A 51,610-nucleotide genomic window follows, 5' to 3' on the forward strand; every position below is an offset into this window, starting at 1 on the left:
AACCATAAATTTACACGTGTAAGGCTATACAGACGCCATAACCGCTCCCGGGAAACAAAGGCTGTACAGTACCTGGAGGTGTTGTACTTTTTATTTTCACTCTAATTCATTGAAAAATATCATATAGCACTTTATGTTAAAATTTGCTTTATCTTCGTGTACACATTTTTGGTACAACTTTGCTACTGTTATAAAACTTAATACTCATCAGCATTTTGTTACAGGAGCAACATATGCAGCAGCACAGAGTTCTCACTGATTCCGCAAACGCAATTTCTCGTTACTTTGCAAAAGCGCATCTTCCTACGCAGCAGGAAACATTGGGAGAAATCGTCACTGAGATACTAAAAGATGGACGCAACCTGAGCCGAAAGTCACTTTGTGCCAAGCTTTTGAACCGTCTTGAAAAAGCATCTGGTGAGGACGAACAGAAGCATTACAATGCCCTAATCGGCCTGCTCTTCGAATAAAGGGACACCCTAAAACATATAAATGGGGAAAGTAGTGAAGTAGTTATGAAGAAAACTGACCATGAACGCTTGAAACACGAAATTACAGGTTTAGCTGTTATACAGATTTTGCGCATGAACACGGTAATATCATTACCCGCATTGATTAAGCAATTACGTCTTATGAAGGCGAGTGAAGTGGATGCCGGGCGTAGACATCTTATTGACAGCATAATTCATGATTTCACAGATTCTAATCCGGCAAGGATGAACCCCAAACCGGAAAGAACTGTTGATGAGAGTGTATTCAGTGGCAGTAAAAAGCCTAAATTACATTAGAGACCATTTTCCATACTATACAAGCGAGGTGACTATGCTTCAGGAAATGAATGTTCACAGAGCAATTGCAGATAAGGCTTTGTCGAGTTACTTCCGTAATGCCGGTGAGCTATTAGCAGATGAATCCGTTGTATTGGGGCAGGCAGTAACAAATGTGATTTTAGCTGGCGATAATGTTAATAATAAAAACATCATTTTAAGCCTAATTGCTTCACTGGAATCGACAACAGATGTTGTTCAGGCTGATATCATCAGAAAAACACTGGAAATAGTGTTGCGCTATACAGCTGACGACGTCTAATAAAATTATTATATAATCATGAAGCTCCAGCATCCATAGTATGTGCTGAGTATTTGTATACTTTGAATTAAGACTACACATAGCATCTTCTCATTCTTAGACTACATTATTATGGGCTTGATATGATTAATTCAATTCCGGAAAATTATATTTTCCAGTGCGCTTTATACAAGAACTTAGAGCGTAATGTGATGTTAAAAATGGGTTATGTCAGTGATGACGTTCTTGTTCAGGCGCTCAGTGCACAGCTGAAGAATGAGAAGAATGCTATATTAACCGATCTTTATATGCAGATTATGAGTCACTTTCAACCAGCTATTCGTTCTGAACCCCGTCAGGTTAATTGTGATTTTTTAGAGGTCATAAATGATGAATACAGTTCAGGAACACGCCAGACAAGCATACTTGTGGATTGATGATGTTTTTATCAGGCAAGGTCTGGAGAATATTCTCGCTGATATAGAGTATAAAGATAAGAATGTGCGTCTTGTTTTCTTTACGATCAACTACTTCAACACTGTAAAAAAACAAAACTATGATCTCAGGACGCATCGGCTGGTGCTTCTGATTGATGGTCATCTGTATCAGTACCTCAATGAACTTTCATTCTACAGGCTTCCTGTAGACAGTGGCGTAGCCTCAATCAAAAAATTTATCGCTGAAATTATCAGCATTGATACTGAACACGACCAGCAAGCTGAAATAAATATCGTCCTGACTGAACGGGATAAATACATCTTAACGCAATTAGGGGAAGGACGAACTATTTCTGAAATTTCTGGCTTGCTGAACCTGCACTTAAAAACGATTTACCTGAGCAGGCAAAATCTGATCAAGAAACTTGGTTGTTCGGGGTTGATTGATTTTCAAGGAATACTGCAAACCCCAATATTCAGGCACTGGCTGGAACATGCCTGAGTAAATTACAGGTGTGGATTTAAAAAAAGACTAAAATGAAAAATCCACGCCGTGGCGTGGATTTTGAAATCTCATTGTTAAACGCGTCTAGACGTTGAGCCGTGATTTTAATTATATTTTATTGATATTTAATTTTTTATTAAAAAAATTTATCTTCAGCATACTCATTTTTGTACTCATTTTGGAGTTGGCTTGCTTTCGTAATGAGAAGGTCGTAGGTTCGACTCCTATTATCGCACCAATCAAGCATCTCTCAAAGTCTACTACAGTTCACTGAAAAACCTTATAATCAGCATCTTCCAGCTCTCGCTTGTATTCTGACGTCTACTGACACCCCCAAAAATCTACATGCATATGGGGGTAAGTTTGGGGTTGATGCTTGACGTCAGCTTTGGGTTCATGCTGCTAGTTAGTTGAGGATTGATACTGCTCGTGAGGGTTGGATTGAGGCTCGACATCAAACTGGGGTTACGACTATTTGGAATTCTCATAGTGTCTCCGTGACGACTGATAAATTTCAGAGTAGCCTAACGCTTATTTTAACGGCAGCCCATATTTAACCACGTGTTAACCCCCTGAACAAGCTAGTCCAACTTTAAGTAATTATAATTAAATTCACCCGTATAAAGAATGTCTGCTATTGGCACTAAACGGGCTAAAGCAGACTGATTTGATGAGATAAGGGTATAGATGAATTCTCCATACCCTTGAACGATTACTTCCCAGTTGATTTGCTTGGTTTCAGTCCTGGGGTATTGCCGGGTGTATCCTTATTATCACGTCTGCGTTGATCGGGTTTTCCTGTTGATTTTGCAATTGGTTTTGGACCAGGTTTAAGCCCCATAATCATACTCCTTAGCCATGTCAGAGGTTATTCCTCAGTGTGGATATAAGGGGAGCGGTAAGAATTATCAAGCTTGGATGGGCGGTGAAAAGTGACTGCTTGACTATTATGTGAGAAATGTCAGCTTTTAACACATAGCGGCCAGCCCATTACTGAAGTTAGCCAAAAATGAGTCGCGATGAGCCCTCAATAATGAGGGCCACCTCAGAGATTGTTAGGCTGATTGCGCCAATTGCCGATGCAGGACCTGCAGACTAGTTCCCGCCCCAGCCCATGCAGTAGCCGAGCCGACCACATACAAGTTTTGCTTGGCGCGTGAGACGGCTACATTGATTATGTTTGGCGGGCTGGCCGCCCACTGACGCGCCCTTTGCTGACTCGCTTTCGGCGCACCCAGCAACAGGATTACCGTGTCCGCTTCTCGACCCTGGAACGTGTGGATCGTGCCTACACGATCACGGCACCACTCATCCAATTTTGCGCCGAACGCCCGCAGCAGATCGGTCTCTCTGTCGAAACGCCGACGCATGTTCTGCTCTACGATCTTGAATGGTGTAATGATAAATATGTCCGGATTTGTAATGCCCGATGCTGCAAGCTCTTTGAGCATCCGTACAACCGCTTCGCCCTCGTCGGGGCACCATTTCGTCTCAGCATCGCCATTGATATCCACCCAGCGAGATCTCCCCAATGCCGAGCCGATAGATCCAGGTCTTTTAGACCCGACAGCATGGACCATCTGCCCGGCATAGGCGATGGAGTTAGAAACATCGAACATTGGGTTCTGACAACGCCTGTGAACGAGGAGTGGCAGCCCGACTTCTCGATCGCCTACGTCCATGACGAAGGTGGATTTGAAGCGCGATGCCTGATCAGCAAGGGTCTGCGTAGATGCTGCGGGGGCAGACCATTCGATCTGGTCAATGTTGAAGAACTTGCAGATTTCGGCGTTCAGCTTTTCAGGAAGTGAAACTACAGGTGGGATTTGCAACGGGTCACCTACCACGATGGAGCGCTTTGCCCGCATGATAGCTCCAACTGCTGCCTGAGGAACTGCCTGGCCCGCTTCATCTACCAGAAGCCAGCCAATGCTCTCTGGTGGCAGATCCCCGAACATCGTCCGAACAGAGGCGAATGTCGTGGACACGGTCGGCACCACCATGAAAAGGCTTGACCAAAGGTCGGGGAGAAGTTCACGGTGAGCGGAAGACTGGAAGGCACCAGCCACCATGCCCGACATCAATAGCCCAAGGTTGTGTTGCAAGCGGCTGGCCGAAGCATCGATGAACGTTTTATGCACAGTCAGGGCAGCGGCGAAAAGATCCTCCCGCAGGCGATGAACCTCATCGGGAAGCCATGGTGCAGTGAGGTGGATAGCCTCGTGCTCGCGCTCGAAGAACCTCTCATCAACGACCCTGTCGCCCATACGGTTTCGTGCCTGTGCCTCGGTTGCCTTCAATTTCGAGACAGCCTGACACTTGCTGGAAATTTCCTGGTCGAGTTGCTGTAACTGGGACTCAGTATTGCTCCACTCAGCCCTTGCAAGCTCCAGGGCACCGTCCGTCCCCTGCGCCCGTATGACTGATTGCTGCAAGGTCGCCGAGAGCTTCTGCAGTGTCGATCTCCACGACTTCCAGGCCGCAGTCGCAAACAAACGGGAGAAGAAACCTGGACGGCAAGCAAGATGGCTGTCGAGCATGATCTTGTCCTGCTCGATCTGCGATTTTGCCTTCTCATGCTCTCGTTGGCAGGATTCAGCAATCTGGTGTGCCTCTTCGACGGCTTCATTCAGACTCGGTCGACGCTGTTCAGCCCTTTGAAGTTCGGTGATCGCTCCCTTGAGCGCTTGGATATCCCGTCGCATCCCTTCTATGCTGGCGATTTCGGCGTCTACCGTTTCCTTGAGTTTAAGAAATGCGGTTCGCGCTTTCAGCCAGGCTGCAGCAGCATCCGCTTCGTTGGTGCTGGGCCGCTCATTGACAACCACGCTGGGCATTACGCGATCGATGATTTCGCCTGTTCGTTCGTCCTTGATCTCACGCATGACATTTATGCCGCGAGCTGCTTTCAGGTAGGTAAGGAAACCACCGTCTTCATTCCACCAGAAACCTTGCTGGAACGCGCCTCGGTTGCTGCTCTTGCCGAGAGCAGCGGCAATCAGCCCCCAGGTTTCGACTGGGTCGGAGGGGATGTCCCCCTCAGTCTCGGCTTCGAAATAGCCGATGCGTTTGGGGTTCGCAATCAGGTCGCTGATGGACCGAAAATAGGCGATTTGTTCATGACGACCATTGGCTTCCTTGAGAGGAAGCTCTTTACTGACGTTCTCGACCGCTTTGTTATTGGAGGACGCTACAACGATCTCATGGCCCTTTAAGGATGCATGTAACTTGTAGAAGTGCAGGAATGCATTGGAGCCGAATGCCAGCTTCTCGCCTGTTGTGGAAAAGGCATCCTGCGGTTTATTGAAGCCGCACATCGCCGTGGCCCGATCAAGAATGCACCCAACGACAATATCTCGCAGAAGAGTGGTCTTTCCGGTTCCCGGAGGCCCATTGACGCCGATGATACCTGGAGCATCATTCAGCTCAGCACGCGCCGCATTCACGGCAGCCTGTTGAAGCAGCACCAGTGGATGGCCGCCTTTCGAAGGCCAACGAGCCTGCGGCATGAGCGACGGTGCGACGAATGGCTCAACTGCGGAAATGGGCGATAGCACGTCGATTTTCTGTTCAGGCCTGCCAATTCCCATGTAGCGGCGCAAACCGGCTCCGGCTTTGCCCGTCTCGAGCAATTTGGTTGCTTCACCGAGATCTTCAAGATAGAAGGAATTCAGTAACGAAGGTTCAGGCAGCGCCTTGGCCTTGAAATGATGAAACACCTTAATCGCGAATGTGGGTGGCTCAACCAAATGCTCCGGTACACTGAACTGCGATACAAGCCATTTATAAGCGTTATGAACAACATTCAGATCGATCGGTATGGGTTCTCCATCCTCGTTGTGGCGGCGAACTATTCGATCCAGATGCTCGATAATGCGCGGCTCAACATTCGGCCAATTCCCTAAGCTTCCAAGCTTCAGATCGAGAGCCGGCTTGAGTGCCCAGGCAAAACTGGAAACGGCAACGCCTTTGTCCTCAAGCACATAGCCTTCTTTGTCGATTAGGATCGAGCCAATGGCCGCTTTCTTACCGTCCGGGCGTGAATGCTCCTCATCCTCGCCAAAGACCTTGACCAGCTCGTCCGTCGCCTTGTCGAGAGCGATAGAGCCGAGGACGACCTCGAAATAAAGCTTATAACTGGGCTTGCTGCGGGCATTTGGTCCCCATGGAATACCTCGCTCCAATAGAGCAACCCTGGAGCGGTCGCCGGTTGCCATATCCTCTGGGCGTTTATAACCTTGAGGCGACAGTGCTTCGAGGGCTGTCCATGCTGCCAGTATTGCTCGCGCATCATTCGCCTTATTTGATGGAGAAAAAGACGGGAGCGGACCTAGATCGATTTGGTTTTTGTCGAATTTCTCTTGCATGGCAGAGTCTGGGATGGTCTTCGGTATAGTTGTGGGCGCATTGTGGGGCACAGCTTGAGAAAATGGTATGGACGCCGAATCGGGATTACATGTCGATGAGCTGGAAGCCGACATGGCGACCTCGGTGCGGTCGCTGAGTGCAGTTAGAGATTGCTCGATTTTAGACGTCAGAGCCCGCGCCCTGGCAGTGTTGCGAAAGGCCAGCTCGCTCAACAACTGTTCAAGTTCATTAACATTGTTGCGGGACTGTTCGAAGATTACTTCCAGATCGAAGATAGATTTTTGTGCATACTGCCGTGTCTTCATTTATTTCTGCTGCTCCATATCCCTTCAGTTAAGCGATATTATGCTAATTAGCTTGATTTCTAAGACTATTAACTTGCGCTCCTGACGCAGATCCCAATCTCGTTGGGATGCTTAACTGGCTGCTTGCGTGAGAAGAAGGCTGCAATTACCCAGTAAAAATAATACCCATTGAGGCATTATTCAGGAGAAATCCCTCCCGTTAGAAAGAGGTCATGCTTACGGATGTGTTCCGCCATATCAAGATTGCCAAGATAACCGATCAACCAAAAGTCACTCTCTTCAGCAAGAGCTGTTGGTGAGTACATAGCAGAGTCCATTGTTTCCTCGCTAATATATCCACCATAAGTAAAGGCTTGTATAACGAATTCTGAGCAAAAGAAAGAATTTCTAGGCTTTCTTTTTTTCTGTTTTCCCGTGAACCGTCTAGGCCATTTGGACTGTTTCTTCAGCTCTTTTAGTTCAAGAATGGGGGATATGATGGCACCTAAAAGATTATATGGTGTTTGCAGTGCAACGTGCTTTTTACAGAATGCTACTACTTTGTCACTAAGCCCAGGTAGTCCGGTGGGTTCTGTACCAGGGCACCGACAAACAGCTACGTAAGGATAGCGAGATATCACGTTGTCTAGAGTATCTTCTATAACACCCGGTTTTATTGCCTCAACTATTTTTCCATCGCCAACGTAGATCGCAACATGCACATAGTCTCCAGATGAGCCATGCGAAATTATTCCATGCGTCAGATCATTTTCATCGTATGAGCAGAATAGAACGTCTGCAGGAGCGAGTTCTGACACCGTGAGAAATTTTGGCTGTGATGGATCTAGCAAAATTCCGGCAAAGCGCCTGTCAGTACTACATTTTGCGAAATGAAGAGGCCTGAATTTTGCACCTAACTTAGAAGTAATGGGTGTTCTGTTTCGTCTGAAGATTCTAAATTTTTTGAATAACCTTGTCATGTAAGTGTCCCTGTTAACTCTATTAGCCATAACTAGTTTTGAAATCCTGCTATGAAACTTATTCCCACAAAATATGTTGAACAAGTGTGTTGGTACTACCATTTATGGTCATTGTACGGTCAGCGTTGATTTGTTCCTATTTTGAGTAGTCAATAAAACGTTGTGTGAACAACAGTGATTGATGCTTTTAGTTGTGCATAATGTTGATTTAAATCAAATGAATGCAGTTGTACTGCTTAAGAATTCTAACTGTAAGTATCCCGACAAAACGTACCATTTACTTTTAGAAATATGCCAGAGTCTCAGAAAGCAAAAAACCAGCCCTAAGGCTGGTTCTCCTGAATTCAGCCGCTCCGTGTCCGAATGGCCTGATTGTGGAAGATAGCGTATCGTCAGGCACAGTAGCTAATATAGGACATCAGATAGGGTGGGTGATAATCTCCCGCTGTAAATCTGAGGCGATATTGACGGTATTTTGCCGCAGTGAAATAAACACATTACGCATCAGGTCTTCTTCCGGGTGCAGGTCAATGACGTGAACGCTGATGAACTCCGGTGCCCGTGAGCGGGTTTTCAGGTAGCTCAGTGACGTCAGGGGCGGGTTTGCCGGGCCCTGCAACTGGTGGAGCTTTGCCTTCGGATCACTGCAGGCGCAGTGGATCTGGATTTTTTTCCCCATCAGGGTGCGGAACGGCACTGCGAGCGTCCGCCCCATCGGTCTGACGAAGCATTCGCTGAAGTAAAACATCGGGTCACTTTTATCAAAGTCACACTGGGGCAGGTTGCTCCCGGTGGTCGCCAGCCGTTCGCCGTCAATGTGCAGGATGTTATCCAGTTGACGGCGGTTGGGGTTGGTCACGCGGGTGATATCCACCACCATGTGTTCATACACAATCACCTTCCGGCGATAAACAATGTCCCGGTAGGCGTGGGTGTTCCACTCTATATGGGTCAGGCTGGGCACATCGGGTGGAGGCTCACGCCAGTCTACCTCGACCGTCACCTCGGCGTACTTTTCCGTCTCTGTAAAGCTCAGTATCTGCGGATTGGCGGGTGGCGGTTGGACTCTTCTGCACACTGGACGTTATGGGTAAGCGTGTTCTTGTAGTAGCTGTAGTGCATCGGAGCCCCGTAACCGGTGGTGCCCATATCAGGAAGAATGGCCACGTTCTGGTCGTAAATAATGAGCCCGGGCTTATCGTAGTGATCGTGCTCGCCCCCGTAGGGAGTGTGCTTGACGACCACTGCCTGACCCTGATCGGAATTGCGGAAGATAGTGATACCGTTATCCGGGTCGTGATAATTACCCGTCTCCCGGACCGGCTCCGTGATGCGCAGCCGCGGATCGCCGTACAGGAAGGCACCCAGGCTGGGTCGGGGCTCCTTGTCATAGATGATGGAGAGCATGCGCGCATAGTTGTCTTCCCCGTAGCAGGCGTAGGCAAACTCATAAGGTCAGGGTAGGTCACCGTATCTTTCATCGGGATGCAGTCATTGAATGCGGGCTCGGTGTCATCCGGCATCAGCAGCTTAATGGGCAGGTCGAGCATTTGCCTGTAGTACGGCTGCGTCATCAGGCTGTAGTCCTGATGGGTGTAGCGGACCATGCGCTCAAATGGAGCTGGTCGTGCAGACCCCAGACGGCATTGACGCCGGTCTGCAGGTAGCGGGGGTCATCCAGCACAGCGCCAGTCATGGCCAGCGCACTGTTGATCCGTACTTCATGATTATGCAGCTGCTTCCAGCGTTTGCTGATGAGAAATTCTGCGCAGGCCCGAAGCAAGTCGCGCTCGATGGTGGTTCGTTCTGCCGGGGCCAGTGCGTCATAAATGAGATCGTATCCCTTCACAAACCCGGACAGACACAGGGCATCACAGAGCGTCTGGGCATTCATTTTTCCGGGGCCGTTATAGGGGATCCTCCCGTGTTCGGCATGCCGGGGTAGTAACGCGCGTACGCCATGAGAATGTCCCGCACCCGCGTGAAATAGGCCTGCTCCCCGGTGAGCATCCAGGCGATACCCAGTTCATAACAGGCCAGGGCGTTCAGATCGTTGAGTTTTCGCCACCCCTTTTTGATTGGGTTTACATAGGATGTAATGAGAAGTATTGACAATAAAAAAACCACGCAAGTGCGTGGTTTTAAAAGGTTTTTTCGTCTTGTTGAGATTCAGCGAAACCTCATGATACAGCAGATTTTATTTAGACGTTGAACAGGAAGTTCATCACATCGCCATCTTTCACGATGTAATCTTTCCCTTCTGCACGCATCTTACCGGCTTCTTTCGCGCCTTGCTCACCTTTGTAGGTGATGAAGTCTTCAAACGCGATAGTCTGTGCACGGATGAATCCTTTCTCGAAGTCGGTGTGGATTTTACCGGCCGCCTGCGGAGCGGTAGCGCCGACAGGGATGGTCCATGCACGTACTTCTTTCACGCCCGCGGTGAAATAGGTCTGCAGATTCAGCAGCTCATAGCCTGCGCGGATCACGCGGTTCAGTCCCGGTTCTTCCAGACCCATCTCGGCCATAAACTCTTCACGGTCGGCGTCGTCCAGCTCTGCGATGTCGGCTTCAACGGCGGCGCAAACAGCTACCACCACGGAACCTTCAGCAGCGGCGATTTCGCGTACCTTGTCGAGGTACGGGTTGTTTTCAAAACCGTCTTCGTTGACGTTGGCGATATACATGGTCGGCTTCAGCGTCAGGAAGCTCAGGTATTTGATGGCCGCTTTATCTTCGTCAGTCAGATTTTTCAGCGCGCGCAGCATGCCAGCGTTTTCCAACTGCGGCAGGCATTTTTCCAGGGCAGCCAGTTCAGCTTTGGCGTCTTTGTCGCCGCCTTTGGCTTTTTTCTGTACGCGATGAATAGCGCGTTCACAGGTATCCAGATCGGACAGCGCCAGTTCGGTATTGATAACATCAATATCGTCAGCCGGATCCACTTTGTTATTAACGTGGATGATGTTGTCGTTCTCAAAGCAGCGCACCACGTGGCCGATAGCTTCGGTTTCGCGGATGTTAGTCAGGAACTGGTTACCCAGACCTTCACCTTTAGAGGCGCCTTTTACAAGGCCCGCGATATCAACGAATTCCATCGTGGTTGGCAGGATGCGCTGCGGTTTGACGATTTCGGCCAGCTGATCCAGACGCGGATCGGGCATCGGGACAACACCCGTGTTCGGCTCGATAGTACAGAACGGGAAGTTTGCCGCTTCAATACCCGCTTTTGTGAGCGCGTTGAACAGGGTGGATTTGCCTACGTTTGGCAAACCGACGATACCGCATTTGAATCCCATGTTTAAATCACCTTAATCTTTTGATATTCAATCTGTTATGGAAAACAGATTGTAGAAAAGTAAATAACTTCGCCTATTATACACAGCACGCGAGCAAAATGCCGCACATCGGTGCTTATTGCGCTTTAAAGGTATGTAACCGGCTCGTTGCTTTAGTCAGGCCATCTTTGAACAAAATCTCGGTACAACGGACCGCTTCGTCAATCGCTTCATCAATTAACTTCTGTTCAGAAACAGGCGGTTTGCCTAAAACAAACCCGACAACTTTGTTTTTATCGCCCGGATGGCCAATTCCAACGCGTAAACGATGAAAGTTAGGGTTATTGCCTAACTTGCTGATGATGTCCTTCAGGCCATTATGTCCGCCATGACCACCGCCAAGCTTAAATTTCGCCACCCCTGGCGGCAGGTCTAGTTCGTCATGCGCAACCAAAATTTCATCGGGGTTGATGCGATAAAAACTGGCCATCGCGCCGACCGCCTTGCCGCTCAGATTCATAAATGTGGTCGGCACCAGCAGGCGGACATCTTCGCCTTCGAGCGTAACCCTGGAGGTGTAGCCGAAGAATTTCGGCTCATCGCGCAGGGGCGCGCGTAGTCTCTCTGCCAGTAGATCAACATACCAAGCACCGGCGTTATGCCGCGTTGCCGCATATTCTGCGCCGGGGTTTGCCAGACCGACAATCAATTTAATCGACACGTGTTTTGTCCTGAATGTATCTATAAACGACGTGTAGTTTACTGTCTGGCGCTGCGCTTGACAAAAAACTGCGTGCTTATCCTCAGAAAACTGAATAATTGCGAAACTGGACTATTAGAAATTGAGTGTGTTCAGTAGCTTATTTGTAAAGTTTTGTTGCGCGGGTGTTTGTAATTGTGATCGCTCCCGCACTTGCGAACGGCAGTGTTGTCTATACTTTACACATAAGGATTAGGGGTATTCCCTGTAACAACCCAAAGTTCCGGAGGTGACACATGAAACGCAAAAACGCTTCGTTACTCGGTAACGTGCTCATGGCTTTAGGGTTGGTGGTGATGGTGGGTGGCGTTGGTTACTCTATTTTAAACCAATTGCCGCAATTTAATCTGCCACAGTTTTTCGCACATGGTGCCGTGCTCAGTATTTTTGTCGGCGGCGTTCTTTGGTTAGCGGGGGCCAGAGTCGGCGGGCACGAACAAATCAGTGACCGTTACTGGTGGGTACGTCATTATGACAAACGCTGCCGTCGCGGTGATACCAATCATCGTCACAACTAAATAGCCTCTCCGCTGCGAGAGCCACTGTTTGCGGGCAGAGTCCTGGTTGAAAACCAGTCCTCTGCTTGTTCATGTTGTCCTGGATAAATGCGCTTATCTTCGCTGCGCATTTGCAGAGATGTTATTCGAATAATCGATAATGTAACGTCTTAACCGCGCTATCCGCCGCGTCGGCCGGTAACAAAATGCACAGGTTATCGTTTGATGCGCCGTGGCAAATCATGCGTACCGTATGCTCTTCGAGCCAGGCAAAAACGTCTTTGCAAACCCCCGCAGCCTGGGTCAGTTTATTGCCCACCAAAGTGACTAATGCCAGTCCGGTTTCCACTTCCACCCGACAGTGGGAGGACAATGCGGTAAACAATGCCGTGCTCAGAATATGGTCCTCACCCGATGTCGCATGAGTGGCGTCCAGCGCCAGCGCAATACAATTTTCTGATGTCGTGACCAAATCCACTGCCACCGCGTGGTGGGATAAAATGGCAAATACCTGCGCCAGAAAAGCACAGGGCGGTTGTGTCTGCAAACTGTGTAATCGTAATAGCGTCTGTTTACGGCGCACGGCGAGTGCCCGATAACGCGGTGGATTATCGGTGGTGTTGTGCACCAGCGTACCACCGGCAGAAGTATCTTTACTTGAGCCAACAAAGACCGGAATGTTTTTCCGCATTGCCGGGAGCAGCGTCGCCGGGTGAAGAACCTTCGCACCGTAGGCGGCCATATCGCTGGCCTCGGAAAATGAGATATGGTCGATCCGTTTGGCCCGTGGTGCAATGCGCGGATCGGTGGTGTAGATCCCGGCAACGTCAGTCCAGATGTCCACACGTGCGGCGTGCAGCGCCTCACCAAGTAGCGTGGCGGTGTAATCACTCCCGCCGCGTCCCAGCGTTGTGGTATGCCCGCCTGCGTCGCGACCAATAAATCCCTGGGTAACCATAATAGCCTGTTCAAGACGCGGGCGCAGATGAGTCTCCACCTGGTAGTGCAGGGTGCTGAGATCCGGTTCAGCGCAGCCGTAGTTCGAGTTGGTACGCATTACGCTGCGGGCGTCAAACCACCCGGCTTCGGCGTGCCGTTCACGTAATACTTCAGTAAACAGCAAAGAGGACATCAGTTCGCCGTGGCTGACTAACTCATCGCTTAGCGCATCGGACGGTGAAACCGTCGCCGCTTCTGCAAGGCGGCGTATGTTATTGAGAAGATTATCGATTTCCGTGCTGATAACGGACGGCTGCTTCAGGCGGGAAATAATGTTGTATTGGATGGCGCGTAACGTCTCAAGCTTATCTAATTGTTGATGTGTTTCCAGACCTTCAGAAAGCTCGACCAGTAAGTTTGTTACGCCTGCGGAAGCAGACAAAACGACTAAACGGACATCTTGATCAGCAAGAACAATGCTGGCGCTGCGGTTCATCGCATCAAAATCAGCGACGCTGGTGCCGCCAAATTTGGCAACGATGGATGGTGGATAAATGCGAGTCATAACAATCTCATATCAGGGCGCCATAAAAGTATGGCTAGAAAATTTTCATTCTCGGCATAAGGGAACGCACGTTCTCCTTACGAAATGTCCGCCCGCGAACATTTCTGCTGACAACCCAGGGAATACCTGTTGTCGATAACGCGTGTCGCCTGTACGCGTTACCGGGTGCTGCGCATTAGTTCTTTATTTACAGAGCCTGTAAATAAGCGCGCCATACTAAGTGATTTATATTTAGGGATCGACTTTTTTATTCGATTTATCGAAAAATAAGTGAAAAATCATGTCGTAGTGAATAAACGCGTACATTATTAATGGTAAAAACATGTAAAAAAATAATAAAAACATGAAAACCTCATGGTTTTTATAACATCGTATACGTTGCGACTGGCAACAATTTTGTAAAATAAATAGCTATATTTGTTTATGATTTCCTAATGTCAGATGTAATTTATGCTTTGAATTTTAAGGTAAAAATGCTCATTTAAGACGTTGGAAAATAAATGATTGAGTCCTGTGCTAAAACAACATATATTAGCCGCGCTTTTTTACAGGTAATCCTTATAACCATTTATTCAATCAGGCGTTAATCTACACCTGGTTGTAGGAGTGATATGATGACGGATAAAGTCCGTATTGATACTTTAAGTGCTAATTCATTACCGCAGAGCAATGATACCTTTTTAACAAGACAGGCTGAGTTTGAATCTAATGTCCGCAGCTATCCACGTAAACTGCCATTAGCGATTGCGAAAGCGCAGGGCGTCTGGATTACTGACGTAGAAAATAATCAATATCTTGATTGTCTTGCAGGTGCCGGTACCCTGGCGCTCGGTCACAATCATCCTGAAGTGCTGCAGAGCATTCAAAGTGTCATCACAAGCGGCTTACCGTTACATACGCTTGATCTTACCACGCCGTTAAAAGATGAATTTTCATCTTATTTACTGTCTTTATTACCGGGCCAGGGCAAAGAGTATTGCCTGCAGTTTACCGGGCCGTCCGGCGCCGATGCCGTTGAAGCGGCGCTGAAGCTGGCGAAGAAAGTAACCGGCCGTTCCAGCATTATCAGCTTCTCCGGCGGCTACCACGGGATGACCCACGGCGCGCTGTCCGTAACCGGCAACCTGTCGCCGAAAGAAGCCGTCAGCAACATGATGGCGGAAGTGCAGTTTATGCCGTATCCACATCAGTACCGCTGCCCGCTGGGTATCGGCGGTGAGGCTGGCGTGAAAGCATTAACTTACTACTTCGAAAACCTGATCAACGACGTTGAAAGCGGCGTGCGTAAACCGGCTGCGGTTATCCTTGAAGCCGTGCAGGGCGAAGGCGGCGTGAACCCGGCGCCGGTCGAGTGGTTACAGCGCATCCGTAAAGTCACTCAGGAACACGGCATTTTGCTGATCATCGATGAAGTCCAGGCAGGCTTCGCGCGTACCGGTAAGCTGTTCGCCTTCGAACATGCGGGTATCGAGCCAGACATCATCGTCATGTCCAAAGCGGTGGGCGGCGGTCTGCCACTGGCGGTTCTGGGGATTAAGAAGCAGTTCGATGCGTGGGCTCCGGGCCACCATACCGGTACCTTCCGCGGCAACCAGCTTGCGATGGCGACTGGCCTGACAACGCTGAAGATCCTTAAAGATGACAAGATTGCCGACAAAGTTGCCGCCCAGGGCGAGTGGCTGAAAGGCAAACTGGCTGACCTGCAGAAACGCTACCCGGTGATTGGCCAGGTGCGCGGTCTGGGTCTGATGATCGGTCTGGAAATCGTTAAGCCGAACGAAGCGCAGGATCACATGGGCTGCTACCCGGCCGATGGCGAGCTGTCTGCGCTGCTGCAGAAAAAATGCTTCGAAAACGGGCTGATTCTGGAGCGCGGTGGTCGTAACGGTTGCGTACTGCGCCTGCTGCCGTCTCTGCTGATCACTAACGCTGAGCTGGAAGTGTTCCTCGATAAATTCGAAAACGCCCTGCTGGGCGCTGGCGTAAAGCCGGTTTAAACGGAGTTGGATCGAATGTCAGACGTAAACCCGATTCTGTCCGGCTCGGCGCAGAGCATTGCTGCCTACCAGGACGCTATCGAGCAGAGTACGCAAGCGGTCGTTGAATGGTTGAAGCAGTCTGAGATGTATCAGGGCAAAACCGTTGAACAGCTGCGCGAACGTATCAACCTGAATTTTACGTCTCAAGGCCTGGGCAACCAGGCCGCTATTGAGCGTGCGGTTGAATACTTTCTCAAAGACAGCCTGTTGGTTCACCATGCGCAGTGCGTGGCGCACCTGCACTGCCCAAGCCTGGTGATTAGCCAGGCGGCGGAAGTGCTGATCAACGCCACTAACCAGAGCATGGACTCCTGGGACCAAAGCCCGTCGGCCACGATCATTGAGATCAAACTGATCGAATGGCTGCGTGAGCAGGTGGGCTATGCGGCAGGTGATGCAGGTGTGTTCACCAGCGGCGGCACCCAGAGTAACCTGATGGGCCTGATGCTGGCGCGCGACGCGTTCTTTGCTCGCCAGGGACACTCCATTCAGCAGAATGGTCTGACCGGCGACCTGAGCAAAATCAAAGTGTTTTGCTCTGAAAGCGCGCATTTCTCCGTGCAGAAAAACATGGCGTTGATGGGGCTGGGCTACCGTTCCGTTACTCAGGTGAAGACCGATGCGTTCTCACGTATGGATCTCGCTGACCTGAAAGACAAGCTGGCCCAGGCGCAAGCCAACGGCGAGCAGGTGATGGCGATTGTCGCCACGGCCGGGACGACCGATGCGGGCGCAATCGATCCGTTAGCCGATATCGCGGCGCTGGCGGCAGAGCACCAGATCTGGATGCACGTCGATGCGGCATGGGGCGGGGCGTTACTGCTGTCTGAGCAGTATCGTCACTTCCTGAACGGTCTTGAACTGGCAGACTCCGTGACGCTGGACTTCCACAAACAGTTCTTCCAGACCATCAGCTGCGGCGCGTTCCTGTTAAAAGACGCGCGTCACTACGAGCTGATGCGCTACCAGGCGGCGTACCTGAACTCTGATTTCGATGAAGAGCACGGCGTGCCGAACCTGGTGTCGAAGTCGCTGCAGACCACGCGCCGTTTCGACGCGCTGAAGCTGTGGATGGGCCTCGAAGCGCTGGGTAAAAAGCAGTATGCCGAAATTATCGATAACGGCGTAACGCTGGCCCGCGATGTGGCTGAGTTTGTGAAAACCCAGCCGCATCTGGAGCTGGTGATGGAGCCGCAGCTGGCAAGCGTACTGTTCCGCTTCCGTCCGGCAAGCGACGATTTGGCGTTTGTTGCGCTGCTCAACCAGCGTATCGGCGACGTGCTGCTGGCTTCCGGTAGCGCCAACGTCGGCGTCACCGAAGCCGATGGCATCACCTGCCTGAAGCTGACGCTGCTGAACCCGACCGTGTGCCTGGAGGATGTGAAAGCCCTGCTGGCGAGCGTGAAGGCGACGGCTGAGCAACTGCTGAAAGCGTAAGCATTAAGCTTGGTATAAAAATGGCTCCCGCGGGAGCCATTTTTATACCTGTCATTTGTAGCCCGGGGCGCTTCGCCTGGTCGGGCTGAGCGTCAGCTGATATCCGCCAGCGCGGCGTCTTTATTCGGGAAGAACGTCAGACGTCCTGGTATAGGCTGAATACCCGCGCGCGCCATAGTACGTAGCGGCTGGAACTCCAGGTTACTGATACGTAATTCGCAACCTTCCGGCAGACGTTTAACAAAACGCTGGAAGGCGTCCAGACCACCGGCATCCAGCACCGGGACTGCGTCCCACTTCAATACCACAATGCGTTTACCCGCAATACGCGACTCGAGATCGGTAAATAATCCCTCCGCTGCGGCAAAGAACAGCGGTCCGATAACGCGTAGCACCAGAACATCGCCTGGTACATCAACGTTGACCGGCGCCAGACGCGTCATGCGCGCAATACGACGCATAAACAGCAGAGAGGCGAGAACGATCCCGACGCTGATGGCGATAACCATGTCGAACAGCACCGTCAGCGACATACACATCAGCATGACGATGATGTCGTCTTTTGGCGCATGGCGCAGCAGATCCACCACTTTGTGGGCTTCACTCATGTTCCATGCCACCATCAGCAGCAGTGCGGCCATGGCGGAAAGCGGTAGCCAGGAAAGCAGCGGCGCTAAAACCAATAGCGCCAGGATCACCAGAATCGCGTGGATGACCGCAGAAATGGGTGAGGTTGCCCCGGCGCGGACGTTGGCCGCAGAACGGGCAATTGCCGCCGTGGCGGTGATACCGCCAAAGAACGGCGCGACGATGTTACCCAGCCCCTGACCAATCAGCTCGCTGTTGGCTTTATGCTTGGTGCCGGTCATCCCGTCGAGGACGACGGCGCACAGCAGAGATTCAATCGCCCCCAGCATCGCCATCGAGAAGGCTGCCGGTAACAGCGCCTGTAACGAACTCCAGCTCAGGGTAAAGTTTGACTCCGGCATATTCCACGGTAATACCAGTTGCGGCAGCAACTGCGGGATACCGTTACCCTGTGAGCCGTCAGCCAGAATGTAGTGGAACTGGGAACCGATGGTCGCAACGTGACCACCGGTCAGGTTCACAATTCCCATTACCGCACAGCCTGCCAGCAGTGCAGGAAGGTGGCCCGGTAGTCGGATCCCCAAACGAGGCCAGAAAATCAGGATCCCCAGCGTTACAACGCCAATGGCGGCATCGCCGAAGTTGATGGTCGGCAAGGCCATAAACAGCGCACCAACTTTTTGCAGGTAGTGCTCCGGTACATGGGCCATTTGCAGGCCAAGAAAATCTTTAATCTGCATGGTACCGATGGTGATACCAATACCCGACGTAAAGCCTAACGTAACCGACACGGGAATATATTCGATCAGGCGACCAAAGCGGGCGAGGCCGAAAAGGATCAGAAATATCCCGGACATGAGCGTGGCAACCAGCAGGCCTGCCAGCCCAAACTGTTGCGACACCGGATACAGGATCACCACGAAGGCGGCGGTTGGGCCAGAGACGCTAAAGCGCGACCCCCCGGTGAGGGCGATAACAATCCCAGCGACGGCGGAGGTATACAGACCGTACTGCGGCGCAACGCCACTGCCTATTGCCAGGGCCATTGCCAGCGGAATGGCAATGATCCCCACGGTTATCCCGGCGATCAGGTCACGGGTAAAGCGAGAAGCGGTATATTTTTCTTTCCAACAAGCGTCGATGAGGGCGCGGAAAGGCATCACATGTGAGGAAAATAGTCTGTTCACAATAATGTTTCATCCATGAGCGCATCATCTGTCAACTAAATGGCAGGTGAAGGAGGCAAAAGTCATACAAATAAGTATTACAGATAAAAAAACCCGCCGCAGCGGGTTTTTGAGCCGGGCTCGATTAATGCTCGAACATGGCAGAGATGGATTCTTCGTTGCTGATACGACGAATCGCTTCGGCCAGCATACCCGACAGGGTCAATGTACGCACGTTTGGCAGTGCTTTGATTTCGTCAGTCAGTGGAATAGTGTCACAGACAACGACTTCATCAATCACTGAGTTGCGCAGGTTGTTTGCCGCATTACCTGAGAAGATCGGGTGGGTTGCGTAAGCAAATACGCGTTTTGCACCACGTTCTTTCAGTGCTTCTGCTGCTTTACACAGCGTACCGCCGGTATCAATCATGTCATCAACCAGTACGCAGTCACGACCTGCAACGTCACCAATGATGTGCATCACCTGAGAAACGTTCGCACGCGGACGACGTTTGTCGATGATAGCCATATCGGTATCGTTCAGCAGTTTAGCAATTGCACGGGCACGCACGACGCCACCGATATCCGGAGAAACCACGATCGGGTTGTCCAGGTTCAGTTGCAGCATGTCTTCTAACAGGATCGGGCTACCGAATACGTTATCAACCGGTACGTCAAAGAAGCCCTGGATCTGTTCAGCATGCAGGTCAACGGTGAGGACGCGGTCAACGCCAACGCTGGACAGGAAATCAGCGACGACTTTAGCGGTAATCGGTACACGAGCGGAACGTACGCGACGATCCTGACGTGCATAGCCGAAGTAAGGAATAACGGCGGTGATACGGCCTGCGGAAGCACGGCGCAGCGCATCAACCATAACGACCAATTCCATCAGGTTGTCGTTAGTAGGGGCACAAGTGGACTGGATGATGAAAATATCACCACCGCGTACATTTTCATTAATTTGTACGCTGACTTCGCCGTCGCTAAAGCGACCTACAGCGGCGTCGCCGAGTGAAGTGTACAGGCGGTTGGCAATACGTTGTGCTAGTTCCGGGGTGGCGTTACCAGCAAAAAGCTTCATATCAGGCACGAGAAGAACCTCAGGCATGCGTCCATTGGTGGAAAGAATCTGCCGAAAACTGTGCGGGCCAGGCAGTATCCTCTCCATGCGGTGTATTAAAGAGCGCGATGCAACGTCTGGAACAGGGTGACGTTGTCACCGCAACTCAGCTTGCCCGGTTTACCCTTCATCCTTCGCGTTTCATGTGCGTTGGCGTTAATTCCTCACACCAGTACATACTGTTGTATGCGCCAGGCGCTCCGTCATCTCGCCATCTTCCTGAAACCCGAATGATTTAGAGTAACGCTCTATGCAAAGGGGAGAGGTTGACGCCTTTCGCCACAAAGCCTTTGAGCCATTCCGGGGCTTGCTCAAGCACCTGGCGAGCACGAGACTCTGTATCAAATTCAGCAAAGACACAGGCCCCTGTACCAGTCAGGCGCGACGGCGCGTATTCTAACAGCCAGGAAAGCGCCGCATCAACCTCGCGAAAACGTTTTCTTGCGATAACCTCGCAATCATTGCCGAATTCACATTTTAGTAACGTTTTTATTGACCTTTTTGGCGTGTTACGCGGGAGGTCAGGATCGTTAAAAATGAGCGGCGTTGGAATGCTGACGCCCGGATGAGCGACCAGATACCATTTTTCCTGGGGATTGACCGGCGTCAGGATTTCTCCCACGCCTTCGGCAAAGGCTGCGTGGCCGCGCACGAACACGGGAACATCCGCCCCCAGCGTCAAGCCGATTGCCGCCAGTTCATCAACCGAAAGCCCGCACTGCCAGAGATGATTCAGCGCCACCAGAACGGTGGCCGCATTTGACGAACCACCGCCCAGGCCGCCACCCATCGGCAGGCGTTTTTCGATACTGATGTCCGCGCCGCTTCCTGCGGGCAGGCGAGCGGTCGCAGACGCCGTCTTCATCAGCAAACGTGCCGCGCGCACGATCAGGTTATCTTCATGTGCAACGCCTTCCACCGGTGTTAAGAGATGAATTTCACCGTCGTGGCGCAGATTGATGCCAATCTCGTCGCCATAGTCGAGAAACTGGAATAACGTCTGCAGCGTGTGGTAACCGTCCGCACGTTGCCCGGTAATGTATAAAAACAGATTCAGTTTTGCCGGAGAGGGCCAATGGCTCATCATTTCACAATCCAGTTATCCATTTTCAGCTTAATACGCTGGGAGCCGTCGGACAGCTCCATGTTGGCCGGCATCGCAGGCTGCGTTTTGCTGTCGTAGGCGCTATAGACCACTTTCCAGCTTTTACCGTCTTTGCTGTAGTTCACTTCACTCAGACGATATTGGTCGTCGAGCTTGTAATCGGTAGCGTCACCCGGCAGGCCAAGGATCCACTGGCGCAGGCTATTCAACGGAATAGGCATGCCGGTCAGTTTACCAATCATCTCTTCGGCGTCGTCGGCGGTGTAGTGCTTACCTTTGTTATCGACAAGTTCAACGTTGCCCGGCTGCGCATTGAGTTCCAGTTCCGTGCTTCCCAACGGGTTGGTCAGCAGCAGACGATAGCGATCCTGTCCGGTTTGCTGCCAGAAAAAGCGGGCATACACTTTCTGTTGATCGGAGATATAAGCGAACGCACCGCGCGTCTGATATTGGTTCAGGGCGCGTACTTCCTGCTGGTGCTGGCGCCACTGTGGGGAATCGGGGCTTTTGCCGGGACCTTTCGGCGCGTTGAGGGTACAGGCACTAAGAACCAGGGCTGCAAGGGGCAGCAGGCGAATCAGGCGAAAATCAGGCAGGGTCATAATGATGACAAATCCTTGAGATACGTTGCAGTTATAACTCTCAATGCTAGCGCCACCATCTGACATCGTCTACGTTCAAGTTATCTTAAATCGCTTAAATTTGTGCGCTAAGCTATTACTCCAAAAGGGGGCTGTCTCTTTTATTGACCGCACGCATCCTGTATGATGCACCCAGTCTAACCTTATCAACGCTGGTACTATTCCCGCTCACATGACCCTTTTAGCGCTTGGTATTAACCATAAAACGGCACCTGTATCGCTGCGAGAACGCGTAACGTTTTCGCCGGATACGCTCGATCAGGCGCTGGACAGCCTGCAAGCGCTGCCAATGGTGCAGGGCGGGGTAGTGCTGTCGACATGTAACCGCACAGAGATTTACCTCAGCGTGGAAGAGCAGGATAACCTGCAAGAAGCGCTGATTCGCTGGTTGTGCGAATACCATAATCTTAATGAAGAAGATCTGCGCAATAGCCTCTACTGGCACCAGGACAATGACGCCGTCAGCCATCTGATGCGTGTTGCCAGTGGTCTGGATTCGCTGGTGCTTGGCGAGCCGCAGATTTTGGGACAGGTGAAAAAAGCCTTTGCGGATTCGCAGAAAGGCCACCAGAACGCCAGTGCGCTGGAGCGCATGTTCCAGAAATCGTTCTCTGTCGCTAAACGTGTTCGTACCGAAACCGATATCGGCGCCAGCGCTGTTTCCGTGGCTTTTGCCGCCTGTACGCTGGCGCGGCAGATCTTTGAATCGCTCTCCACGGTAACCGTGCTGTTAGTCGGCGCAGGCGAGACCATCGAGCTGGTCGCGCGTCATTTGCGCGAACACAAAGTGAAGAATATGATCATCGCCAACCGTACGCGTGAACGCGCGCAGGTGCTGGCGAATGAAGTCGGCGCCGAAGTGATTTCATTGAGCGATATCGACGCCCGCTTGCAGGATGCCGATATTATTATCAGTTCAACCGCCAGTCCGCTGCCGATTATCGGTAAAGGAATGGTAGAGCGTGCGCTTAAAAACCGTCGCAACCAGCCTATGTTGCTGGTGGATATCGCCGTACCGCGCGATGTCGAGCCGGAAGTGGGCAAATTGTCCAACGCCTACTTGTACAGCGTTGACGATCTGCAAAGCATCATTTCGCATAACCTGGCGCAGCGCAAAGCGGCTGCTGTGGAAGCCGAAACGATTGTAGCGCAGGAAACCAGTGAGTTTATGGCCTGGCTGCGTGCCCAGGGTGCAAGCGACACTATCCGCGAGTATCGCAGTCAGTCAGAACAGATCCGTGATGAACTGACCGCCAAAGCGTTGGCCGCCCTTCAACAGGGCGGTGATGCGCAAGCCATTATGCAGGATCTTGCCTGGAAACTGACTAACCGCCTGATCCATGCACCAACCAAATCACTTCAACAGGCCGCCCGTGACGGGGATAGTGAACGCCTGAATATTCTGCGCGACAGCCTCGGGCTGGAGTAGCAGCACACCAATCTTATTTTTACAGGGTGCATTTACGCCTATGAAGCCTTCTATCGTTGCCAAACTGGAAGCCCTGCATGAACGCCATGAAGAAGTTCAGGCGCTGCTCGGCGATGCGGGTACTATCGCAGACCAGGAACGTTTTCGTGCACTGTCGCGCGAATATGCCCAATTAAGCGATGTATCGCGCTGTTTTACGGACTGGCAACAGGTTCAGGAAGATATCGAGACGGCTCAGATGATGCTCGACGATCCTGAAATGCGTGAAATGGCGCAGGATGAACTGCGCGAAGCAAAAGAGAAATGTGAACAGCTGGAACAACACCTGCAGGTTCTGCTGTTACCGAAAGATCCTGATGATGAACGTAACGCCTTCCTTGAAGTGCGCGCGGGAACCGGTGGTGATGAAGCGGCGCTGTTTGCCGGCGATCTGTTCCGTATGTACAGCCGTTACGCTGAAGCGCGTCGCTGGCGGGTTGAGATCATGAGCGCCAGCGAAGGCGAGCATGGCGGATTTAAAGAAGTCATTGCCAAGATTAGCGGCGAAGGCGTTTATGGCCGACTGAAATTTGAGTCCGGCGGTCATCGCGTGCAGCGCGTCCCGGCGACGGAATCACAGGGGCGAATTCACACCTCTGCCTGTACGGTCGCGGTCATGCCGGAACTGCCGGATGCTGAACTGCCGGACATCAACCCGGCCGATCTGCGTATTGATACCTTCCGCTCATCAGGCGCAGGGGGCCAGCACGTTAACACCACCGACTCCGCAATCCGTATTACCCACTTGCCAACCGGTATCGTGGTGGAATGTCAGGACGAACGTTCACAGCATAAAAACAAAGCGAAAGCGATGTCGGTGCTGGGGGCGCGCATTCGTGCGGCCGAAGTGGCAAGGCGTCAACAGGCGGAAGCCTCTGAACGTCGCAACCTGCTGGGCAGCGGCGATCGCAGCGATCGCAACCGCACCTATAACTTCCCGCAGGGCCGCGTGACCGATCACCGCATTAACCTGACGCTCTACCGTCTGGATGAAGCGATGGAAGGCAAACTGGATATGCTCATTGAGCCAATTGTCCAGGAATACCAGGCCGACCAACTGGCGGCATTGTCCGAGCAGGATTAATGGACTATCAGCACTGGCTGCGTGAAGCGATAAGCCAATTACCGGCAAGCGAAAGCCCGCGCCGTGACGCCGAGATTTTACTTGAGTTCGTTACCGGTAAGGGGCGCACCTTTATTCTGGCTTTTGGCGAAACGCTGTTAACCGAGGCGCAGCGTGAGCAGCTCGACACGTTACTGGAGCGGCGTCAGCGGGGCGAACCCGTGGCGCACTTAACCGGCGTTCGCGAGTTTTGGTCGCTGCCGCTGTTTGTATCGCCGGCCACGCTGATTCCGCGTCCGGATACCGAGTGTCTGGTGGAGCAGGCGCTGGCTCGCTTGCCAGCCTGTGCATGTCGCATTCTCGATCTGGGGACCGGTACGGGCGCGATTGCCCTGGCGCTGGCAACCGAGCGTCCGGATTGCGCGGTGACGGCGGTTGATCGGATGCCGGATGCCGTGGCGCTGGCTATGCGTAATACGCAGCACCTGGCTATCGACAATGTTCGCGTGCTGCAAAGCGACTGGTTTAGCGCTTTGCAGGGGCAGCAGTTTGACATGATTGTCAGCAATCCGCCGTACATCGACGAACAGGATCCGCATCTGGCGCAGGGCGATGTGCGCTTTGAGCCGCTGTCGGCGCTGGTGGCGGGCGATCAGGGGCTGGCGGATATCGTACATATTATCGATCGGTCTCAGCACGTGTTAACGCCAGGCGGCTATCTGTTGCTGGAACATGGCTGGCAGCAGGGTGAGGCCGTGCGCGATGCCTTTACGCGCGCGGGTTATCTGGCGGTTGAAACCTGCCGTGATTATGGCGGCAACGAGCGAATTACGCTTGGACGCATCCCATCATGAGTACCATCAGTGTGTTACTCAACGTTCATCTCATCAGCATTGCGCTTTCCGTTAGTCTGCTGACGCTGCGTTTTTGGTGGCGTTACACCGACGCGCGTCTAGCCCGTGCCCGCTGGACGCGCATTGTGCCGCCGGTGGTGGATACCGTTTTATTAGTCAGCGGCGTGGCGTTAATGATTAAAACGCACATCCTGCCATTCACCGAACAAGGGACATGGCTGACTGAAAAGCTGTTTGGGGTTATCATTTACATCGTTTTGGGTTTTATTGCGCTCGATTACCGTCGGGCGCGCAGCCAGCAGGCGCGATTAGTCGCATTTCCGCTGGCGTTGGTGGTGCTGTACATCATCATTAAACTCGCCACCACAAAAATACCGTTACTGGGGTAAGTCATGAGGTCGTTAGCTGATTTCGAATTTAATAAAGCGCCATTGTGTGATGGGATGATCCTGGCGTCGGAGTCTATCCGTCTGGATTTTCCAACACAAACTGTCTATGACGAACTGGAACGTCTGGTCAGTCTGGCGCAAGAAGAAATTAGCCAGCTCCTGTCTCAGGATGAGCAACTGGAAAAACTGCTGGCACTTTTTTACGGCGAATGGGGGTTTACGGATACCCACGGCGTCTATCGTCTTTCTGATGCACTATGGCTCGACCAGGTTCTGAAAAATCGTCAGGGCAGTGCGGTGTCGTTGGGCGCGATCTTATTATGGATTGCCAACCGACTGGATCTGCCGCTGGTACCGGTGATTTTCCCGACACAACTCATCCTGCGCATTGAATCGCTTGATGGCGAAATGTGGCTAATCAATCCGTTCAATGGCGAAACGTTAAATGAACACACGCTGGAAGTGTGGCTGAAGGGGAACATCAGCCCGGTCGCGGAACTGTTTAATGAAGATCTGGATGAAGCGGATAACGCAGAAGTGATCCGCAAACTGCTCGACACGTTGAAATCATCGCTGATGGAAGAGCGGCAAATGGAACTGGCGCTGCGAGCCAGTGAAGCATTATTACAGTTTAATCCTGAAGACCCGTATGAAATACGCGATCGGGGATTGATATATGCGCAACTGGAGTGTGAACATGTTGCGCTGACAGATTTAAGTTATTTCGTTGAGCAGTGTCCGGAAGACCCGATCAGCGAAATGATTCGTGCGCAGATTAATACCATTTCGCACAAACAAATTGTATTGCATTGATTAATGACACTTTACCTACCGTTTAAGGCGATCCTATGAAACAAAAAGTGGTTAGCATTGGCGACATCAACGTGGCAAATGACCTGCCGTTCGTGCTGTTTGGCGGAATGAACGTGCTGGAATCCCGCGATCTGGCGATGCGCATTTGTGAGCACTACGTAACCGTTACTCAAAAACTGGGTATCCCTTACGTGTTCAAAGCCTCCTTTGATAAAGCCAACCGTTCTTCCATCCACTCTTACCGTGGACCGGGCCTTGAAGAAGGGATGAAAATCTTCCAGGAGCTGAAGCAAACTTTTGGCGTAAAAGTGATCACCGACGTTCACGAAGCCAGCCAGGCACAGCCTGTTGCTGACGTGGTGGATGTGATTCAGCTGCCGGCATTCCTCGCTCGCCAGACCGATCTGGTGGAAGCGATGGCGAAAACCGGTGCCGTTATCAACGTGAAAAAACCGCAGTTCGTAAGTCCGGGTCAGATGGGTAATATCGTGGATAAATTCCATGAAGGCGGTAACGATAAGGTTATCCTGTGTGACCGTGGCGCGAACTTCGGTTATGACAACCTGGTTGTGGATATGCTGGGCTTTAGCGTGATGAAAAAGGTCTCTGGCAATTCGCCGGTGATTTTCGACGTCACCCATGCGCTGCAGTGCCGCGACCCGTTTGGCGCCGCAAGCGGCGGCCGTCGTGGTCAGGTGACTGAACTGGCGCGCGCGGGCATGGCGGTAGGTCTGGCAGGCCTGTTTATTGAAGCGCATCCGGATCCAGCCAATGCGAAATGCGATGGTCCATCCGCACTGCCGCTGGCGAAACTGGAACAGTTCCTCACGCAGATCAAAGCGATTGATGACCTGGTGAAAAGCTTCGACGAGCTCGATACTGAGAACTAAGACAGCTGAACAGGCCGGGGCACTTGTCTCCGGCCTGTTATTACAGTCAGGCACCAAACGCCCCATCAATTGTATGCATAGCTCCCGTCACAAACCCGGCCTCCGGACCAGCCAGCCAGGCAACCATTCCGGCCACTTCTTCTGGTCGACCGTGGCGTTTTAGTGCCATAAAGCTGTGCATCAGCTCTTTCAATGGACCTTCTGCTGGATTAGCGTCAGTATCAATGGGACCCGGTTGCACTACGTTGACTGTAATGCCACGCGCGCCGAAATCACGGGCCAGCCCTCTTGCCAGGCCTTGCAGAGCAGACTTGCTTAACGCGTAGGAAGCCATACCGGCAATTGGCATACGATCGCCGTTCACTGAACCAATAATGATAATCCGCCCGCCGTCAGGCATTTGTCGTGCCGCCTCTACTGCCGCGTACCAGGGCGCGTGGATATTAATGCGGAACAGGCGCTCAACGTCATCGGGATCCTGCTCCAGCGGGTCGCCGAACAGCACAATTCCTGCATTCACCACTAACACATCCAGCGGGCCGCTTTCCCGTACCCGGTTAATGACGGCATCGCGATCGGCGCTATCGGTTTGCGTCATGTGGGAACCTGTTTCATCCGCAAGCGCTTTTGCAGCGTCTGCGGAGCCTGAATAGGTAAAGGTAACCGCTGCGCCATCTGCGGCGAAACGGCGCACAATAGCCGCGCCAATCCCCCGACTTCCGCCAAGAACCAGAACTGATTTGCCGTTAAATGGGGACATGAGATACTCCTTGAACAATTATGTAGTGATCGATATATAATGGGTGCATGGTTTTCTGTCAATGGATTTGTAATGAGCACTACAAAATGTTCGCGCGCCCCAGGCCGACCACGTAATTTTGATCCGGAACTGGCTGTTGCCAAAGTACAGCCCTTATTTCACTCACATGGATACGACGCTGTGAGCGTAGCGGATGTTACGCAGGCCCTGAACATCAAACCCCCCAGTTTTTATGCCGCTTTTGGGAACAAAATCGGTCTTTATGAACGCGTGCTTGGTCGCTATGTACAAACTGATGCGATCCCGTTTGATGACATTTTGCGTTCTGACAGACCGGTTGCCGAAAGCCTTGCTGCGTTGCTTGAAGAGGCGGCGCGACGCTATGCCGCTGATCCGCATGCGCCTGGTTGTTTGGTTCTGGAGGGCACGCATAGCAACGATCCGCAGGCGCGGCAGGTGGCCCGGGCTTTCTACTCGGTTGCAGAACATAAAATTCATGACTTTATTGCACAGCGCCATCCCGAAGTGGCTGATAGTCTGACCGATTACATCAGTACCACGATGCTTGGTCTGTCGGGAAAAGCCCGTTGTGGGCATACGCTCGAACGTTTGCTATCCAGCGCACACATCGCCAGCCAGGCGGTGCTGCATCAGCTTTCCTGATTTTCATCACATGAAAAGGTAGATAAATATGATGGGTAAACTGGGACTTTGCTTTAATACTCCCCCTCCGGCTATGCGCAACGTAGCGTTGGCCGCAATTCTGATAGGAATTTCATTTCTGGCGCATTCTCAGGACAAGGCCGACGTTATTTTGTATAACGGCAAGTTGATTACCATGGATGAACAACAACCCAACGCGCAGGCGCTGGCGGTAAAAGGGCGGCATATTATTGCGGTGGGTAATAATGAAACGGTGAAAAAATGGTCCGGACCGAACACGAAGGAAATTAACCTTACGGGGCAAACCGTTATTCCGGGGTTAATTGATGCGCATCTGCATGGTATTCGGGGAGGAAGGACATTTTTATTTGAAACCTACTGGTTTGATACTAAAAATTTACCCGATGCGTTAAATAAACTGTCGCAATCTGCGGCAAAGAAAGACCCTGCGCAATGGGTGGCGGTGGCGGGTTCATGGATACCTGAACAATTTGCTGAAAAGCGGGATCCGACGGTTCAGGAACTGAATCAGGCGCTGCCTCATCATCCTGCATATATACAAAGCCTTTATGACTATGCGCTGTTAAATCAAAAGGCTATCGAGACCCTAAAACTTAATAGTCCACAGCCGGATGTTCCGGCAGGGATCGTGATAGAACGCGATGATAAAGGGCTGGCAACGGGGAAATTGCGCGGGACCATTGGCAGTTTTAACCAGCTTTTCGCCCAGATTAGCCAGACTGGCGATGTGGAAAAGAACCTTAACGCCTTTGTACGTTATTTAAATAAACGCGGCGTGGTCGGGTTTATCGATCCTTCTGCCGGGCATGAGCAAGCTTATCGTGATTTCTTTAAACTTCAGCAGCAGCAACCTCTCAGGATACGCGTTGGATATCGTTTATCCGCACCGCCTGGTAATGAAACGGAATGGTTTAAACAACGCCTGGCGTTTCGCCCGGCAATGCATGATGACGGCAGAATAGCCTTTCTGGGCTTCGGTGAAAGCCTGGTGATGGCAATGAATGATGGCGTGCGGATGTCATCTGGGTTCACATCCCCAGCAGAGTCCCAACAAGAACAATTAAAGGTGCTTCAGCTTGCCGCCAAAGAAGGTGTTGCCGTTGAAATACATGCTTATACCGATGACAGTGCGGATGCGATTTTAGATGTCATTAGCGAGGTGGCTAAATCGCATGATATTGCGCCGTTGCGCTGGTCTATTGCGCATCTTAATACCGGTACGCCCGAAACGATTGCCCGCATGAAGAAACTCGGTTTAGCCTACTCTGTCCAGATGGGGCCATATTTTGAATCTCCCGCCATTGAACGCGCAAATGGTAAAACGGTGGCGGCGCTATCATCGCCAGTGCAACCCGCGTTAGAGCAGGGGGTAATCGTTGCCGGCGGTACAGATGCGACGCGGATTGGCGTTGCGGGAGTGTGGCATGCCATTGAATATCATGTCACAGGTAAAGCGCTCGACGGCTCAGTACGCCATGACACCCGCCAGTTAAGTCGGGAAGATGCGTTAAAAATGTATACCCGAAATGCCGCCTGGCTGGCTTTTGCTGAGCAGCAAAGAGGAAGTTTGCAAGCAGGTAAGCTCGCCGATTTTGCGGTGCTGAATCAAGATATTATGGCTATTGCGCCAGACAAGCTGCATCAAACGGAATCGTTATTAACGTTTGTCGATGGCCAACAGGTTTATCCGGAGCAATAAACGCGCTAAAAGAAAACGGCCCTGCAAAGGGCCGTGGATCCCGCCAAACTAGTTATCAGGCAAATATCGTCATCAGATAGGCGACAAATAGCGCCAGATGCGCGGCGCCGTTAAGCACATTGGTTCGTCCGGTGGAGAAAGAGATGTGGCACAGTACCAGCGACGAGACCATGACAATCATCTCTGGCGCGCCCAAAGCAAACACCAAATCATTTCCTGTTGCCCACGCTATCAGCGTCACTACCGGTACGGTGAGTGAAATAGTGGCTAATACTGAACCGAAGAACAAATTCATCGCCCGCTGTACCTGATTGTTCAGCACCGCTTTCAGCGCCCCCAGCCCTTCAGGCGAGAGGATCAACAGCGCCACCAGGAAACCGGTAAATGCCACGGGCGCATTGAGTTCAGTCAGCAAGGTTTCCAGTGGACTGGCGTTCATCTTGGTGACGGCGATAACAGCGATCAGGTGAATGATGAGCCAGGCGGCGTGCCATATATTGCTGTGCGCTGACGGCTTACCGTGATGCGGATCGTCGTCGTCACCCTCATCTTCATGCTCGTAAATGAACAGGCTCTGGTGCGTTTTTGTTTGAATCAACAAGAAGACGCCGTACATTGCCGCAGAAATGAGCGCCACCAGTAGCGCCTGCGCAGTAGTAAAATTGGCTCCCGGTAACGCCATTGGAAACACCAGCACAATAATGGCCAGTGGAAACAGGGCGATTAAATACTGCTTAATACCAAACAGGTTCATATACTGAGTGGCAAATTTGCGGCCGCCCAGCAGTAATGAAAAACCGACTAAACCGCCGGTGACGATCATAATGATCGAATACAGCGTGTCGCGCATTAGCGTAGGCGCGGCATCGCCGGTCGCCATTAATGCGGAAATTAAACTGACTTCAAGAATAACAACTGACAGACTGAGAATCAGCGAGCCGTAGGGTTCGCCAAGTCGATGTGCTAATACGTCCGCATGACGGACAACGCTGAATGCGCTGCTTAATATACCAACAAGGGCCAGCGCATTAATACCGATGACCACTGGTAGTGACTGACTGCTCCCCCATAAGAACAGTACTACCAGTGCCAAAATCGGGAAGACGAGAGAGGTCTCCTTGTGGCGGGTTTTTACCGCCTCATGTAGTTGTGTCATTAAGTTAATTCTCCATCTCTGCAGGTATTTATAATTATAAAAGTATTAAAGAATGTAAAAAATAACAGAAAAAGCGGTTTTGTAGGTGACATTTTACGAAATTTTACCGCATCGCTTATTTTCCATCTCTAAGTGGCCAAAAACAAACGTCTTGTTTATAGAGTATTTAATTAACAGAAAGTTAGATGAAGAAGTAATTTAAAAATGTTCATTATTGGCGCATCGCAGCATTGTTAACCACACTTAAGGTTTAGCCCAAAAAGAGGAGTTCACAATGCCCTATAAATCTAAAAGCGATCTGCCTGACAGCGTACAGCATGTTCTGCCATCCCATGCTCAGGACATCTATAAAGAAGCCTTTAACAGCGCCTGGGAACAGTATAAAGATAAATCTGACCGTCGCGATGATGCCACTCGCGAAGAGACAGCGCACAAGGTGGCGTGGGCGGCGGTGAAAAATGATTATCAAAAAGGTGATGATGATAAATGGCATAAAAAGACGTAACGGTATCAATTATAATGCCTTTATAAACTAGCCTGAGTCATCCGTTAGCGAATCGTGCTACGCCGCGCCGTTACTGGCTTGCAAGCGAGCGGTGAATTGCCTATTGTCCAGCTATTGGTTTCAAAATGAGCAGTAAAAATGCCCGGAAGGCGTCAAAAAAGTTGTCGCAGGGAAGCTGCAGTGGCGGAGGTGTAAGGTGTTAACGCGTGATTTTTTATTGAATGCCGACTGTAAGACGGCGTTTGGCGCTATTGAAGAATCACTACTCTGGTCAGCGGAACAACGGGCAGCCTCACTGGCCGCCACGCTTGCTTGCCGACCAGATGATGGACCGGTGTGGATCTTCGGTTATGGATCGTTGATGTGGAACCCGGCCTTAGAATTTGAAGAGTCCTGTACCGGAACATTGGTCGGTTGGCACCGTGCATTTTGCCTGCGTCTGACGGCGGGGCGAGGAACGGCCTGTCAGCCGGGACGGATGCTGGCCCTGAAAGAGGGTGGACGCACTACCGGTGTGGCTTATCGCTTACCAGACGCATCGCTGGAGCAAGAGCTTTCTCTGCTGTGGAAGCGTGAAATGATCACCGGTTGCTACCTGCCGACCTGGTGTCAGTTGGCGCTGGATGACGGACGGACGGTAAACGCGCTGGTCTTTATTATGGATCCGCGCCATCCGCTGTTTGAGTCGGATACACGCGCGCAGGTGATCGCGCCGCTTATCGCTGCGGCCAGCGGACCTTTAGGCACTAATGCCCAGTATCTGTTCTCGCTGGAACAAGAACTGGTGAAGCTGGGAATGCAGGATGATTGTCTTAACGATCTGGTGATTACGGTCAAACGGTTGTTGGGAGAGAACCTGCCGGAAGGGATTATACGACCAGGTTTTGCATAGCGTCGGCGGAGTGTTGTGTGCCCGACAGCCAGGTGCTTATCGGGCATTTCACGATTACGCTGCAATAAAACTTATCGAATGCTCAAGCGACTGACTGTGGCTGTCGATCAGCACGTTCCAGACGCCGGTATAAGGTACGGTCAACCATGCGTTATCACGGTCCTGCACGCTTAAGATGTCGGACTGCGTGTCTTTGACGTGATTTTTCTCGCTCATCAGATGGATGTGACAGCGCTCGGAACAGCGCACAACCACCGTATCGCCACCAAATAACTTTAAACTCGCCTTCACTAATGCCATTTTTCACCCCGTTCTTGAAAACAACGTACTTTCTGTCGAAAGTGCTGCGTGATGTTGTTCACATTTCACTCATTGCATAACACCAAAGGGGGAGCAACAGGATGCTGATTTTGATCAAAAAATGGCATAACGATTAAACAAAAGTGACAAAATTCCTCAAGACGGTTGAAAGGGCGTGCTAACGTTCAACGAAACCGCGCTCATCTAAGATAAAATCCGGAAATTTCCGGCACTTTCAGTGCGCGTGCCTGTAAGGCGCTGTCAGAAGGTCAATACTTTATCTGCATCCAGCGTCCATTGCGCCAGTTCTGGCAGCGTGCCCACGGCGACGCCATCAATTAAAGGCAGGTCGGTGATCCCACGGCCATCAGTGCAGGTTTTGCACAGTTTTACCGGAACGTTTTGCGCTGTCAGGATCTCCAGCATTTGCTGAATATTGTATCCTTCCGCCGGTTTCTGACCGCGTAATCCCGCCGTAACCGCATCCGACATTAAAAACAGACGCAGATCGAGACAAGCTTCTTGTTCACGCAAGGCGATGGCCAGACGCAGGCTGTTAAATAACGATTCGCTTCCATAGGCCGCACCGTTCGCGACGATCACTATCTTTTGCATTTTGACTCCTGTTGTCGGATGGGAGGGATAATTCCTGGCGTGTATGGTACTCCCTGTACCAGATATCGAAAAGAAAGCATGTGGCTACCCCTGATTATTCGGGTCAGAAAATCCCGAAAACGGGGATAAAGGCTGCAATTAATTGCTGAAGACGTTATGGTTTAGGTTAAGTGTGCCTGATTAATTGATTTAAGAAATAACTAACGATTTGAGCCGTATTATTTATTTCCCTCTCGCCGTATTTGCACTCTTGCCACTGGCAGGGGGTACTGCCAGCGCACAATCCTCTTTTATTCACCAGGCTGAAAACCCATTCGATAACAATAGCGATGGCTTGCCCGATCTCGGTATGGCGCCGGAATCGCGGGCAGGCGAAAAGCATTTTGCCGAAATGGTGAAAGCATTCGGTGAAGCCAGTATGACCGATAACGGCCTTGATACCGGCGAGCAGGCGAAGCAGTTCGCGTTTGGTCAGGTACGTGACACGGTCAGCGAACAGGTGAATCAACAACTGGAATCCTGGCTCTCTCCCTGGGGAAACGCCAGCGTCGGGTTGCAGGTTGATAAAGAGGGCAGCTTTACCGGCAGCCGGGGAAGTTGGTTTATTCCGTGGCAGGACAATCAGCGCTATCTTACCTGGAGCCAGTTAGGCTTAACGCAACAGGATGAGGGCTTAGTCAGCAATGCGGGAATTGGGCAGCGCTGGGTACATGACGGTTGGCTACTGGGTTACAACACGTTTTATGACAATCTGTTGGATGAAAATCTGCCCCGGGGCGGCTTAGGTGCAGAAGCGTGGGGCGAGTATTTACGTTTATCCGCTAACTACTACCAGCCGTTTTCCTCCTGGCAGAATCGTTCCATCACACAGGAACAACGGATGGCCCGCGGCTACGACCTGACCGCGCAAATGCGGATGCCGTTCTATCAACATCTCAATACCAGCGTCAGCGTTGAACAGTATTTTGGCGACCGGGTGGATCTGTTTCATTCAGGAACCGGGTATCACAATCCGGTAGCGGTGAACCTCGGGCTGAGCTATACGCCGGTGCCGCTGATTACGATGACTGCGCAGCATAAGCAGGGTGAAAATGGCGTCAGTCAGAATAACCTCGGATTAACGCTGAATTATCGTTTCGGCGTTCCGTTAAAAAAACAGCTGATGGTCAGCGAGGTGGCGAACAGCCGCTCGCTGCGCGGCAGTCGTTATGACGATCCGCAGCGGAATAGTTTGCCGACGCTGGAGTATCGCCAGCGTAAAACCCTGTCGGTATTTTTGGCTACGCCGCCCTGGGATCTCAAGCCGGGAGAAACGGTGGCGCTGAAGGTACAAGTGCGCAGCCTGCATGGGATTCGCCATCTTGCATGGCAGGGCGATACTCAGGCGCTGAGCTTAACCGCTGGCAGCAGTACCCGCAGCGCACAGGGCTGGACGATTATTATGCCGAAGTGGGACAGTAGAGAAGGGGCGACAAACCGCTGGCGGCTGTCGGTAGTGGTAGAAGATGAACTGGGCCAGCGTGTCTCTTCCAATGAGATCACGCTATCACTGACCGAACCGTTTATCAGCGTTTCGGCAAATGATCCTCGTTAACCATGATGCACGACTTCGTTATCAGAAAATGCGTTCCTGATGCACCCAAACCGCGGCTTCTACGCGTGATTTGAGCTTCATTTTCTTCAGCATATGCTTCACATGAACTTTAACCGTGCTTTCGGTGATGTCAAGACGGCGGGCAATCATCTTGTTGGGCAGGCCCTGGGCGATAAGCTTGAGAATATCGCGCTCGCGCGGCGTCAACTGGGTGACATCACGGTCGGACGTTGCGCGGTTGGCGCGCAGGCTGGCGGCCAGAACCGGCGTTAAGGCTTCGCTCAGTACCATTTCACCGGCGGCGGCCTGTTGTAATGCTTTCAGTAAATCTTCCGGCTCCATATCTTTCAGCAGGTAACCATCCGCGCCGCGTTTCAGTGCGGTAACGACATCTTCTTCATGATTGGACACGCTAAACACCACGATGCGGCCAGACAGGGACTTTTCACGCAGCTTGTCGAGGGTTTCCAGACCGTTCATGCCGGGCATGTTGAGATCAAGCAGGATCAGATCGGGATCAAGAGATTCAGCCAGCTCGATACCCTGTTCGCCATTGCTGGCTTCACCGACAACGGTGATATCCTGCGCCATGCTGACAAGCTGTTTTACACCGGTTCGCAGCATCGGATGATCGTCGATCAACAGGATGGTTGCCGGTTCCAGATTACTCATGGGTATCTCCTTGGACTTCTGTGAAGTTTGTTTCGGGAATAAAAGTGACAGTAACTTCAGTACCGCCTGTCTCACGACGGCGTACTCGGCAATCGCCGCGCAAGCTCTGCGCACGGTCGCGCATTATTATCATGCCGTAGTGGTTACTGCGTTCGGCGTTTTCCGGTACGCCGCAGCCGTTATCTTGTACTGTGAGTTTGATCTGTTTGCCATTTTGCACCACCGTCACGACGACTTCATCAGCATGGGAGTGCTTCAGGGCGTTGCTCAGGGCTTCACGAGCAATTTGTAATAAGTGAATCGCCTGATGCGAAGGGACCAGGCGCGGCGGCAACTGATAGTCCAGCTTAACCGTAAAACCAAAGCGGGCGCTGTATTCCTGACAACTGGCTTCCAGCGCGGGTCGCAATCCGGGTTCAGTGAGCTGTAAACGGAAGGTCGTTAACAGCTCACGCAGTTGCGCCCACGAGGCGTTCAGTTCATTACGAATCTGGCTAAGCAGTTCGCGGCTATTCTCGGGCAGCGCATCGCCCTGCATCTGCAAACAGCTAACCTGCATCTTCATACATGAAAGCGATTGTGCAATAGAATCATGGAGTTCGCGCGCAATGGTGGCACGCTCTTCCATCACGATCAACTGCTGCTGGCGCTCCTGATGTCTGTCGAGCGCCAGCGTCGCGGTCAGTTGCTCAACCAGGGTATCGACCAGTTGTTGCTGATCGTGGCTGAGATGGCGTCCGTTCGGCAATGTAGCGAGCAGGATACCATACTGGGTATGTGCGTCGGTCAGCCGCCATTTCAGCGTGATACCACCGTCTATCGCGGGCAACGTACCGCGTGGGCACAGATGACATCCTTTCTCATCGCAACTGACATTGGACTGACAGGTAAATTCCTGATGATTATCTTCATCCTCCAGATCATAAACCCGCAGCTCAATATCATGTAGCAGGGTCAAATTCTGCAGGCCGTTCAGCACCGGAGAGAGGCGTTCGCACAACGGCACTTGAGAATGCAGGCGGCGGTTGGCTTGCCACAGAAAAGAGAGGATCTGATTTTTATGCTCCAGTCCGGCCGTTTTCTCTTGCACCCGCTGTTCCAGTACCGCATAACTTTCAGCCAGCTCTTCCGACATATTATTCAGCGCCGAGCCCAGAGCCGCCATCTCATTACGCCCGCTGATATGCGCACGTTGGGTAAAATCACGTTGGCTGACGGCTCGCGCCATCGCCAATAGCTGTTTCCATGGTTCCAGCAGACGTACGCGTAGCCAGATAATGGTGAAGACCAGCAGTAAGGCCATAAATGCCGCCATCAGGCGATGTAGCAGGACGACGCGTTCAATGCGTAATTCGGTGGTATGGTCGAAGGCGGTAACCAGCTTATCCAATCCAACAACAAAGCGCGTTACATCTTGCGCTACCGCATCAGGCGTTTGCGCGTGGGCAAGCCCTGGCGCCAGCTCAGTGTGCCAGTAATCCTGTAATGCTTTTAACTGCGCCTGTTGTCCATCGCGCTGTGCGGCCCGCGTTAACTCTGGACTAAACGCCGTTTTCTCCATTTCATCCAGTAGCGGTTGATCGTCGGCTTCCAGGGGTACCGCCGCCAGCAGACGATAACTCTGCATACGCAGCGAGCCGGCTTTGTTAATTGCATGGGCGCTACCCTGAACGCCCTGAACCAGCCAACCGGAGACAGCCATACCTGCCACGCCGATGGCAGTAGACAATAAAACAATCAGCGCCACCTGGTTGACCAGCGTAAGCGGGGAGAGACAACGTTTAAACATGGTGACTTGTTCCTTCGGGTCTTCGTAGAACAGAAACCCTTTTGAATAACGGTTCTGCTGCAGGCAGTGGCGTTATTCTCGGCGATACACTGGAGTATACCCATACCTCAAACGGGCTACCTCTTAATTGCCAGCCAAGGGGGCGGTCATGGGGCGGGGGCAGTAGAAGACGACAGAAGCGTGAAAAACCACATCTTTTTTACCGAAGTAATGTACTCATTTAGGGTGATGATAAATTTTAGGCATGAATAATGACACCTTTTCCTTTGATTTATATCAACTTACCTCCAGCTGTAAACCCTAAGGTTGCAGGCATCGAAACAAGTATCAGAGGTGTCTATGAGTCACTCATCTGCCCCGGAAAGGGCATCTGGAGCTGTAATTACAGAATGGCGGCCGGAAGATCCTGTCTTCTGGCAACAGCGTGGTCAACGAATCGCCAGCCGTAACCTGTGGATTTCCGTCCCTTGCTTGCTGCTGGCGTTTTGCGTGTGGATGTTATTTAGCGCCGTAGCGGTGAACTTACCGAAAGTCGGCTTTAATTTCACCACGGAGCAATTGTTCATGTTGACGGCGTTGCCATCGGTTTCCGGCGCGCTGCTGCGTGTGCCGTACTCCTTTATGGTTCCCCTGTTTGGTGGACGCCGCTGGACGGCATTCAGCACCGGTATCCTGATCGTCCCATGCGTATGGTTAGGTTTTGCGGTGCAGGATACCACCACGCCATTTAGTACCTTTATTATTATCTCCTTACTGTGCGGTTTTGCCGGTGCGAACTTTGCATCAAGCATGGCGAATATCAGCTTCTTCTTTCCAAAACAAAAGCAGGGCGGTGCGCTGGGTCTGAACGGTGGTCTGGGCAACATGGGGGTCAGCGTAATGCAGTTGGTTGCTCCGCTGGTGGTCTCACTGTCAATCTTCGCTGCATTTGGTAGCCAGGGCGTTGAGCAACCGGATGGCACGCAGTTGTATCTGGCAAACGCCGCATGGATTTGGGTTCCGTTCCTCGCTGTGCTGACGCTGGCTGCATGGTTTGGTATGAACGAACTGGCAACCTCAAAAGCGTCACTGAAAGCGCAATTACCGGTGCTAAAGCGCGGACACCTGTGGATCATGAGCCTGTTGTATCTGGCAACCTTCGGTTCATTTATCGGCTTCTCAGCCGGTTTCGCGATGCTGTCAAAAACGCAGTTTCCTGAGGTACAGATCCTGCATTACGCCTTCTTTGGCCCGCTGATTGGCGCGCTGGCGCGCTCAGCTGGCGGTGCAATTTCTGACCGTCTGGGCGGAACTCGCGTGACGCTGGTGAACTTCGTGCTGATGGCTCTCTTCAGTGCCTTGCTGTTCCTGACGCTGCCAACCAATGGCGTAGGGGGCAACTTTACCGCTTTCTTCGCGGTGTTCCTGGCGCTGTTCCTGACGGCCGGTCTGGGCAGTGGTTCAACCTTCCAGATGATCTCCGTTATCTTCCGCAAGCTGACGATGGACAGAGTGAAAGCGGAAGGCGGGTCAGAAGAGAAGGCGATGCGTGAAGCGGCAACCGACACTGCGGCTGCGCTCGGTTTTATCTCTGCCATTGGCGCGATTGGCGGCTTCTTTATCCCCAAAGCATTTGGTACTTCCCTAGCGTTAACGGGCTCACCTGTTGATGCGATGAAAGTCTTTGTGATCTTCTATGTCGCCTGCGTGGTTATCACCTGGGCGGTGTACGGACGTCATTCTAAAAAGTAAAAAAGTGGTATACACAAAATCATTCGAATTGCGTCAAGGCGGCAAGTGAGAAATCCCCATGAGCTTACTGTAGTAAGTGACTGGGGAGAACGAGCGCAGCCAACGCAGAGGCAGTTTGAAGGATGAAGTGTAGGTTGATTATCCATTGCGCGGCGTTAGACCGCGCTTTTTTTTGCCTGCTATTAGTTACAACATACTCTTATGTTGTGACATGACAACATCCTATGAGAACGGTGCTCGCAATATGCCTGGCAGGGGGGATACCCCTTAATACCCACTTATAAAGAATTTAACATTTGCATGATAAGTGGATTTTAAAAAGTTATTTAAATTCAATGCTTTAATTAATTCACTGATATCCCACTTAGGGGGTATGTGAAAAACGTCCCTCATTTTTCATCCCTGTCTGCCTTGATCGTTATCAATTCTCACGCCCTTTCAGAGCGTTACCTTCGCTGGCAAATAAGCAATGTCGATTTATCAGAGAGCCGTCAGGCTCCTACAGGAGAAAACCGATGAGTAAATTCCTGGACCGGTTTCGCTACTTCAAGCAGAAGGGCGAAACCTTTGCCGATGGGCACGGCCAGCTTCTCAATACCAACAGGGACTGGGAGGACGGATATCGCCAGCGTTGGCAGCATGACAAAGTCGTACGTTCAACCCACGGCGTAAACTGCACCGGTTCATGCAGCTGGAAAATCTATGTGAAAAATGGTCTGGTGACCTGGGAAACCCAGCAAACTGACTACCCACGCACCCGTCCAGATATGCCAAACCACGAGCCTCGCGGCTGCCCGCGTGGTGCGAGCTATTCCTGGTATCTCTACAGCGCTAACCGTCTGAAATATCCGCTGATGCGCAAACGTCTGATGAAGATGTGGCGTGAAGCCAAAAAACTGCACAGCGATCCGGTAGATGCCTGGGCATCCATTATCGAAGACGCCGACAAAGCAAAAAGCTTCAAACAAGCGCGTGGTCGTGGCGGCTTCGTTCGCTCCTCCTGGCAGGAAGTCAATGAACTGATTGCCGCTTCTAACGTGTACACCATCAAAACCTATGGTCCTGACCGCGTCGCAGGCTTCTCGCCGATCCCGGCGATGTCGATGGTTTCTTACGCATCCGGCGCACGCTATATGTCGCTGATTGGCGGTACCTGCCTGAGCTTCTATGACTGGTACTGCGACCTGCCGCCGGCTTCTCCGCAAACCTGGGGCGAACAGACCGACGTCCCTGAATCCGCTGACTGGTACAACTCCAGCTACATTCTTGCATGGGGTTCTAACGTCCCGCAGACCCGTACTCCGGATGCGCACTTCTTTACTGAAGTTCGCTATAAAGGCACCAAAACGGTAGCGATTACGCCGGACTACGCAGAAATCGCCAAACTGTGCGACCTGTGGCTGGCGCCGAAGCAGGGGACCGATGCGGCGATGGCAATGGCGATGGGCCACGTCATGTTGCGCGAGTTCCACCTCGATAACCCGAGCCAGTACTTCACCGACTACGTTCGTCGTTATACTGACATGCCAATGCTGGTGATGCTCGAAGAGCGCGACGGCTATTATGCTGCTGGTCGTATGCTGCGTGCAGCGGATCTGGTTGACTCTCTGGGCCAGGAAAATAACCCGGAATGGAAAACCGTCGCTATCAACAGCAACGGTGAAATGGTTGCGCCAAACGGTTCAATTGGTTTCCGTTGGGGCGAAAAGGGTAAATGGAACCTCGAGCAGCGCGACGGTACATCGGGCGATGAAACCGAACTGCAACTCAGTCTGCTCGGTAGCCAGGATGACATCGCTGAAGTCGGCTTCCCCTATTTTGGCGGCGAAGGTACCGAACACTTCAATAAAGTTGAACTGGAAAACATTCTGCTGCACAAATTGCCGGTTAAACGTCTGCAACTGGCCGACGGTTCTACCGCGCTGGTGACGACCGTTTACGATCTGACCATGGCCAACTACGGTCTGGAACGCGGTCTGAACGATGAAAACTGTGCAACCAGCTACGATGACCTGAAAGCGTATACGCCGGCATGGGCAGAGAAAATTACCGGTGTATCGCGCGCTCAAATCGTGCGCATCGCCCGCGAATTTGCGGATAACGCCGATAAAACGCACGGTCGTTCGATGATTATCGTCGGTGCAGGTCTGAACCACTGGTACCACCTCGATATGAACTATCGCGGCCTGATCAATATGCTGGTGTTCTGCGGCTGTATCGGCCAGAGCGGCGGTGGTTGGGCCCACTATGTCGGGCAGGAAAAACTGCGCCCGCAAACCGGCTGGCAGCCGCTGGCGTTTGCGCTGGACTGGCAGCGTCCGCCTCGTCATATGAACAGCACCTCTTACTTCTATAACCACTCCAGCCAATGGCGCTATGAGACGGTTACCGCACAGGAATTGCTGTCCCCGATGGCAGACAAATCCCGTTATAGCGGTCATTTGATTGACTTCAACGTTCGCGCTGAACGAATGGGATGGTTACCGTCTGCACCGCAGTTAGGGACTAACCCGCTGCGTATCGCTGAAGAGGCGAAGAAAGCCGGCATGACGCCGGTGGATTACACCGTTAACGCCCTGAAAGACGGTTCTCTTCGCTTTGCGGCGGAACAGCCGGAAAACGGCAAAAACCATCCGCGTAACCTGTTTATCTGGCGTTCCAACCTGCTCGGATCTTCCGGTAAGGGCCACGAGTACATGCTGAAGTACCTGCTGGGCACTGAACACGGTATTCAGGGGAAAGATCTCGGCCAGCAGAGCGGCGTGAAGCCAGAAGAAGTGGAATGGCAGGACAACGGACTGGACGGCAAGCTGGATCTGGTGGTGACGCTGGACTTCCGTCTGTCGAGTACCTGTCTGTATTCCGATATCGTGCTGCCGACCGCAACCTGGTATGAAAAAGACGATATGAATACCTCGGATATGCATCCGTTTATTCATCCGTTGTCTGCCGCCGTTGACCCGGCCTGGGAATCGAAGAGCGACTGGGAAATCTATAAAGCCATCGCGAAGAAATTCTCTGAAGTGTGCGTGGGCCACCTCGGTAAAGAAACCGACGTTGTTACGCTGCCGATTCAGCACGATTCCGCCGCTGAGCTGGCGCAGCCGCTGGACGTGAAGGACTGGAAAAAAGGTGAGTGCGACCTGATTCCTGGCGTTACCGCGCCGCACATCATGACCGTAGAGCGTGATTATCCGGCAACCTATGAACGCTTTACCTCCATCGGCCCGCTGATGGAAAAAATCGGTAACGGCGGGAAAGGGATTGCCTGGAATACCCAGAGCGAAATGGATCTGCTGCGTAAGCTCAACTACACCAAGGCTGAAGGCCCGGCGAAAGGCCAGCCCTGGCTTAATACCGCCATTGATGCCGCCGAGATGATCCTCACCCTGGCGCCGGAAACTAACGGTCAGGTAGCCGTTAAAGCCTGGGCTGCGCTGAGTGAATTTACCGGTCGTGACCATACGCATCTGGCGCTGAATAAAGAAGACGAAAAAATTCGTTTCCGCGATATACAGGCGCAGCCGCGCAAAATTATCTCCAGCCCGACATGGTCAGGCCTGGAAGATGAACATGTGTCTTATAACGCCGGTTATACCAACGTTCATGAGCTGATCCCATGGCGTACGCTGTCTGGTCGCCAGCAGTTGTATCAGGATCACCAGTGGATGCGTGATTTCGGTGAAAGCCTGCTGGTTTACCGTCCGCCAATCGATACCCGTTCAGTGAAAGCGGTGATCGGCGAGAAGTCTAACGGTAACCCGGAAAAAGCGCTCAACTTCCTGACGCCGCACCAGAAATGGGGTATCCACTCCACCTACAGCGACAACCTGCTGATGCTGACGTTGTCACGCGGTGGTCCGATCGTCTGGATGAGTGAAACGGATGCGAAAGACCTGGGTATCGAAGATAACGACTGGATCGAGGTCTTCAACAGCAACGGTGCATTAACTGCCCGCGCTGTTGTCAGCCAGCGTGTGCCGGCCGGGATGACCATGATGTACCACGCGCAGGAACGTATCGTTAACCTGCCGGGTTCAGAAATCACCCAGCAGCGCGGCGGGATCCACAACTCGGTGACCCGTATTACGCCGAAACCGACCCACATGATCGGCGGCTATGCACAGTTGGCCTACGGCTTTAACTACTACGGCACCGTCGGTTCAAACCGCGATGAGTTCGTCGTTGTACGTAAGATGAAGAACATTAACTGGTTGGATGGCGAAGGCAATGACCAGGTACAGGAGAGCGTAAAATGAAAATTCGTTCACAAGTCGGCATGGTGCTGAATCTTGATAAGTGCATCGGCTGCCACACCTGTTCAGTGACCTGTAAAAACGTCTGGACCAGCCGTGAAGGTATGGAGTACGCCTGGTTCAATAACGTGGAAAGTAAGCCTGGCGTCGGTTTCCCCAATGACTGGGAAAATCAGGAAAAATGGAAGGGCGGCTGGATCCGTAAAATCAACGGTAAACTGCAACCGCGCATGGGTAACCGTGCGCTGCTGCTGGGTAAAATCTTTGCTAACCCGCATCTACCGGGTATGGATGACTACTACGAGCCGTTTGATTTCGACTATCAGAATCTGCACACCGCGCCGGAAGGCAGTAAAGCGCAGCCGATTGCCCGTCCGCGCTCGTTGATTACCGGTCAGCGGATGGACAAAATCACCAGCGGTCCGAACTGGGAAGAAATTCTGGGCGGCGAATTCGAAAAACGCGCCAAAGACCAGAACTTCGAAAACATGCAGAAGGCGATGTACGGCCAGTTCGAAAACACCTTCATGATGTACCTGCCGCGCCTGTGCGAGCACTGCCTTAACCCGGCGTGTGTGGCGACCTGCCCGAGTGGTGCTATCTACAAGCGTGAAGAAGATGGCATCGTGCTGATCGACCAGGACAAGTGCCGCGGCTGGCGTATGTGCATCACCGGCTGCCCGTACAAGAAGATTTACTTCAACTGGAAGAGCGGGAAGTCCGAGAAGTGCATTTTCTGCTACCCGCGTATCGAAGCGGGTCAACCGACCGTTTGCTCCGAAACCTGTGTTGGCCGTATCCGTTATCTCGGCGTACTGCTGTATGACGCAGATGCGATCGAAAGCGCGGCCAGCACTGAGCACGAAAAAGATCTGTACCAGCGTCAACTGGACGTGTTCCTCGATCCGAACGATCCGGCTGTCATTGAACAGGCGCTAAAAGATGGTATTCCACTGAGCGTCATCGATGCTGCACAACAGTCTCCGGTTTACAAAATGGCAATGGACTGGAAGCTGGCGCTGCCGCTGCATCCGGAATACCGCACGCTGCCGATGGTCTGGTACGTGCCGCCTTTGTCACCGATTCAATCTGCCGCCGATGCGGGCGAGCTTGGCAGCAACGGCATTCTGCCGGATGTAGACAGTCTGCGTATCCCGGTTCAGTACCTGGCGAACCTGTTGACCGCTGGCGACACTCAGCCGGTACTGTTGGCGCTGAAACGTATGCTGGCAATGCGTCACTACAAACGTGCGGAAACTGTTGACGGAAAAGTTGATACCCGTGCGCTGGAAGAGGTGGGATTAAGCGAAGCGCAGGCACAGGAAATGTATCGTTACCTGGCGATTGCTAATTATGAAGATCGTTTCGTGGTGCCAAGCAGCCATCGTGAACTGGCGCGTGAGGCATTCCCGGAGAAAAGCGGTTGTGGCTTTACCTTCGGCGATGGTTGCCACGGTTCTGATACCAAATTCAATCTGTTCAACAGCCGCCGCATCGACGCTGTTGATGTGACCAGCAAAACGGAGCCGCACCAATGATTGAACTCGTCATTGTTTCGCGTCTGCTCGAGTACCCGGATGCTGCCTTATGGCAGCATCAGCAGGAGTTTTTCGATGCACTCGCGTCATCTGAGAACCTGGATAAAGAGGATGCCCAGACCCTGGGCGTTTTCCTGCGCGATTTAACCGCGCAGGACATGCTGGATGTACAGGCCGCCTACAGCGAACTGTTTGACCGGAGCCGCGCCACATCGCTGCTGCTGTTTGAACATGTTCACGGGGAGTCCCGCGATCGCGGCCAGGCGATGGTTGACCTGATGGCACAATATGAGCAGCACGGTTTGCAGCTCGACAGCCGTGAACTTCCCGATCATCTGCCGCTGTATCTGGAATACCTTGCGCAGTTGCCGAAAAGCGAAGCGTTAGGTGGTTTACAGGATATCGCGCCGATTCTGGCTTTGCTCAGCGCTCGCTTGCAACAGCGTGACAGCCGTTATGCGGTGCTGTTTGATCTGCTGCTAAAACTGGCGAATACCGTTATCGACAGCGACAAAGTGGCTGAAAAAATTGCGGATGAAGCGCGTGATGATACACCACAAGCGCTTGATGCAGTCTGGGAAGAAGAGCAGGTGAAATTCTTCGCCGATCAGGGGTGTGGTGAGTCGGAAATCTCCGCTCACCAGCGTCGTTTTGCCGGGGCCGTTGCGCCGCAGTATCTGAATATCACCACCGGAGGACAGCAATAATGCACTTCCTGAATACGTTCTTCTTTGACATCTATCCGTACATCGCGGGTTCTGTCTTTCTGATCGGCAGTTGGCTGCGTTATGACTACGGGCAATATACCTGGCGCGCGGCGTCCAGCCAGATGCTGGATCGCAAAGGGATGAACTTGGCGTCAAACCTGTTTCATATCGGGATCCTGGGCATTTTTGCCGGGCACTTTCTGGGCATGTTGACGCCGCACTGGATGTACGAAGCGTGGCTACCGCTGGAAGTGAAACAAAAGATGGCTATGTTTGCGGGCGGCGCCTCAGGCGTGATGTGTCTGGTCGGCGGCGTGCTGCTGCTGAAACGTCGTCTGTTCAGCCCACGCGTGCGGGCCACCACCACTGGTGCGGATATTCTGGTGCTGTCCATCCTGGTTATCCAGTGTGCTCTTGGCCTGCTGACCATTCCGTTCTCCGCTCAGCATATGGACGGTAGCGAGATGATGAAACTGGTGAACTGGGCGCAAACGGTGGTGACCTTCCACGGCGGCGCGTCTGAATATCTGGATGGCGTGGCGTTTATCTTCCGCATGCACTTGGTGTTGGGTATGACGCTGTTCCTGCTGTTCCCGTTCTCGCGTCTGGTGCACATCTGGAGCGTTCCGGTCGAGTATCTGACCCGCAAATATCAGATTGTACGCGCGCGTCACTAATCGGTTATCTGTGTAAGATAAGACCCTGCTCCGGCGGGGTTTTTTTATGCCTGTTTGCCGGATGGCGGCGTAACCGCCTTATCCGGCCTACGCAGACGTCAACTCTCTGTAGGCCTGATAAGCGCAGCGCATCAGGCCTATTGCGGGCACGTAGCGAGAGCAGAATATAGGACAATAAGGTTTGATTTCGCTGAAGTGCGACAGGGAAATGATGGTGGTGGGGGAAGGATGACTCCGCGCTGCGCGCTTCGCCCTTCGGGTCGTTGCCTGCGGCAACGCTTTCTCGCTGACGCTCGAATCGAACCTTGGTCGAAGCTTCTCGTCCTTCCCGCATGGGAAGAATATGACAAACTGCAGTTGGATTGGGTGTCGATGCTTTATGAAATGATGGTGGTGGGGGAAGGATTCGAACCTTCGAAGTCGATGACGGCAGATTTACAGTCTGCTCCCTTTGGCCGCTCGGGAACCCCACCAGGGGTATACTTATTTTTGAGAACATACAAGAATGAATGGTGGTGGGGGAAGGATTCGAACCTTCGAAGTCGATGACGGCAGATTTACAGTCTGCTCCCTTTGGCCGCTCGGGAACCCCACCACGGGGTAATGCTTATTACTGGCCTGCTTCTGTTGGAAGCGGGGCGCATCATAACAGATGATGCGCCCCTGTAAAGTATTCCGTTGATAAAAAAGAACTGGTTGCCTGATTTTTACGCGTAAAGATGTAAAGGTAACCAATTAAATTATCAATCGATTACAGAATGATCGTTCGGTTACCGTAAACAAATACGCGTTGAGCCAGAACCTGATACAGCGCGCGACTTAATACATTTTTTTCAACGTCACGGCCGGCACGCATCATGTCTTCCGCGGTGTAGGTGTGATCAACATGAATTACGTCCTGCATAATGATAGGGCCTTCATCGAGGTTATCATTCACATAGTGGGCCGTTGCGCCAATGATCTTCACCCCGCGCTCGTAAGCCTGGTGGTATGGGCGAGCGCCAATAAATGCCGGCAGGAATGAATGGTGAATATTGATAATCTTATTCGGGAAGCGTGAAACAAAGGTCGGCGTCAGTACGCGCATGTATTTTGCCAGCACGACATAATCAGGTTGGTGCGCGTCGATAGCATCGGCCATTTTCTGGTCGTGTTCGTCACGGGTTAAACCTTCGTGACTGACCAGTTCAAACGGAATATCAAAGCGCTCAACCAAAGGACGCAGCGTCTCGTGGTTGCCGATCACCGCAGCGATTTCAACATCCAGCCCGCCATAATTGGCCTTCATTAACAGATCGCCCAGACAATGCGCTTCCTTGGTGACCAAAATAACGATACGGCGGCGTCCTGCCGGCGTTAATTCACGGATGGAACCATCTGGTAAGGCGCTATCAAGATCGGCAAGCAGCGTGACATCATTAAAAATGCCCTCCAGCTCGGTACGCATGAAAAAGCGCCCGGTACGGTGGTCCACGAACTCATTATTCTGCACGATATTCAGTTCATGCTTGTAACAGATATTTGTAATGCGCGCGATCAGACCTTTTTGGTCCGGGCAAATTGTACGCAGCACTTTTCGTTGTAATGAATGCATTTGCAGCGGTGATCCTATTGAGAATGTTTGCAAAATTGATACTGTCGGGCGTTGATTAGCCGCAGCACTTCTTAAATTTTTTACCCGAGCCACAAGGGCAGGTGTCGTTTCGTCCAATTTGAGGGCGTGTACCGTCTATATAGTACCACTGACCGTTTTCTTTTAAAAAACGAGAGCGTTCGATAATTGCGCCAGTTTTTCCCTGTTCAGAAAACCGCGCGACAAAACTGACGTAGCCAATATTTTCTGAATCTGCCGTGTGTTGCTCAAAAACGGTCAGTCCCAGCCATTCGGTATGCGTAAATCCTGCGATAATGTCGTCACGAAACGCAGCGGCATGGCAGTCCGGATGCCAGGTCTTGATAAGGTAATCTGCGTCTTTCATCACAAAAGCGCAGTAACGAGAACGCATGAGGTGTGACGGCGTAGGTGCTACTTGCGCGCCGGACACATAACGGTAGCAACATAGGCTATACTCGACAGCGCTACCACAGGGACAAAGCTGAGACACAAAGTACTCCCTGGAATAAAAAAACGGCGTAAAAACGCCAGGGTGGCACTATGTTAACTGAGCGGTAGCGATGTTGCTACGTCTGCAAGCCAGGGGAAGTTTGTACGTACAATGAGAAAAATTAAAATTGGGCTGGCGCTAGGTTCCGGCGCGGCGCGCGGCTGGTCGCATATCGGCGTGATTAAAGCCCTTAAGCATATGGGGATTGATGTTGATATTGTGGCAGGGTGCTCCATTGGTTCGCTGGTTGGCGCTGCCTACGCCTGCAATAAGTTGCCTGCACTCGAACAGTGGGTTTGTTCATTCAGTTATTGGGACGTCTTACGCCTGATGGATCTCTCCTGGCGCAGGGGAGGACTACTGCGCGGAGAACGGGTGTTCAACCAGTACCGTAATGTCATGCCGGTAGAAGCGATTGAACAATGCACACGCCGTTTCGCAACTGTTGCAACCAATTTAAGTACGGGTCGGGAACTCTGGTTCACCGAAGGTGATTTGCACCTGGCTGTCCGGGCATCCTGCAGTATTCCTGGTCTGATGTCCCCTGTAGCGCATAATGGCTACTGGTTGGTCGATGGCGCGGTGGTGAATCCCGTCCCCGTTTCCCTGACGCGTGCGCTGGGCGCCGATATCGTTATTGCGGTCGACCTGCAGCACGATGCGCACCTTATGCAGCAAGATTTACTCTCCTTCAACGTCAGTAGCGATGCTGAATCAGGCGATGGCGCTGACGAACTCTCATGGCATGGCCGTCTGAAAGAGCGTCTGAGCAACATTACGGCGAGGCGGACAGTGACCGCGCCGACGGCGATGGAGATCATGACAACCTCTATTCAGGTTCTGGAAAATCGTCTGAAACGTAACCGTATGGCTGGTGACCCGCCTGATATCCTGATTCAGCCGTTTTGTCCGCAAATATCCACGCTGGATTTCCACCGCGCCAGTGCAGCAATTGCTGCCGGGCAGTTGGCGGTTGAGAAGAAAATGGATGAGCTTCTACCTCTGGTGAAGACCAACGTCTAGGCATTTTTTATCAATACTTAAGTTAAATCTGACAGGCGTGAGTAGCAATAGCATGCCACTATTTATTAAAGCCAGTCAGGGGGGAGAATATGACGCAGCCATTGGTCGGAAAACAGATTCTTATCGTTGAGGATGAGCCGGTATTCCGCTCACTCATGGACTCATGGTTTTCCTCTTTGGGAGCGACAACGGCGGTGGCCGGCGATGGGCTTGAAGCACTGGATTTGCTTGGCCATTTTACGCCTGACTTGATGATCTGCGACCTGGCAATGCCACGAATGAACGGTCTTAAACTGGTTGAGTATTTACGCAATCGGGGCGATCAAACGCCAATACTGGTGATTTCAGCGACGGAAAACATGTCTGATATAGCCAAAGCGCTGCGACTTGGTGTGGACGACGTTCTTCTGAAACCGGTGAAGGATCTTAATCGTCTGCGAGAAACGGTTTTTGCGTGCCTGTATCCCAATATGTTCAATTCGCGGGTTGAAGAAGAAGAGCGGCTGTTTCGCGACTGGGATGCCATGGTGGACGATCCTGCTGCTGCTGCAAAGCTGTTGCAGGAGCTACAGCCTCCTGTATCGCAAGTGATTTCACAATGTCGCATAAACTATCGGCAATTGGTTGCCGCCGATCAACCAGGACTGGTGCTGGATATTGCGCCGCTGTCGGATCACGACCTTGCTTTTTATTGTCTGGATGTCACGCGGGCAGGGGATAATGGCGTGCTGGCCGCATTATTACTGCGAGCCCTATTTAACGGTTTGCTGCAGGAGCAACTGACGCAACAAAATCAGCGGCTGCCAGAGTTAGGGGCATTATTGAAACAGGTGAACCATTTGCTGCGTCAGGCTAATTTACCCGGCCAGTTTCCCTTGCTGGTAGGGTATTACCACAGCGGGTTAAAAAACCTGATTCTGGTATCAGCAGGACTGAATGCGACATTAAATACCGGTTCCCATCAGGTACAAATCAGCAATGGCGTACCGCTGGGAACGCTTGGCAATACCTATCTTAATCAGTTGAGCCAGCGCTGTGAGTCATGGCAGTGCCAAATTTGGGGGGCGGGTGGTCGCCTGCGCCTGATGTTGTCTGCGGAATGAACAATTGAGCGAGGGAGGAATGAAATTGCTTCACCTCCCTCATGCTGCGAGTGCTACTATCAGCGCCAGATTTATTCGTATTTGTCTTAATTATACCGACGTGCGTCCTTTTCAGACCAGAGGCTTACCGCTGTACTGATATACTTGGATGCGATACAGATTGATGAACACGTTCAATACATGAACAGTCCAGGAGAGTTTTAAATGGCTGCTATTAATTCAAAAGTCAAAAAGGCCGTTATCCCGGTTGCGGGATTAGGAACCAGGATGTTACCGGCTACGAAGGCAATCCCGAAAGAGATGCTACCGTTGGTTGATAAGCCATTAATTCAGTACGTGGTAAACGAATGTATTGCTGCGGGTATCACTGAAATTGTACTTGTAACTCACTCGTCTAAAAATTCCATTGAAAACCACTTCGATACCAGCTTTGAGTTAGAAGCTATGCTTGAAAAACGTGTAAAACGTCAGCTGCTGGAAGAAGTGCAATCTATTTGTCCGCCGCATGTCACTATTATGCAGGTACGTCAGGGGCTGGCTAAAGGTCTGG

The 51,610-nt window shown here is 51.9% G+C and carries 47 protein-coding genes, 2 tRNA genes and 1 other RNA gene; 27 read left to right on the forward strand and 23 right to left on the reverse strand.

Translation table 11 applies throughout. From position 1 onward, the window contains the following. Nucleotides 1-233 precede the first annotated feature (233 nt). From ycgZ to KQJ18_RS03560, 5 genes are all read left to right on the forward strand, one after another. Nucleotides 234-470, forward strand: a complete 237-nt coding sequence (ycgZ, locus tag KQJ18_RS03540; RefSeq protein ID WP_038641180.1) for a regulatory protein YcgZ — start codon at nt 234-236, stop codon at nt 468-470. A gap of 45 nt (nt 471-515) precedes the next feature. Further along, nucleotides 516-788: a hypothetical protein gene (locus tag KQJ18_RS03545; RefSeq protein WP_038641178.1), complete on the forward strand. Its 273-nt coding sequence runs from the start codon at nt 516-518 to the stop codon at nt 786-788. Between the two features lie 34 nt (nt 789-822). Further along, on the forward strand, nt 823-1,089 hold the full coding sequence (locus KQJ18_RS03550; protein ID WP_038641176.1) for a biofilm/acid-resistance regulator YmgB/AriR: 267 nt from the start codon (nt 823-825) through the stop codon (nt 1,087-1,089). 122 nt (nt 1,090-1,211) lie between these two features. Beyond that, nucleotides 1,212-1,505 carry a hypothetical protein gene (locus tag KQJ18_RS03555; RefSeq protein ID WP_199965867.1) on the forward strand — a complete coding sequence of 98 codons (294 nt, stop codon included), beginning with the start codon at nt 1,212-1,214 and terminating at the stop codon, nt 1,503-1,505. Beyond that, the gene (locus tag KQJ18_RS03560) at nt 1,456-2,007 is read left to right on the forward strand and encodes a LuxR C-terminal-related transcriptional regulator (RefSeq protein ID WP_199965869.1); all 552 of its coding nucleotides are present in this window, start codon (nt 1,456-1,458) and stop codon (nt 2,005-2,007) included. Before KQJ18_RS03555 ends, KQJ18_RS03560 begins: the two co-directional genes overlap by 50 nt. A 1,058-nt stretch (nt 2,008-3,065) precedes the next feature. Here KQJ18_RS03560 and KQJ18_RS03565 read toward each other — a convergent pair. The 7 genes from KQJ18_RS03565 to pth form a co-directional block, all read right to left on the reverse strand. Further along, the gene (locus tag KQJ18_RS03565) at nt 3,066-6,683 is read right to left on the reverse strand and encodes an AAA domain-containing protein (protein WP_216421418.1); all 3,618 of its coding nucleotides are present in this window, start codon (nt 6,681-6,683) and stop codon (nt 3,066-3,068) included. A 176-nt stretch (nt 6,684-6,859) separates the two neighbouring features. Beyond that, on the reverse strand, nt 6,860-7,642 hold the full coding sequence (locus KQJ18_RS03570) for a hypothetical protein (RefSeq protein WP_216421419.1): 783 nt from the start codon (nt 7,640-7,642) through the stop codon (nt 6,860-6,862). Nucleotides 7,643-8,060: 418 nt separating this feature from the next. After that, the gene (locus KQJ18_RS03575; RefSeq protein WP_216421421.1) at nt 8,061-8,645 is read right to left on the reverse strand and encodes a hypothetical protein; all 585 of its coding nucleotides are present in this window, start codon (nt 8,643-8,645) and stop codon (nt 8,061-8,063) included. A gap of 29 nt (nt 8,646-8,674) precedes the next feature. Next, complete coding sequence (locus KQJ18_RS03580) at nt 8,675-9,049, reverse strand: heparinase II/III family protein (protein ID WP_216421422.1); 375 nt, start codon at nt 9,047-9,049, stop codon at nt 8,675-8,677. Nucleotides 9,050-9,215: 166 nt separating this feature from the next. After that, on the reverse strand, nt 9,216-9,536 hold the full coding sequence (locus tag KQJ18_RS03585; protein ID WP_216421423.1) for a hypothetical protein: 321 nt from the start codon (nt 9,534-9,536) through the stop codon (nt 9,216-9,218). A gap of 307 nt (nt 9,537-9,843) precedes the next feature. Then, nucleotides 9,844-10,938, reverse strand: coding sequence for a redox-regulated ATPase YchF (gene ychF, locus KQJ18_RS03590; RefSeq protein WP_038641169.1), 1,095 nt, complete (start codon nt 10,936-10,938; stop codon nt 9,844-9,846). Between the two features lie 115 nt (nt 10,939-11,053). After that, entirely contained in the window at nt 11,054-11,638 is a 585-nt protein-coding gene (gene pth / locus KQJ18_RS03595) for an aminoacyl-tRNA hydrolase (protein ID WP_085048075.1), read from the reverse strand. 275 nt (nt 11,639-11,913) lie between these two features. On the opposite strand from pth, the gene ychH reads away from it, so the two are divergent. Continuing rightward, the gene (ychH, locus tag KQJ18_RS03600; RefSeq protein WP_003833480.1) at nt 11,914-12,195 is read left to right on the forward strand and encodes a stress-induced protein YchH; all 282 of its coding nucleotides are present in this window, start codon (nt 11,914-11,916) and stop codon (nt 12,193-12,195) included. Nucleotides 12,196-12,316: 121 nt separating this feature from the next. On the opposite strand, the gene lysC is transcribed toward ychH, so the two are convergent. Then, nucleotides 12,317-13,678 carry a lysine-sensitive aspartokinase 3 gene (lysC, locus tag KQJ18_RS03605; RefSeq protein ID WP_216421429.1) on the reverse strand — a complete coding sequence of 454 codons (1,362 nt, stop codon included), beginning with the start codon at nt 13,676-13,678 and terminating at the stop codon, nt 12,317-12,319. Between the two features lie 611 nt (nt 13,679-14,289). On the opposite strand from lysC, the gene KQJ18_RS03610 reads away from it, so the two are divergent. Beyond that, a complete protein-coding gene (locus KQJ18_RS03610) occupies nt 14,290-15,675 on the forward strand; it encodes a diaminobutyrate--2-oxoglutarate transaminase (protein WP_216421430.1) in 1,386 nt (461 codons plus the stop codon). A gap of 6 nt (nt 15,676-15,681) precedes the next feature. After that, the gene (locus tag KQJ18_RS03615) at nt 15,682-17,154 is read left to right on the forward strand and encodes an aspartate aminotransferase family protein (protein ID WP_216421431.1); all 1,473 of its coding nucleotides are present in this window, start codon (nt 15,682-15,684) and stop codon (nt 17,152-17,154) included. A 92-nt stretch (nt 17,155-17,246) separates the two neighbouring features. Here the strand turns inward: KQJ18_RS03615 and dauA are convergent, their stop codons facing one another. The 4 genes from dauA to lolB form a co-directional block, all read right to left on the reverse strand. After that, nucleotides 17,247-18,929: a C4-dicarboxylic acid transporter DauA gene (gene dauA, locus KQJ18_RS03620; protein WP_074458524.1), complete on the reverse strand. Its 1,683-nt coding sequence runs from the start codon at nt 18,927-18,929 to the stop codon at nt 17,247-17,249. 124 nt (nt 18,930-19,053) lie between these two features. Continuing rightward, nucleotides 19,054-20,001: a ribose-phosphate diphosphokinase gene (gene prs, locus KQJ18_RS03625; RefSeq protein ID WP_001518537.1), complete on the reverse strand. Its 948-nt coding sequence runs from the start codon at nt 19,999-20,001 to the stop codon at nt 19,054-19,056. 265 nt (nt 20,002-20,266) lie between these two features. Beyond that, nucleotides 20,267-21,118 carry a 4-(cytidine 5'-diphospho)-2-C-methyl-D-erythritol kinase gene (gene ispE / locus KQJ18_RS03630; protein WP_038641157.1) on the reverse strand — a complete coding sequence of 284 codons (852 nt, stop codon included), beginning with the start codon at nt 21,116-21,118 and terminating at the stop codon, nt 20,267-20,269. Further along, complete coding sequence (lolB, locus tag KQJ18_RS03635) at nt 21,115-21,738, reverse strand: lipoprotein insertase outer membrane protein LolB (RefSeq protein WP_003020792.1); 624 nt, start codon at nt 21,736-21,738, stop codon at nt 21,115-21,117. Before lolB ends, ispE begins: the two co-directional genes overlap by 4 nt. A 211-nt stretch (nt 21,739-21,949) precedes the next feature. Here lolB and hemA point away from each other — a divergent pair, with 211 nt between their 5' ends. Genes hemA through kdsA form a run of 6 tightly spaced genes read left to right on the forward strand, consistent with a single transcriptional unit; the run spans nt 21,950 to nt 27,254 of the window. After that, the gene (gene hemA, locus KQJ18_RS03640; RefSeq protein ID WP_121529130.1) at nt 21,950-23,206 is read left to right on the forward strand and encodes a glutamyl-tRNA reductase; all 1,257 of its coding nucleotides are present in this window, start codon (nt 21,950-21,952) and stop codon (nt 23,204-23,206) included. A 40-nt stretch (nt 23,207-23,246) separates the two neighbouring features. Continuing rightward, nucleotides 23,247-24,329 (forward strand): peptide chain release factor 1, encoded by a 1,083-nt coding sequence (gene prfA, locus KQJ18_RS03645; RefSeq protein WP_038641152.1) that lies wholly within the window; start codon nt 23,247-23,249, stop codon nt 24,327-24,329. Continuing rightward, nucleotides 24,329-25,162, forward strand: a complete 834-nt coding sequence (gene prmC / locus KQJ18_RS03650) for a peptide chain release factor N(5)-glutamine methyltransferase (RefSeq protein WP_216421433.1) — start codon at nt 24,329-24,331, stop codon at nt 25,160-25,162. Before prfA ends, prmC begins: the two co-directional genes overlap by 1 nt. Beyond that, nucleotides 25,159-25,551 (forward strand): invasion regulator SirB2, encoded by a 393-nt coding sequence (gene sirB2, locus KQJ18_RS03655; protein ID WP_150345096.1) that lies wholly within the window; start codon nt 25,159-25,161, stop codon nt 25,549-25,551. Before prmC ends, sirB2 begins: the two co-directional genes overlap by 4 nt. A gap of 3 nt (nt 25,552-25,554) precedes the next feature. Further along, nucleotides 25,555-26,364 (forward strand): invasion regulator SirB1, encoded by an 810-nt coding sequence (gene sirB1, locus KQJ18_RS03660; RefSeq protein ID WP_006684256.1) that lies wholly within the window; start codon nt 25,555-25,557, stop codon nt 26,362-26,364. A 35-nt stretch (nt 26,365-26,399) separates the two neighbouring features. Continuing rightward, nucleotides 26,400-27,254 (forward strand): 3-deoxy-8-phosphooctulonate synthase, encoded by an 855-nt coding sequence (kdsA, locus tag KQJ18_RS03665; protein WP_038641145.1) that lies wholly within the window; start codon nt 26,400-26,402, stop codon nt 27,252-27,254. A gap of 46 nt (nt 27,255-27,300) precedes the next feature. Here kdsA and bdcA read toward each other — a convergent pair whose 3' ends face one another. Next, complete coding sequence (bdcA, locus tag KQJ18_RS03670) at nt 27,301-28,014, reverse strand: SDR family oxidoreductase (protein ID WP_085048084.1); 714 nt, start codon at nt 28,012-28,014, stop codon at nt 27,301-27,303. 72 nt (nt 28,015-28,086) lie between these two features. Between bdcA and KQJ18_RS03675 the strand changes: the two genes are divergently transcribed. Together KQJ18_RS03675 and KQJ18_RS03680 are read left to right on the forward strand one after the other, a co-directional pair. Then, nucleotides 28,087-28,677 carry a TetR/AcrR family transcriptional regulator gene (locus tag KQJ18_RS03675; RefSeq protein ID WP_216421434.1) on the forward strand — a complete coding sequence of 197 codons (591 nt, stop codon included), beginning with the start codon at nt 28,087-28,089 and terminating at the stop codon, nt 28,675-28,677. 28 nt (nt 28,678-28,705) lie between these two features. After that, on the forward strand, nt 28,706-30,397 hold the full coding sequence (locus KQJ18_RS03680; protein ID WP_216421435.1) for an amidohydrolase: 1,692 nt from the start codon (nt 28,706-28,708) through the stop codon (nt 30,395-30,397). 55 nt (nt 30,398-30,452) lie between these two features. Here the strand turns inward: KQJ18_RS03680 and chaA are convergent, their stop codons facing one another. Further along, a complete protein-coding gene (gene chaA / locus KQJ18_RS03685) occupies nt 30,453-31,553 on the reverse strand; it encodes a sodium-potassium/proton antiporter ChaA (RefSeq protein ID WP_038641137.1) in 1,101 nt (366 codons plus the stop codon). A 274-nt stretch (nt 31,554-31,827) separates the two neighbouring features. On the opposite strand from chaA, the gene chaB reads away from it, so the two are divergent. Both chaB and KQJ18_RS03695 read left to right on the forward strand, forming a co-directional pair. Next, nucleotides 31,828-32,058 (forward strand): putative cation transport regulator ChaB, encoded by a 231-nt coding sequence (chaB, locus tag KQJ18_RS03690; RefSeq protein WP_038641135.1) that lies wholly within the window; start codon nt 31,828-31,830, stop codon nt 32,056-32,058. Between the two features lie 196 nt (nt 32,059-32,254). Further along, nucleotides 32,255-32,950 carry a gamma-glutamylcyclotransferase gene (locus KQJ18_RS03695; RefSeq protein WP_038641133.1) on the forward strand — a complete coding sequence of 232 codons (696 nt, stop codon included), beginning with the start codon at nt 32,255-32,257 and terminating at the stop codon, nt 32,948-32,950. A gap of 54 nt (nt 32,951-33,004) precedes the next feature. Here the strand turns inward: KQJ18_RS03695 and KQJ18_RS03700 are convergent, their stop codons facing one another. Both KQJ18_RS03700 and KQJ18_RS03705 read right to left on the reverse strand, forming a co-directional pair. Continuing rightward, entirely contained in the window at nt 33,005-33,250 is a 246-nt protein-coding gene (locus KQJ18_RS03700; protein WP_038641131.1) for a DUF1883 domain-containing protein, read from the reverse strand. 261 nt (nt 33,251-33,511) lie between these two features. Then, nucleotides 33,512-33,865, reverse strand: coding sequence for a DsrE/DsrF/TusD sulfur relay family protein (locus KQJ18_RS03705; protein WP_038641128.1), 354 nt, complete (start codon nt 33,863-33,865; stop codon nt 33,512-33,514). 250 nt (nt 33,866-34,115) lie between these two features. Here KQJ18_RS03705 and KQJ18_RS03710 point away from each other — a divergent pair, with 250 nt between their 5' ends. After that, a complete protein-coding gene (locus KQJ18_RS03710; RefSeq protein ID WP_253297443.1) occupies nt 34,116-35,459 on the forward strand; it encodes a YchO/YchP family invasin in 1,344 nt (447 codons plus the stop codon). Between the two features lie 21 nt (nt 35,460-35,480). Here the strand turns inward: KQJ18_RS03710 and narL are convergent, their stop codons facing one another. Next, nucleotides 35,481-36,131 (reverse strand): two-component system response regulator NarL, encoded by a 651-nt coding sequence (narL, locus tag KQJ18_RS03715; protein WP_038641125.1) that lies wholly within the window; start codon nt 36,129-36,131, stop codon nt 35,481-35,483. After that, nucleotides 36,124-37,920: a nitrate/nitrite two-component system sensor histidine kinase NarX gene (narX, locus tag KQJ18_RS03720; RefSeq protein ID WP_121529127.1), complete on the reverse strand. Its 1,797-nt coding sequence runs from the start codon at nt 37,918-37,920 to the stop codon at nt 36,124-36,126. The genes narL and narX overlap by 8 nt, the downstream gene beginning before the upstream one ends. Before the next feature lie 339 nt (nt 37,921-38,259). Between narX and KQJ18_RS03725 the strand changes: the two genes are divergently transcribed. The 5 genes from KQJ18_RS03725 (at nt 38,260) to narI (ending at nt 46,829) form a co-directional block, all read left to right on the forward strand. Further along, on the forward strand, nt 38,260-39,651 hold the full coding sequence (locus tag KQJ18_RS03725; RefSeq protein WP_038641122.1) for a NarK family nitrate/nitrite MFS transporter: 1,392 nt from the start codon (nt 38,260-38,262) through the stop codon (nt 39,649-39,651). A 515-nt stretch (nt 39,652-40,166) separates the two neighbouring features. Further along, nucleotides 40,167-43,910: a nitrate reductase subunit alpha gene (locus KQJ18_RS03730; RefSeq protein WP_174330890.1), complete on the forward strand. Its 3,744-nt coding sequence runs from the start codon at nt 40,167-40,169 to the stop codon at nt 43,908-43,910. Further along, entirely contained in the window at nt 43,907-45,445 is a 1,539-nt protein-coding gene (gene narH / locus KQJ18_RS03735) for a nitrate reductase subunit beta (protein WP_038641118.1), read from the forward strand. The genes KQJ18_RS03730 and narH overlap by 4 nt, the downstream gene beginning before the upstream one ends. Further along, nucleotides 45,442-46,152 (forward strand): nitrate reductase molybdenum cofactor assembly chaperone, encoded by a 711-nt coding sequence (gene narJ / locus KQJ18_RS03740; protein ID WP_216421437.1) that lies wholly within the window; start codon nt 45,442-45,444, stop codon nt 46,150-46,152. Before narH ends, narJ begins: the two co-directional genes overlap by 4 nt. Then, on the forward strand, nt 46,152-46,829 hold the full coding sequence (gene narI, locus KQJ18_RS03745) for a respiratory nitrate reductase subunit gamma (RefSeq protein WP_038641116.1): 678 nt from the start codon (nt 46,152-46,154) through the stop codon (nt 46,827-46,829). The genes narJ and narI overlap by 1 nt, the downstream gene beginning before the upstream one ends. 212 nt (nt 46,830-47,041) lie before the next feature. On the opposite strand, the gene KQJ18_RS03750 is transcribed toward narI, so the two are convergent. The 5 genes from KQJ18_RS03750 to KQJ18_RS03770 form a co-directional block, all read right to left on the reverse strand. Then, nucleotides 47,042-47,173, reverse strand: a non-coding RNA gene (locus KQJ18_RS03750) — RtT sRNA. Between the two features lie 44 nt (nt 47,174-47,217). Then, a tRNA-Tyr gene (locus KQJ18_RS03755) sits at nt 47,218-47,302 on the reverse strand. Between the two features lie 37 nt (nt 47,303-47,339). Beyond that, a tRNA-Tyr gene (locus KQJ18_RS03760) sits at nt 47,340-47,424 on the reverse strand. A gap of 156 nt (nt 47,425-47,580) precedes the next feature. Then, the gene (gene purU / locus KQJ18_RS03765; RefSeq protein ID WP_006684274.1) at nt 47,581-48,423 is read right to left on the reverse strand and encodes a formyltetrahydrofolate deformylase; all 843 of its coding nucleotides are present in this window, start codon (nt 48,421-48,423) and stop codon (nt 47,581-47,583) included. A 55-nt stretch (nt 48,424-48,478) separates the two neighbouring features. Next, entirely contained in the window at nt 48,479-48,934 is a 456-nt protein-coding gene (locus KQJ18_RS03770; protein ID WP_038641113.1) for a YchJ family protein, read from the reverse strand. 111 nt (nt 48,935-49,045) lie between these two features. Here KQJ18_RS03770 and rssA point away from each other — a divergent pair, with 111 nt between their 5' ends. The 3 genes from rssA to KQJ18_RS03785 form a co-directional block, all read left to right on the forward strand. Then, on the forward strand, nt 49,046-49,957 hold the full coding sequence (rssA, locus tag KQJ18_RS03775; protein WP_069324649.1) for a patatin-like phospholipase RssA: 912 nt from the start codon (nt 49,046-49,048) through the stop codon (nt 49,955-49,957). Between the two features lie 89 nt (nt 49,958-50,046). Next, nucleotides 50,047-51,060, forward strand: a complete 1,014-nt coding sequence (rssB, locus tag KQJ18_RS03780) for a two-component system response regulator RssB (RefSeq protein ID WP_038641109.1) — start codon at nt 50,047-50,049, stop codon at nt 51,058-51,060. Between the two features lie 204 nt (nt 51,061-51,264). After that, the coding region (locus tag KQJ18_RS03785; RefSeq protein WP_216421438.1) for a sugar phosphate nucleotidyltransferase at nt 51,265-51,610 on the forward strand (346 nt) is incomplete at its 3' end.

It is taken from the genome of Citrobacter sp. S55_ASV_140, from assembly GCF_018919505.1.
Classification (GTDB): Bacteria; Pseudomonadota; Gammaproteobacteria; order Enterobacterales; family Enterobacteriaceae; genus Citrobacter; species Citrobacter werkmanii.

Bases quoted from the DNA above. Each gene is read 5' to 3' on its own strand.
- ycgZ (WP_038641180.1), top strand. From the start codon at position 234: ATGCAGCAGCACAGAGTTCTCACTGATTCCGCAAACGCAATTTCTCGT.
- KQJ18_RS03545 (WP_038641178.1), top strand. From the start codon at position 516: ATGAAGAAAACTGACCATGAACGCTTGAAACACGAAATTACAGGTTTA.
- KQJ18_RS03550 (WP_038641176.1), top strand. From the start codon at position 823: ATGCTTCAGGAAATGAATGTTCACAGAGCAATTGCAGATAAGGCTTTG.
- KQJ18_RS03555 (WP_199965867.1), top strand. From the start codon at position 1,212: ATGATTAATTCAATTCCGGAAAATTATATTTTCCAGTGCGCTTTATAC.
- KQJ18_RS03560 (WP_199965869.1), top strand. From the start codon at position 1,456: ATGATGAATACAGTTCAGGAACACGCCAGACAAGCATACTTGTGGATT.
- KQJ18_RS03565 (WP_216421418.1), bottom strand. From the start codon at position 6,683: ATGAAGACACGGCAGTATGCACAAAAATCTATCTTCGATCTGGAAGTA.
- KQJ18_RS03570 (WP_216421419.1), bottom strand. From the start codon at position 7,642: ATGACAAGGTTATTCAAAAAATTTAGAATCTTCAGACGAAACAGAACA.
- KQJ18_RS03580 (WP_216421422.1), bottom strand. From the start codon at position 9,049: ATGCTCTCCATCATCTATGACAAGGAGCCCCGACCCAGCCTGGGTGCC.
- KQJ18_RS03585 (WP_216421423.1), bottom strand. From the start codon at position 9,536: ATGAATGCCCAGACGCTCTGTGATGCCCTGTGTCTGTCCGGGTTTGTG.
- ychF (WP_038641169.1), bottom strand. From the start codon at position 10,938: ATGGGATTCAAATGCGGTATCGTCGGTTTGCCAAACGTAGGCAAATCC.
- ychH (WP_003833480.1), top strand. From the start codon at position 11,914: ATGAAACGCAAAAACGCTTCGTTACTCGGTAACGTGCTCATGGCTTTA.
- lysC (WP_216421429.1), bottom strand. From the start codon at position 13,678: ATGACTCGCATTTATCCACCATCCATCGTTGCCAAATTTGGCGGCACC.
- KQJ18_RS03610 (WP_216421430.1), top strand. From the start codon at position 14,290: ATGATGACGGATAAAGTCCGTATTGATACTTTAAGTGCTAATTCATTA.
- ispE (WP_038641157.1), bottom strand. From the start codon at position 21,118: ATGATGAGCCATTGGCCCTCTCCGGCAAAACTGAATCTGTTTTTATAC.
- lolB (WP_003020792.1), bottom strand. From the start codon at position 21,738: ATGACCCTGCCTGATTTTCGCCTGATTCGCCTGCTGCCCCTTGCAGCC.
- hemA (WP_121529130.1), top strand. From the start codon at position 21,950: ATGACCCTTTTAGCGCTTGGTATTAACCATAAAACGGCACCTGTATCG.
- prfA (WP_038641152.1), top strand. From the start codon at position 23,247: ATGAAGCCTTCTATCGTTGCCAAACTGGAAGCCCTGCATGAACGCCAT.
- prmC (WP_216421433.1), top strand. From the start codon at position 24,329: ATGGACTATCAGCACTGGCTGCGTGAAGCGATAAGCCAATTACCGGCA.
- sirB2 (WP_150345096.1), top strand. From the start codon at position 25,159: ATGAGTACCATCAGTGTGTTACTCAACGTTCATCTCATCAGCATTGCG.
- sirB1 (WP_006684256.1), top strand. From the start codon at position 25,555: ATGAGGTCGTTAGCTGATTTCGAATTTAATAAAGCGCCATTGTGTGAT.
- kdsA (WP_038641145.1), top strand. From the start codon at position 26,400: ATGAAACAAAAAGTGGTTAGCATTGGCGACATCAACGTGGCAAATGAC.
- bdcA (WP_085048084.1), bottom strand. From the start codon at position 28,014: ATGTCCCCATTTAACGGCAAATCAGTTCTGGTTCTTGGCGGAAGTCGG.
- KQJ18_RS03675 (WP_216421434.1), top strand. From the start codon at position 28,087: ATGAGCACTACAAAATGTTCGCGCGCCCCAGGCCGACCACGTAATTTT.
- KQJ18_RS03680 (WP_216421435.1), top strand. From the start codon at position 28,706: ATGATGGGTAAACTGGGACTTTGCTTTAATACTCCCCCTCCGGCTATG.
- chaA (WP_038641137.1), bottom strand. From the start codon at position 31,553: ATGACACAACTACATGAGGCGGTAAAAACCCGCCACAAGGAGACCTCT.
- chaB (WP_038641135.1), top strand. From the start codon at position 31,828: ATGCCCTATAAATCTAAAAGCGATCTGCCTGACAGCGTACAGCATGTT.
- KQJ18_RS03700 (WP_038641131.1), bottom strand. From the start codon at position 33,250: ATGGCATTAGTGAAGGCGAGTTTAAAGTTATTTGGTGGCGATACGGTG.
- KQJ18_RS03705 (WP_038641128.1), bottom strand. From the start codon at position 33,865: ATGCAAAAGATAGTGATCGTCGCGAACGGTGCGGCCTATGGAAGCGAA.
- narL (WP_038641125.1), bottom strand. From the start codon at position 36,131: ATGAGTAATCTGGAACCGGCAACCATCCTGTTGATCGACGATCATCCG.
- narX (WP_121529127.1), bottom strand. From the start codon at position 37,920: ATGTTTAAACGTTGTCTCTCCCCGCTTACGCTGGTCAACCAGGTGGCG.
- KQJ18_RS03725 (WP_038641122.1), top strand. From the start codon at position 38,260: ATGAGTCACTCATCTGCCCCGGAAAGGGCATCTGGAGCTGTAATTACA.
- KQJ18_RS03730 (WP_174330890.1), top strand. From the start codon at position 40,167: ATGAGTAAATTCCTGGACCGGTTTCGCTACTTCAAGCAGAAGGGCGAA.
- narH (WP_038641118.1), top strand. From the start codon at position 43,907: ATGAAAATTCGTTCACAAGTCGGCATGGTGCTGAATCTTGATAAGTGC.
- narJ (WP_216421437.1), top strand. From the start codon at position 45,442: ATGATTGAACTCGTCATTGTTTCGCGTCTGCTCGAGTACCCGGATGCT.
- narI (WP_038641116.1), top strand. From the start codon at position 46,152: ATGCACTTCCTGAATACGTTCTTCTTTGACATCTATCCGTACATCGCG.
- purU (WP_006684274.1), bottom strand. From the start codon at position 48,423: ATGCATTCATTACAACGAAAAGTGCTGCGTACAATTTGCCCGGACCAA.
- rssA (WP_069324649.1), top strand. From the start codon at position 49,046: ATGAGAAAAATTAAAATTGGGCTGGCGCTAGGTTCCGGCGCGGCGCGC.
- rssB (WP_038641109.1), top strand. From the start codon at position 50,047: ATGACGCAGCCATTGGTCGGAAAACAGATTCTTATCGTTGAGGATGAG.